Below are 56430 nucleotides of genomic sequence, written 5' to 3' on the forward strand. Positions count from 1 at the left end.
TGCGGATGCGCACGCGCGCCAGCAAGGTCACCACCTCGCGCTTGGCGTGCTCGAGCATCTCCGAGAACAGTTCGAAGGCTTCCTTCTTGTATTCCTGCTTCGGCTGCTTCTGCGCATAGCCGCGCAGGTGGATGCCCTGGCGCAGGTAGTCCATGCGCGCCAGGTGCTCCTTCCAGCTCTGGTCGAGCACGGTCAGCATTACGTGCTTTTCCAGCGCACGCATGGTCTCGCCGCCGACTGCCGATTCCTTCTCCTGGAAATGGCGATCGACTTCCTCGCGCACCTTCTCGGCGATGCCGGCCGCATCCAGTTCCTCGTGGCGCTTGACCAGGTCGGTCAGCGACAGCGGCAGGCCCAGGTCGCTGGACAGGGTCGCTTCCAGCCCGGCCAGGTCCCACTGCTCGTCGATGGAGTTCGGCGGCACGAAACGCGCCACCAGATCGTAGATCACGTCGTCGCGGATGCCGTCGACGTTGTCCTTGACCGACTCGGCATCGAGCAGCTCGTCGCGCTGCGCGTAGATCACCTTGCGCTGGTCGTTGTTGACGTCGTCGAAGTCGAGCAGGTTCTTGCGGATGTCGAAGTTGTGCGCTTCGACCTTGCGCTGCGCCTTTTCGATCTGGCGGCTGACCATGCGGTCCTCGATGACGTCGTCTTCCTTCATGCCCATCATCCGCATCGCCTTCTGCACCCAGTCGGAGGCGAAGATGCGCATCAGGTTGTCTTCCAGCGACAGGTAGAAGCGCGAGGAACCCGGATCGCCCTGGCGGCCGGAACGGCCACGCAGCTGGTTGTCGATACGCCGCGACTCGTGGCGCTCGGTGCCGATGATGTGCAGGCCGCCAGCGGCCTTGACCGCGTCGTGACGCTCCTGCCAGGCGGCCTTCAGGCGCGCGCGTTCGTCGTTGCTCAGGTCCTCGCCCAGCGCGTGCAGCTCCGCTTCCAGCGAGCCGCCGAGCACGATGTCGGTACCGCGGCCGGCCATGTTGGTGGCGATGGTCACCGCGCCCGGCTGGCCGGCGTTGGCGACGATCTGCGCCTCGCGCTCGTGCTGCTTGGCGTTGAGCACCTCGTGGGTGACCCCGGCCTTGCGCAGGTGCTCGGAGAGCATCTCCGAGGTCTCGATCGAGGTGGTGCCGACCAGCACCGGCTGACCGCGCTTGGCGCAATCCTCGATGTCGGCGAGCACCGCGTTGAACTTGCCCTGGCGGTTGAGGAACACCTGGTCCGGCCAGTCCTTGCGGATGGTCGGGCGGTTGGTCGGGATCACCACCACTTCCAGGTTGTAGATGCTCTGGAATTCGTAGGCTTCGGTATCGGCCGTACCGGTCATGCCGGACAGCTTGTTGTACATGCGGAACAGGTTCTGGAAGGTGATGCTGGCCAGCGTCTGGTTCTCGCGCTGCACCGGCACGCCTTCCTTCGCTTCCACTGCCTGGTGCAGGCCGTCGGACCAGCGCCGGCCCGGCAGGGTGCGGCCAGTGAATTCGTCGACGATGACCACTTCGCCGTCGCGCACGATGTAGTCCACGTCGCGCTGGTAGATCGCGTGCGCGCGCAGCGCGGCGTTGAGGTGGTGCACCACGCTGAGGTTCTGCGCGCCGTACAGGCGGTCCTCGTCGTTGGTCAGGATGCCGGCCGCGCGCAGCAGCTCTTCGGCGTGCTCCATGCCCGCCTCGGACAGATGCACCTGCTTACCCTTCTCGTCGACCCAGAAGTCGCCCTCGCCTTCCTCGGACTCCTGCTTGGTCAGCTGCGGCACGATGCGGTTGACGCGGATGTACAGCTCCGGCGAATCGTCGGCCGGGCCGGAGATGATCAGCGGGGTGCGCGCCTCGTCGATCAGGATCGAGTCCACTTCGTCGACGATGGCGTAGTTCAGGCCGCGCTGATAGCGGTCGGCCTTGGACAGCGCCATGTTGTCGCGCAGGTAGTCGAAGCCGAATTCGTTGTTGGTGCCGTAGGTGATGTCGGCGGCGTAGGCGGCGTGCTTGTCGCTGTGCGGCATGCCCGGATAGACCACGCCCACGCTCAGCCCCAGCCAGTTGTACAGCTTGCCCATCTGCGCGGCGTCGCGGCGCGCCAGGTAGTCGTTGACGGTGACCACGTGCACGCCCTTGTCTTCCAGCGCGTTGAGGTACACCGGCAGCGTCGCCACCAGGGTCTTGCCTTCGCCGGTGCGCATTTCCGCGATCTTGCCCAGGTGCAGGACCATGCCGCCGATCAGCTGCACGTCGTAATGGCGCATGCCGAGCACGCGGCGGCTGGCCTCGCGGCACACCGCGAAGGCTTCCGGCAGCACCTTGTCCAGGCTCTCGCCGCCGGCGATGCGCGCGCGCAGTTCCGGGGTCTTGGCCTGCAGCTGCGCGTCGGAGAGCTGCTCCATCTCCGGTTCCAGCGCATTGACCTTGGCGACGATACGGTGGAGCTGACGCAGCTGGCGTTCGTTGCGACTACCGAAAACGCGAGTAAGCAGACTGTTGATCATTGAAGGAACCGGTTGGAAAGGAACGCCCGTACGGCCCAATCCCCCAGGGAATCGGCGGGCCGCAAACGAAACAGGGCGCGAGGCGCCCTGTCGTGGCAAAGCGTATTGTAGCTTGGGGCGGGCTCCGGCGATTCAAGCGCCGGCACGCCGCCCCAGGCCCGACTCAGCCGCGGCCGCGGCGGCCCACCGGGGTGGCGCCGTCGCCGAGGAACTTGGCCGGATTCATCACCACGCCGTCCTTCCAGACCTCGAAGTGCACGTGCGCGCCGGTGGAACGGCCGGTGGAGCCGGCCTTGGCCACTTCCTGGCCGACCCGCACCAGATCGCCGACCTTCACCGACAAGCGCGAATTGTGCGCGTAGCGGGTGACATAACCGTTGCCGTGATCGACCTCGACCACGTTGCCGTAGCCGCCGCGCACGCCCGAGTAGCTGACCACGCCATCGGCCACGGCCAGCACCGGGTCGCCGACGTTGGCGTGGAAGTCGATGCCCTTGTGGTTGCCAGCGCCACCGCCGAACGGATCGGCGCGGCCGCCGAAACCGGAGGTGATGTAGCTGTTGCGGATCGGCATCCGCGACGGCACCGCGTTCTGGTCAAGCTGGTGGTCAAACAGCAGCGATTCGAGCACCGACAGCTGCTGGCCGGAGGTGGCGAACTGCTGCTGCAGCCCGTCCAGCTCCTTGTTCAGCTGCGGCGCCGGCATGTCCTGGCTGACCTCGTCGTCGCCGCCACCGACGCCGACCGGCTGGTCGAAGTCGAATTCGCCGTCCTGCAGCTTGCCCATGCGGGTCAGGCGTTCGCCCAGCGCGTTCAGGCGCGTGGCCTGCGCCTGCAGCTCGCCCAGCCGCGCGGCCAGCGCGTTGACCTGGGTCTGCGCGTCGCGGCGCACCTGCGCCAGCTCCGCGTCCTGCCGCTCCACCTTGGCCCGCAGCTGCGCCGAACCGACGAAGCCGGTCGCGGCGCTGACGCCGATGCCGAGTACCATGCCCACCGCCAACACCGTGCCCAGCACGGCCAGGGGACGCCGGTCTGCGAACTCGCGCAGACGCCAAGGCAGGTCCTTTATCCCCTTTTCACGCGAATTGATTACGATCTTCTTAAACGCCATATGAGTTTTCATGTCTAAGCGAAAGTCCGGCGAGGGCCATACCACCGCGCCGATGCCGGCGTTGGACGCCGCATTGGCGGACAAGGTGGGCGACCCGTTGCGGCGTGCCTTGTGGCTCGACGCGCTGGACCGACAGTTGCGCCCCCATCTGCCGCCGAATCTGGCCTCCCGTTGCCGGTTGGCCAATGTGAACGGCGAACAGCTCGTTTTTCTCGTTGACTCTCCGGTCTGGCACGCCCGGGTAAGGCTCGCCGAGGCCGATATCCTCGCTGCGGCCCGGTCCCTCGGGCTGAAGGCCACCAGGGTGACCGTCAAGACTGCGACTGCATCCGCGCATTCCCCAATGCAACAGGCAAGAAGCAGGCCAGCACCGGTTTCCGCTGCGACGCACAAGGGATTGCGCGACGCGCTGGCGTCCTTGCAGGACGTCGATTCCACGACGCCTGAAGCAACGACGGCCTCCGGCCGGCGCGGTCTGCGTACGTAGACACGCACGACACGACCCGACGCATCCTAGCGGGCGCCGGCGCCGAGGTCGTTATCGATTCGTTAAATAGAAGTTAAGAAGGGCCGAAGGCGCGATGGATCGCCCATTCCGTGATCCCTGACCGGCCCCGGCCGCGGGGCGGAAAACTTTAGGCGTAAGCCACGGCCCCGTAGGCCACCGGTGCCGGCACGGCCTTGGAATCGAAGCTCACCCACTCCCACGCGGCCTGCTCGGCGAGCAGTGCGCGCACCAGCTTGTTGTTCAGCGCATGGCCGGATTTGTAGCCTTCGTAGGCGCCGAGGATGGCGCCGCCGGCCAGGTACAGGTCGCCGATCGCATCGAGGATCTTGTGCCGCACGAACTCGTCGGCGTAGCGCAGGCCGTCGTCGTTGAGCACACGGAATTCGTCGAGCACGATGGCGTTGTCCATCGACCCGCCCAGGCCCAGATTGCGCTCGCGCATGTACTCCAGGTCGCGCATGAAACCGAAGGTGCGTGCGCGGGAGATTTCCTTGATGTAGGCCATGGTCGAGAACTCGATTTCCTGGCGCGACTGCTTGGCCGGGATCATCGGGTGGTCGAACTGGATGGTGAAGCCGAGCTTGTAGCCGTCGTACGGCTCGAAGCGGGCGATCTTGTCGCCGTCGCGCACTTCCACCGGACGCTTGATGCGGATGAAGCGCTTGGGCTTGCCCTGCTCGACGATGCCTGCCGACTGCAGCAGGAACACGAACGGGCCGGAGGAACCGTCCATGATCGGCAATTCGGCCGAGGACAGCTCGACGATGGCGTTGTCCACGCCGAGGCCGGCCATCGCCGACATCAGGTGTTCCACCGTCTGGATCTTGGCGTCGCCACGGCTCAGCCCGGTGCACAGCGTGGTCTCGGTGACCAGTTGCGCATCGGCCGGCACTTCCACTGCCGGTTCCAGATCGACGCGCCGGAACACGATGCCGTGATCGGCCGGCGCAGGACGCAGGGTCATGTACACCTTGTCGCCGCTATGCAGGCCTACGCCAGTGGCGCGGATCGTGTTCTTGAGGGTGCGTTGCTGGGTCATGGGAGACAGTCTGGGAACGTCAGCTCAGACGGGAACTGAACGGAATTGAGAATATCACGCGTTTAGCCAAATTTTAACAATGCGGTCACAGCGTCCTATTTGCGCAACGCTGGCGGAGGCCGGCGTCGCGGTCGCAAAAACCTGCCGGGTCGAGACGACCCGGCAGCAAAGGACACGGCACGCCGAACGGGCGGACACTCCCGCTCGGCGGTGTTGCGGCCGGCGCAGGGCCGGCATGGCGAAACCTCAGTCGGCCTGGCGGCGCAGGGCGGGCCGCGTGCTTGCGAAGCACTGCTTCGCACGCGGACCCGCGCCTGGCCACGGATGGCCAGGCTGGGCCATCCGCAAGCCGAACTGTCGCGCCAAGGACGGCATCAGTCGGCCTGGCGTCGCAGGAAAGCAGGAATGTCCAGGTAGTCGTTCGGCAGATCGGCCGCCGCCGGTGCCGGTGCGGACGCGCCCATCGCATCGCTGCTCGGACGCCGCAGACCCAGGCCCATCGCGCCGCCGACCGCCTTGGACACGGCGTCGCCGCCATGCTCGAAGTCGCCGAATTCCGGCTGACCGGTGGTCGCGTTGCGCACCAGCTTGATCGGCGCGCGCTGCTCCGGACGCTGGGTCTGGCGCGACACGGCACGGTTCAGGCCGGTGGCGACCACAGTCACGCGGACCTCGTCCTGCATGTCCGGATCGAGCACGGTGCCGACCACGACGGTCGCGTCTTCCGAGGCGAAGCCTTCGATGGTGCGGCCGATCTCGTCGAACTCGGCCATGGTGAAGTCCGGACCGGCGGTGATGTTGACCAGGATGCCGTTGGCGCCGGCCAGGTTGACGTCGTCCAGCAGCGGGTTCTGGATCGCCGCTTCGGCTGCCGCCTGCGCGCGGTCGTCGCCGCGTGCCGAGCCGGTGCCCATCATCGCCAGGCCCATTTCCGACATCACGGTGCGCACGTCGGCGAAGTCGACGTTGATCAGGCCCGGACGCACGATCAGGTCGGCGATGCCCTGCACGGCGCCCTGCAGCACGTCGTTGGCGGCGCGGAACGCCTGGATCATGGTGGCGTTGCGGCCGAGCACGGTGATCAGCTTTTCGTTGGGGATGGTGATCAGCGAGTCGCAATGCTGGCTCAGTTCCTCGATGCCCTTCAGCGCGACCTGCATGCGCCGGCGGCCTTCGAACGGGAACGGCTTGGTGACCACGGCGACGGTCAGGATGCCCATCTCCTTGGCCAACTGCGCGACCACGGGTGCGGCGCCGGTACCGGTGCCGCCGCCCATGCCGGCGGTGATGAACACCATGTCCGCGCCCTGCAGCGCGTCCATGATGCGTTCGCGATCTTCCAGCGCAGCCTGGCGGCCGACTTCCGGATTCGCGCCGGCGCCCAGGCCCTTGGTGACGTTGGTGCCGAGCTGCAGCTGCAGCTTGGCGCCGCAGTTCTTGATCGCCTGCGAGTCGGTGTTGGCGGTGATGAACTCCACGCCGTCCACGCTGCTGCTGACCATGTGCGCGACCGCGTTGCCGCCGCCGCCGCCCACGCCGACCACCTTGATTACCGCGTTGGGTGCCATCTTTTCAATCAGTTCGAAATGCGCCATGTCCGTGTCCTCTTTGAGCCGGGATTCGGGATTAGGGAGTGGGGATTCGGAACAGCTCCGATCCTCGTTCCCGCCTCTCCGTCCGGCGAGTGTTGTTGTTTGGAAGCCGGGATTCGGGATTCGGGAGTGGGGATCCGTAAAGCGCGATCGCCCAACACCTTTGCCCGCTCCGCGGCGGAATCACTACAAAAAAAACCTGTCGCCTACCCTCTCTCCGCTCTCCGCTTTCTTGCTCTTGCTCTTGCTGTTGCCCTTACGAATCCCCAATCCCGAATCCCGGCCCTCAAAACTCACCGCGATACCAATTCTTCAATTTCTTGAACAGGCTGCCGGCGCGCCCGGTGGGCAGCGACGGACGCCGGGGGTGTTCGATCTGGCTGCCCATCAGCAGCAGGCCCACGCCGGTGGCGTGTACCGGGTTGCCGACCACTTCTCCCAGGCCGGTGACGTGCTGCGGGATGCCCACGCGGACCGGCATCTGCACCATTTCCTCGGCCAGTTCGACCACGCCTTCCATCTTCGAGGCGCCGCCGGTCAGCACCATGCCGGCACGCACCAGTTCCTCGAAGCCGGAGCGGCGCAGTTCGGCCTGCACCATCTCGAAAATCTCCTCGTAGCGGCCCTGCACCGCCTGCGCCAGCGAATGGCGCGGCATGCGCCGCGGCGGGCGGTCGCCGACGCTCGGCACCTGGATGCTTTCCTCGGCGGTGGCCAGCTGCGCCAGCGCGCAGGCGTAGCGCACCTTGATCTGCTCGGCTTCCGGGGTGGGCGTGCGCAGCATGTGCGCGATGTCGTTGGTGACGTGGTCGCCGGCGATCGGCAGCGAGGCGGTGTGGCAGATCGCGCCCTGCACGAACACCGCCAGGTCGGTGGTGCCGGCGCCCATGTCCACCAGCACCACGCCCAGCTCGCGCTCGTCGGCGGTCAGCACCGCGACCGAGGACGCCAGCGAGGACAGGATCAGGTCGTCCACCTGCAGGCCGCAGCGCTGCACGCACTTGCTGATGTTGGCCGCGGCCGACTGCGCGCACACCACCAGGTGCGCGTGCACCTCCAGGCGCACGCCGGTCATGCCGACCGGATTGCGGATGCCTTCCTGCGAATCGTCGAGCACGTACTCGCGCGGGATCGCGTGCAGGATGCGCTGGTCGGCCGGGATCGCCACCGCCTTGGCCGCTTCCAGCACCCGGTCCAGATCGTTCCAGGTCACTTCGCCGTCGCGGATCGGCACGATGCCGGGCGAGTTCTTGCACTGCACGTGGTTGCCGGAGATCGACGCGTACACCGAGCGGATCTCGCAGCCGGCCATCAGCTCCGCTTCCTCGACCGCGCGCTGGATCGACTGCACGGTGGACTCGATGTCCACCACCACGCCGCGCTTGAGACCGCGCGATTCGTGCGAACCGATGCCGATCACCTCGATCGGATTGCCGGGCGAATACTCGCCGACCAGCGCGACGACCTTGGAGGTGCCGATGTCCAGTCCAACGATGAGGGATTTGTCGCCTTTGCGGTTCATGTCTTGGAGCCGGGAATAGAGAATGGGGAATTGGGAATGGGGAAGAGCGGGCTCATGCGCGGGGATGGAGGGTCGGCCAGTGCCGCATGGCGCGCGGGTTGGGTCGGAGCCGTGGGCTTTTTCTCCATTCCCGGTTCCCGGTTCACGATTCCCCGCTCCACGGTGAATCCATTGGTGTAGCGCAGGTCGGCGCGTGCGATCGGCGCCTGTTCCGGCGTGGCCAGTTGCGGCAGTACGCGGGCGAAGCGCGCCAGGCGCGCGCGGGCGTCGTCGCGGCCGACCACCACCTGCACGCCGTTGCCCAGTTGCAGCGACCAGCTGCCGCGCGCGTCCATCGCCACGCCATCGACCTGCAGCCCGGCCGGCGCGAACAGCGCGCGCGATTCGTTGTACAGCGCGACCACGTCCTGCGCCTTGGCATCCGGACCGGCCAGTTGCGGCAACGCCATGCCGCGCAATTCGCTCGGCAAGGCGAAGATGCGGCCCTGCTCGGACAGCATGCGGTCGCTGCCCCAGCGCGCGAACGGACGGTGCTCGGTGACGCGCACTTCCAGCACGTCCGGCCAGCGCTTGCGCACCCGCGCGCTTTCCACCCACGGCAGCCGCTCGATCGCGTCCTGCGCGTCCTGCAGGCGGACCGCGAAGAAACCGCGGCGTGCGTACGGCAACACCACCTGGCGCAACTGCTCGGCCGGCACGCGCTTGAAATCGCCGCTGACCTGCAACCGGCTCAGCGGCCAGCGCTCGGCGCCGACCCAGCCGTTGAGCACCGCCACCACCGGCAACGCGACCAATGCCAGCGCCAGCAGCCAGGCCAGGATGCGCAGGAGGGCGCTCATGCGGCACTCCGTGCCGTGGGATTCGGGATTGGGCATTCGGGATTCGCGCAAGACACGCACGCGAGCGCATCGGCAGCGCGACGCTGCCGCTGTGCGAATCCCCAATCCCGAATCCCGAATCCCGGCTTCACAGCGTCTGCTCCAGCACGCGCCACACCAGTTCTTCGAAATCGATGCCGGCCTGGCGCGCGGCCTTGGGCACCAGCGAGTGGCTGGTCATGCCCGGCGCGGTGTTGGCTTCCAGCAGGGCGAAATCGCCGCTGGTGCCGTCGCGCATCACGTCCACGCGGCCCCAGCCGCGGCAGCCGGCGGCGCGGAACGCGGCCAGCGCCAGTTCGCCCAAGGCGCGCTCGTCGTCGCCGTCCAGGCCGGGGCACAGGTACTGGGTGTCCTCGGCCACGTACTTGGCGTGGTAGTCGTACCACTGGCCCTTGGGCACGATGCGGATCGACGGCAGCGCGGTGTCGCCGAGGATGGCCACGGTCAGCTCGTCGCCGACGATCATCTGCTCCATCAGCAGCTCGCCGTCGTAGCGCGCGGCCAGGGCCACCGCCTCGTCCAGCTGCGCCGGTTCGAACACGCGGGTCACGCCGACGCTGGAACCTTCGTTGGCCGGCTTGACGATCACCGGCAGGCCCAGTTGCGCGGCCGCGGCGCGGATCGCGTCGGCCTGCGCGGTCGCGGCCAGGCGCACGTAGCGCGGCGTCGGCAGGCCCAGCGACAGCCACACCTGCTTGGTCCGCACCTTGTCCATGCTCAGTGCCGAGCCGAGCACCGGCGAGCCGGTGTAGGGCACACCGAACGCGTCCATCAGGCCCTGCACGATGCCGTCTTCGCCGCCGCCGTTGTGGCCGTGCAGCACGTTGAACACGCGATCGAAGCGCTTGTCGACCAATGCCTGCGCCAACGCAGGAATGCCGTCCACCGCGACCGCATCGACGCCGCGTGCGCGCAGCGCCTCGAGCACGTTGCGGCCCGAATCCAGCGACACTTCGCGCTCGCTGGAGGTGCCGCCGAGCAGCACCGCGACGCGGCCGAACACGGCCGGATCGGCGTGGCGCGGCGGCGCGAAGGTCGGCGCGCTCATGCCTTCACCCCCGCGGTGAACCCGTCCTGCGCGATGTGCTGGGCGACGTAGCCGATGTCGCCGGCGCCCATCATCAACAGCAGGTCGCCATCCTGCAGCACGTCCGGCAGCACTTCGCTCAGTTCGGCGACCTGCCCGACCACCACCGGCTCGCTGCGCCCGCGCGCACGGATCGCGCGCGCCAGCGAGCGCGCGTCGGCACCCGGGATGGGCGCTTCGCCGGCCGGGTAGACCTCGCTGAGCACCAGCGCATCCACTTCCGACAGCACCGCGGCGAACGCGTCGAACTGGTCGCGAGTGCGGCTGTAGCGGTGCGGCTGGAACGCGACCACCAGGCGCTTGTCCGGCCAGCCGCCGCGCGCGGCGGCGAACACCGCGGCCAGTTCGCGCGGATGGTGGCCGTAGTCATCGACCAGGCGCACACGTGCGCCGGCGGCGGTGGTCACTTCGCCCAGGTCGTTGAAGCGGCGGCCGATGCCGGCGAAGCTCTGCAGCGCACTGGCGATCGCCTCAGGCGCCACGCCCAGCTGCCAGCCGATGGCGGCGGCGGCCAGCGCGTTGAGCACGTTGTGCCGGCCCGGCAAGGCCAGCGTCACCGGGGTGCTGCTGCCTTCCGGCAGGCGCAGGGTGAAGCGCATGCGCGGGCCGTCCTGGACCACGTCCTCGGCGCGCACGTCGGCGTTCTCGCTGAAGCCGTAGCTCATCACGTGGCGCGGGGTCTTGGCGGCCAGCGCGGCCACTTCCGGATCGTCGATGCACAGCACCGCCAGCCCGTAGAACGGCAGGCGCTGCAGGAATTCGGCGAACGCGGCCTGCACCCGGGCGAAATCGTTGCCGTAGTTCTCCAGATGATCGGCGTCGATGTTGGTGATCACCGAGATCAGCGGATTCAGGCGCAGGAAGCTGCCGTCGCTCTCGTCGGCCTCGGCCACCAGCCACTGGCCGCCGCCGAGCTTGGCGTTGGCGCCGGCGGCGAGCAGCTGCCCGCCGATCACGAAGGTCGGGTCCAGCCCGCCTTCGCTGAGCACCGCCGCGGCCAGGCTGGTGGTGGTGGTCTTGCCGTGCGTGCCGGCCACCGCGATACCGCGGCGGAAGCGCATCAGCTCGGCCAGCATCGCCGCGCGCGGCATGATCGGGATGCGCTGGCTGCGCGCCTCCATCAGTTCCGGGTTGTCGTCGCGGATCGCGCTGGACACCACCACGCAGTCGGTGCCGAGCACGTTGGCCGCCGAATGCCCGCGCATCACCCGCGCGCCGAGCGTGACCAGGCGCCGCGTCGCCGCGTTGTCGGCGTTGTCCGACCCGGACACTTCGTAGCCCAGGGTCAGCATGACCTCGGCGATCCCGCTCATGCCGGTGCCGCCGATGCCGACGAAGTGCACGCGCGGAAACGCGCGGACCAGGTCGCCGGTGTCGTGGAGGCGGCGGATCATTGCGCACCTCCTGCGGAGGTGCCGGGATTGGGGATTCGGGATTGGGGATTGGTGGCGTCGCCGGTGGCCTGTTGCCGCGGCGTCTCGCCCTGTACGGATGTCTGCATGGTGTCCTGCTTGTGCTCCTGCTCTTTACGAATCCCCAATCCCCAATCCCGACTCCCGGCCTCTTCCAGAATGATGTCGGCGATCCGCTCGGCCGCATCCGGCTTGGCCAGGCTGCGCGCGGCGTCGGCCATGGACAGGCGACGTGCGGGGTTGCCGAGCAGGTCGCGCAGCACGCCATGCAGGTTGGTGGCCAGGGCGTCGTCCTGCTTCAGCAGCACGGCGGCGCCGCGTTCGACCAGGTATTCGGCGTTGCGGGTCTGGTGGTCGTCGACCGCGGCGGCGAACGGCACCAGCACGCTGCCGATGCCGACCGCGCACAGTTCGGCCAGGGTCGAGGCGCCGGCGCGGCACACGATCAGGTCGGCCCAGGCGTAGGCGGCGGCCATGTCGCCGATGAAGGCTTCGACGCTGGCTTCGACGCCGGCATCGGCATAGGCCTGGGCCGCTTCGTCGCGCAATTTCTCGCCGCACTGGTGGCGTACCTCGACCTGCGCACCGAGCGCTGCCAGCGCGCGCGGCAGCGCCTGGTTCAGCGCGCGCGCGCCCTGGCTGCCGCCGAGCACCAGCAGGCGCACCGCGCCGTCGCGCGCGGCGAAGCGCTGCGCCGGTGGTGCCAGCGCGGCGATCTCGGCGCGCACCGGATTGCCCACCGCTTCCTCGCGTGCGGCGAAGCTGCCCGGGAATCCGGTCAGCACGCGCCGCGCGACGCGCGACAGCACCTTGTTGGTCAGGCCCGGCGCGCGGTTCTGTTCGTGCACCAGCAGCGGCAGTTTCATCAGGCGTGCGGCGATGCCGCCCGGACCGGCGGCGAAGCCGCCGAAGCTGACCACCGCGCGCGGCATGCGCCGGCGCAGCACGAAGCCGGCGGCGCGGATCGCGCGCATGACCCGCAGCGGCGCGCCGAACAGCGCCAGCGCGCCCTTGCCGCGCAGGCCACCGATCTCGATGGTGTCGATCTCGATGCCGTGCTGCGGCACCAGTTGCGTTTCCATGCGCCCGGCCGCGCCCAGCCACACCACCGGCACGCCGCGCGCGCGCAGCACCTTGGCCACCGCCAGCGCCGGGAAGATGTGCCCGCCGGTGCCACCGGCGAGGATCATCACCGGGCGCGATGCAGCGTCGGTCATGACGGTGCTGGTCATCGGCACGGACACACTCATCCCAGCCTCCCGAAGGTCGGCTCGACCCGCGGCTGCATGCGGCTGGTACCGCGCGCCGGGGTGCCGGCCTGGATCGCCGCAGCCACCGCGCTGGCGCTGGCTTCGCGCGCGGCCTGCAGGTCCTCGGCACTGTCCACGGTCTGCCTGACCGGCGGCGCCGCATCGCTGCGCACCTTCGCCACCTGGCGTTCGGCGCGATCGAGTTCGTAGGACACGCGCAGCAGCAGGCCCATCGCCACGCAGGTCATCAGCACGCTGGAACCGCCGGCGGAGATCAGCGGCAGGGTCAGGCCCTTGGTCGGCAGGATGCCCAGATTCACGCCGACCGAGACGAAGCTCTGCAGGCTGATCCACAGGCCGATGCCGAAGGCGATGTAGCCGGAGAAGTGGCGCTTCATTTCCACGCAGCGCATGCCCAGCCAGAACGCGCGCCCGACCAGCAGCGCGTACAGCGCGATGATCAGGCACACGCCGGTGAAGCCCAGTTCCTCGGCGATCACCGAGAAGATGAAATCGGTGTGCGCTTCGGGCAGGTAGTTGAGCTTCTGCACCGAGCCGCCCAGGCCGACCCCGAACAGTTCGCCGCGGCCCACCGCCATCAACGCGTTGGACAGCTGGTAGCCGGAGCCGAGCTGATCGGCCCACGGGTCCAGGAACGAGGTGATGCGGCGCAGGCGGTAAGGTTCCAGGATCGCGATGAAGGCGAACACCGGCAGGCCGATCACGATCGGCATCGACATGCGCGGCAGGTTGACCCCGCCCAGCACCAGCATGCCGGCGGTGATCGCCAGCAGCAGCGTGGAGGAACCGAAGTCCGGCTGCATCAGCAGCAGGCCGACCAGCGCCACCGCCACGCCCAGCGGCTTGAGCATCGCCGGCCAGGTCGCGTTGACCTCGTCGCGGAAGCGCACCAGGTAGCTGGACAGCCACACGATGTACAGCACCTTGACCGCTTCCACGGTCTGGAACTTGGAGATGCCCAGGTTGATCCAGCGTCGCGCGCCGTTGACGCTGCTGCCCAGCCCGGGCACGAACACCACGATCAGCAGGCCGAAGCAGGCCAGCAGCAGCAGCTGGTTGTACTGCTCGATGTTCTTCAGCTCGGTGCGCATCGTCCAGATCGCCAGGCCGATGCCGCCGGCCAGGAACAGCAGGTGCCGGGTCAGGTAGTAGAACGGGCTGACGGTCAGCTCGATCGAGCTGGAACCGACCATCACCACGCCCAGCGAGGCCAGCGCCACCACGGCGCCGAGCAGCCACGGATCGTAGCGTCCGCCGATGGCCTCGAGTCGGGTTGCCTGGCGTGCGGCATCGTTCATCAGCGCACCTTCAACGTGGCCAGGCCGACCAGCACCAGCACCACCGAGATGATCCAGAAGCGCACGATCACCCGCGGCTCGGGCCAGCCCTTCAGCTCGAAGTGGTGGTGGATCGGCGCCATGCGGAACACGCGCTTGCCGGTGAGCTTGAACGAGGCGACCTGGATCATCACCGACAGCGTCTCGACCACGAACACGCCGCCCATGATCACCAGCACCAGTTCCTGGCGCACGATCACCGCGATGGTGCCGAGCACCGCGCCCAGCGCCAGCGCGCCGATGTCGCCCATGAACACCATCGCCGGGTAGGTGTTGAACCACAGGAAACCCAGGCCCGCGCCGGCGATCGCCGCGCAGATGATGATCAGCTCGCCGGCGCCGGGGATCGAGGGAATCTTCAGATAGGCGGAGAACACCGCGTTGCCCGAGGCGTAGGCGAACACGCCCAGCGCGCAGGCCACCAGCACGGTCGGCATGATCGCCAGCCCGTCCAGGCCGTCGGTCAGGTTGACCGCGTTGGAGAAGCCGACGATCCAGAAGTAGGCGATGGCGACGAAGCTGATCCCGGCCAGCGGCAGCGCGATCGACTTGAACATCGGGATGTAGAAGGTGATCGCGGCCGGCACGTCGGCGGTGTAGTACAGGAACAGGCCGGCGGCCAGGCCGAAGATCGACTGCAGCAGGTACTTCCAGCGCGACTTCAGCCCGTTCGGGTCGCGGCGCACGATCTTGATCCAGTCGTCGTACCAGCCGATCACGCCGAACGCCAGCATCACCGCCAGCACCAGCCACACGTAGCGGTTGCGCAGGTCGCCCCACAGCAGCACCGACAGCAGCACGGTCAGCAGGATCATCGAGCCGCCCATGGTCGGCGTGCCGGCCTTGGAGAAATGGCTCTGCGGGCCGTCCTGACGAATCGGCTGGCCGCCCTTGAACTGCGCCAGCTTGCGGATCACCGCCGGACCCAGCCACAGCGACAGGAACAGCGAGGTCAGCGCCGCGAGGATGCCGCGGAAGGTGAGGTAGCCGAACAGCCCGAACAGGCTCTCCAACTGCTGCAGCCAGCGGGACAGTTCAAGCAGCATGCGGCGCCTCCTCTCCCTGCGCCAGCAGCGCGCTCACGATCTTGTCCATGGCGCTGCCGCGCGAACCTTTGACCAGGAGCGTGGCCGGGACTCGGGACTCGGGACTCGGGATTCGGAGGGGCGCAACGCCAGCGGACGCCGCACCGGTGCTCTCATGCATTTGTTCTGTTTCCTGCTCTTGATCCTGCTCTTCCCGAGGCCCGACCGTGGCCGCACGCAGATCCGCGCGCAACGCGGCGATCAACGCCGCGTGGCTGTCGAACACGCGGCCGTTCTCGCCGAAGGCCTGCGCGGCGACGGCGCTGAGCGGGCCCAGCGCGTACAGCCGGGTCAGGCCAGCGTCGCGGGCGCGGCGGCCGCCGCTGGCGTGCAGCGCCTCGGCGCCGTCGCCGAGTTCGCGCATGTCGCCCAGCACCAGCCAGCGCTCGCCACCGGCCGCGGCCAGCGCGTCGATCGCCGCGGCCAGCGACCCGGGGTTGGCGTTGTAGCTGTCGTCGATCAGCACCGCGCCGCCGGGCAGCGTGTGCGCGATCTGTCGGCCCGGCACCGGCTGCACCTGCGCCAGGCCCGCGGCGATCAGCGCCGGCGCGATGTCCAGCGCCAGCGCCAGCGAGGCGGCGGCCAGTGCGTTCATCAGGTTGTGCCGACCCGGCAGCGGCAGCGTGGTTTCGATCTCGCCCTGCGGGGTGACCAGCACGAACTGCGAGCGGTCCGCGCGCATGCGCAGCTGCGTGGCGGTGACCTCGGCGCTGGCCTGCAGGCCGAAGCGCAGCACGCGCGGAGCCAGCGGCGCCGGCAGGCGCTGTTCGAACCACAGCCCGAACGCGTCGTCGGCATTGATCACCGCGGTACCGTCGGCGGTCAGTGCGGCGTAGATCGCACCCTTGGTCTCGGCGACGCCGAGCAGGCTGCCCATCCGCTCCAGATGCGCCGGGGCGATGTTGTTCACCAGCGCCGCATCGGGGGCGACGATGTCGGTCAGGTAGGCGATGTCGCCCGGCTTGCCGGCGCCCATCTCGTAGATCGCGTAGTCGGCCGCGTCCGGCGCTTCGATCACCGCCAACGGCAGGCCGATCTCGTTGTTGCGGTTGCCGGGATTGGCGTAGACGCTGCCGCCGTTCACCCGGCAAGCATGCTGCAGGATCGCCAGCAGTAGCGCCTTGACGCTGGTCTTGCCGTTGCTGCCGGTGATCGCGGCCACCCGCGTGGCGCGGCCGCGCTGCATGCCGGCGGCGATCCGCGCCAATGCCAACTGGGTGTCGGCAACCAGGATCTGCGGCAATTCGATTTGCGGCTGCAGCAGTTCCACCAGCAATGCGCTGGCGCCGCGCGCGGCGGCATCGGCGACGAAGTCGTGACCGTCGAAACGTTCGCCGCGCAGCGCCACGTACAGACTGCCCGGCGCCAGCGTGCGGGTGTCGTGGGCGATCGCATCGATCGCCACGTCATCGCCGTGCAGCTCGGCGCCGGCCCAGTGCGCGATCATCGACAGCGGCAGGCGCTTCATCGGGCGTGCTCCACGGTCCGTGCGGCGCGCGCCTGCAGCGCCTGCGCGGCGACCTCGATGTCGTCGAACGGATGCTGGATACCGGCGATTTCCTGGTACGGCTCGTGGCCCTTGCCGGCGATCAGCACGATGTCGTCGGGGCCGGCTTCGGCCACGGCCAGGGCGATGGCCTGCGCGCGGTCGCGCTGCACGCGCACCGCCTGCAGGTCGGTGAACCCGGCCAGGATGTCGGCGACGATGCGATCGCCGTCCTCGCCGCGCGGATTGTCGTCGGTGACGATCACCGCATCGGCCAGGCGCTGCGCGATCGCCGCCATCTGCGGGCGCTTGCCGGTGTCGCGCTCGCCGCCGCAGCCGAACACGCACAGCAGGCGGCCGTGGGCGTGGCCGCGCAGGCTGTCCAGCGCCTGCTCCAGCGCGTCCGGGGTGTGCGCGTAATCGATCACCAGCAGCGGCTGCGCGTCGCTGCCGCCGAGGCGGTTCATGCGCCCGCGGATCGGCTGCAGCTGCGACAGCGTCGCGGCGATACGCGCCGGCGCCACGTCCAGCGCGTACAGCGCGCCGGCCACGGCCAGCAGGTTGTCCACGTTGAAGCGGCCGAGCAGCAACGACTGCACTGGATGCCGCGCACCGTCGATCAGCAGGTCGAAACCGATGCCGCGCGCGTCCAGGCGCAGCGCCTCGGCGCGCAGCGTGGCGCCGGCCTGGCCGCGCGAACTGACGCCGATGCGGCGCAGTGCCGGGTCCAGCGTCGCCAGCAAATCACGGCCGAACGCGTCGTCGAGATTGACGACCGCGGCCTTCAGCCCCGGCGTGGCGAACAGGCGCGCCTTGGCCGCGCCGTAGCCGGCCATGTCGCCGTGGTAGTCCAGATGGTCGCGGGTGAGATTGGTGAACACCGCCACGTCGAAGTGCACCGCATCCACGCGGCCCTGGTCCAGCGCGTGCGAGCTCACTTCCATCGCCACCGCCTGCGCGCCGGCGTCGCGCAGCTGCGCCAGCAGCGCGTGCGTCTGCAGCACCAGCGGGGTGGTGAAACCGGTCGGCACCACGTCGCCGTACAGGCCGACGCCGAGCGTGCCGATGCTGCCGCTGCGCGTGCCCAGGCACTGCCAGGCCTGCGCCAGCAGCTGCACGGTGGAGGTCTTGCCGTTGGTGCCGGTAACTCCGACCATGGTCATCGTCTGCGACGGATGGCCGTGGAACTGGTCGGCCATCGCGCCCATGCGCGCACGCAGGCCCGGCACCGCGATCGCGTCGACCGGGGCCGGCAACTCGACCGGCGCCGGCGGTTCGAACAAGATCGCCGCGGCGCCATTGGCCTGCGCCTGCGCGACGAAGCCCAGCCCGTGCGCGCCGAACCCGGCGATCGCCACGAACGCATCGCCGGCGCGCACCGCACGGCTGTCCATGACCAGCCCGGACACCTGCACGTCGCGCGCCAGCGCCACGTCCGGCAGCAATTTCGACAGCGGCAGCGCACGGCTCACTGATGCGTCTCCTGCAACGGCACCGGCTGCGCGACCGGCGGCGGCGCGACGGCACGCGCGCTCGGCAGCGCGGCTTCGACCTCGGCGGCGGCGTCGGGCACCACGGCCGGGTCCGGTTCCACCGGCACCGGCGGCGGCGCATGGCCGCTCTTGCCGGCGGCCTGCGCCGCCAGCCATGCCTGGATGTCGTCCGGCGGCACGTCCATCAGCCGCAGCGCGCCTTCCATCACGTTGTGGAACACCGGCGCCGAGACCAGGCCGCCGTAGTACTTGGCGCCCTGCGGATCGTTGATCACGATGACCGTGGCGAAGCGCGGATTGCTAGCCGGCACCAGGCCGGCGAACAGCGCGTTGTAGTGGCCGCGGATATAGCCGCCCGGACCGTTGAGGCGCGCGGTGCCGGTCTTGCCGGCGACGTGGTAGCCGAGGATCGCCGCGCCCTTGGCGCCGCCCTGGGTCACCACGGTTTCCATCATCGACACCACTTCCTTGGCGATCGCCGGACTCAGCACTTCCTTGGTGTCCTCGTGCTGGCCCTTGATGAAGGTCGGCGTGACCAGCTTGCCGCCGTTGCCGAGCGCGCAGTACGCGCGCGCGATCTGCAGCGGCGTCACCGACAGGCCGTAGCCGTAGGACATGGTGGTCTTGGACGACCCGCTCCAGCGTCCCGGCGACGGCAGCACGCCGGCCGATTCGCCGGGGAAACCGCTGTGCGGGGCGCTGCCGTAGCCGTAGCTGTGGATCTGGTCGTAGAAGGTCTGGTCCGGCAGCTTGGCCGCGATCTTGGCCGCGCCGATGTTGGAGCTGCGGGTGATCACGCCGGTCACGGTCAGCACGCCGTTGTTGCGCGGCACGTCCTTGATGGTGAAGCGGCCGATCGCCATGTAGCCCGGGTTGGTGTCGATCAGCGTGTCCTTGGTCACCACCCCGGCCTTGAGCGCGGTGGAGATGGTCAACGGCTTCATCGTCGACCCCGGCTCGACCAGGTCGGTGACCGCGCGGTTGCGGCGCGCATCGGAATTGACCCCGGTGACCGAGTTCGGGTTGTAGGTCGGCAGGTTGACCATGGCCATGATCTCGCCGGTGGCCACGTCCATCACCACGATCGAGCCGCCGGCGGCGTTGTTTTCCACCAGCGCGTTGCGCAGCTCCTTGTAGGCCAGGAACTGGATGCGGCGATCGATGCTGAGGGTCAGGTCCTTGCCCGGCTCGGCCGGCTTGACCAGGTCGATGCTCTCCACGATCGCGCCCTTGCGGTCGCGGATCACGCGCTTGGAGCCGGGCTTGCCGCGCAGCCACTCGTCGAACGCCAGCTCCAGCCCTTCCTGGCCGCGGTCGTCGATGTTGGTGAAGCCGAGCACGTGCGCCATCGCTTCGCCCTGCGGGTAGAAGCGGCGGAACTCGCGCTGCGAGAACACGCCCGGGATGCCCAGCGCGACCACCGCATGCGCCTTGTCCGGATTGATCCGGCGCTTGAGGTACATGAACTCCTTGTCCGACTTCTGCGACAGCTTGGCGGCCAGTTCGTCGCTGGGCAGTTCCAGCGCCTGCGCCAGCTGCGGGATGCGGTCGGGATTGCGCAGCAGTTCCTGCGGATTGACCCAGATCGATTCCACCGGCGTGGACACCGCCAGCGGCTCGCCGTTGCGGTCGGTGATCATGCCGCGCGAGGTCGCGATCGGCAGCTCGCGCAGGTAGCGCGCCTCGCCCTGGCGCTGGTAGAAATCGCTGTTGATGATCTGCACGTAGGCGGCGCGGCCGATCAGGGTGACCGAGCACAGGCTCAGCGCCGCACCGACCAGCACCAGCCGGCCACGGAGATTGAAGTTGCTGCGCGGGCGGTTGCGGCCGGTCTTGCTCATGGCCGCACCACCACGATGTCGCCGGTTTCCGGAAACTTCATGCCCAGCCGCTCGCGCGCGACCTGGTCGACGCGATTGCTTTCGGCCCAGGTCGCCTGCTCCAGCTGCAGCCGGCCGAACTCGATGTTCAGCTCGTCGCGGTTGTGCTCCAGCCGCGACAGCTCGACGAACAGCTGGCGATGGCGATGACGCATGTACACCACCCCGATCGCCGAAGAGATGGTGCAGGCGAGCAGCACGATGAGCAGCAGCCGGCTCATTGGGCGTCTCCTGACGGAGACGCCGGGATTGGGGATTCGGAATTGGGGATTGGGCGAGCGCTCTTCTCCAATCCCGAATCCCCAATCCCCAATCCCAGCTTCTCAGCCACCCGCAGCACCGCGCTGCGCGCACGCGGGTTGCCGGCCAGTTCGTCGGCGTCGGCCTTGATCGCACCGCCATGCAGTTGCAGGGTCGGCACGAACGGCTGCGCTTCGGGCAGGCGGCGGTTGCTCGGCGGGGCCTTGGCGTGGCGGTTCATGAACTGCTTGACGATGCGGTCTTCCAGCGAGTGGAAGCTGATCACCGCCAGGCGGCCGCCCGGCTTGAGTTTGGCCAGCGCTGCGTCCAAGCCGGCTTCGAGGTCGGCCAGCTCGCGGTTGATGTGGATGCGGATCGCCTGGAAGCTGCGCGTGGCCGGATGGGTCTTGCTGTCGCCGCGCGGCATCACGCTGGCGATCAGCTCGGCCAGCTGCGCGGTGCGGGTCAGCGGCTGCTCGGCGCGGCGCGCCACGATCGCGCGGGCGATGCGCCGGCTCTGGCGTTCGTCGCCATAGGTCCACAGCACGTCGGCGATGGCGCGCTCGTCGGCGCGCGCCAGCCACTGCGCGGCGCTTTCGCCGGCGTCAGGATCCATGCGCATGTCCAGCGGGCCGTCCTTGCCGAACGAGAAACCGCGCGCGGCCACATCCAGCTGCGGCGAGGACACGCCCAGGTCGAACAGCACCCCGTCCAGGTCGGTGGCGGCATCCCACTGCCCCAGTTCGGCGAAGCTGCCGCGGCGGATGCGCACGCGCGCGTCGCCACCGAACGCATGTTCGGCTTCGGCGATCGCCTCGGGATCCTTGTCCATCAACAGCAGCCGGCCTCCTGGGCCGAGTTTGTGCAGCACCCCGCGCGCGTGTCCGCCACGCCCGAACGTGCCATCCAGATAGATTCCGTCTTCGATCACCTGCAGCCCGTCCATGACCTGCGCGAACAACACCGGCACATGCGCCGCCGGCGGTTGCGACACCGGAAGGTGACCGGCCTGCGCCTGTCCGCGCATCCGGACACCCCGGCTCACAACTTCAGATCGAGCAATCCATCGCCCAGATCCTCATCAGACAATGTCTGCTGGATCAGTGCGCGATGAGCCTGCTCGCTCCATAGTTCGAACTTGTCGCCCATGCCCAACAGCACGGCGCGCTTTTCGATGCCCACCGCGGCGCGGTGGCTCGGCGGGATGGTGATGCGACTGTTGGCGTCCAGCTCCAGCGCGGCAGAGGAACCCACCAGCTTCTGCTGCAGGATCCGCACCACGCGCTGGGTGTTGGGCTTGGCCATGACGTCGTCACGGACCCGTTCCCATTCCTTTTCCGCGTACAGCCACAGGCATCCGGCTTCGAACGGGTTGTAGGTCAGCACCAGCCGATTGCCGCTCGCGCGCACGACCAGGTCGCGGTACGCGGTGGGAACCGCCATACGCCCCTTGTCGTCCACTGTGATTGCGGTCTCGCCCTGAAACACGACGCCTACACCTTTCCAAATCCGCCTGGACGGTCATTGAACCACGAAAAACCACAAAAAACCCGGTTTCCCCTCGAGTGCCCACCTTAGCAGCGCCCGAAAGGTTGTCAACAACTTTGCGAGCGATAAATCGCTAGCCACATCAATGGCTTGCGCCATTCTTTAGAGACTTGTTCAAAGCTTATCCACAAGTTGCTGTTTCGTCTCATATTTTGAGATTGAGCGGAAATTCAGCCCCGTGCACAAGGCGTTAAGACAGCGGCCAGCTGCCGCGGTCCCCACCGACCGGCTCGCAAGCCGCTGCGCAAAACCGCACAATCCGCCGCCTATGTGCTTGGTCGCCCTCGCCCTCGAATCGCACCCGCGCTGGCGCCTGCTGCTGGTCGGCAACCGCGACGAATTCCACGCCCGCCCGACCGCGCCGCTGCAGCGCTGGGCGGCGCCGGCGCAGCGGGTGCTGGCCGGGCGCGACCTGCGTTCGGGCGGCAGTTGGGTGGGCCTGGACGACGCCGGCCGCTGCACCGTGGTCACCAACGTGCGCGACCCGCTGGCGTCGATGTCCGGCGCCTCGCGCGGCGCCCTGGTCGCCGACTACCTGGCCGGCGCCGAACCGGCGGCCGCGTTCGCCGACGCCCTGGCGCTGCGCGCCGACGCCTATCCGCCGTTCAACCTGCTGCTGGCCGACGCCGCCGGCGCCGACTACCTCGGCAATCACCCGCCGGCCCGGCAGCGCCTGGCACCCGGTATCCACGGCATGTCCAACGGTGCCCTGGATGCGCCCTGGCCGAAAACGCTGCGCCTGTGCGAGGTCCTGGCGGACTGGATCGCCGCCGGCGACGAGGACCTGTCCCCGCTATGGCGGGCGCTGGCCGACGAGACCATCGCCGCCGACGCGCAGCTGCCCGACACCGGCGTGGGCCTGGAGCTGGAGCGGCGCCTGTCGCCGGCCTTCATCCGCGGCCACGACTACGGCACCCGCGCCAGCACCATCGTGGCGGTGGACGGCGACGGCCGCGGCTGGATCCACGAGCGCCGCTTCGGCCCGGATGGGGTGTTCCTGGGGGAGACGCGACTGGAGGGGCTCGGGACCGGGGACTCGGGACTCGGGTCCCGGTAAGAGCGGAATCCGGACCGCGCGGCGCAGCGGCGCCGCACATGCGACAATAGCGACGGCGGAGTCGGCCAGACAGTCGCGTCATCCCGGTGCATTTCGGTGCAGCGGGGTGCCGAGGAAAGTCCGGGCTCCATAGGGCAAGGTGCCAGGTAACGCCTGGGCGGCGCGAGCCGACGGATCAGTGCAACAGAAAGATACCGCCTAAGTCTGCGCAAGCAGACCGGTAAGGGTGAAATGGTGCGGTAAGAGCGCACCGCGAGTCCGGTAACGGACCGGTACGGCAAACCCCACCTGGAGCAAGACCAAATAGGGACCTCATGGCGCTGCCCGCGTCGGGTCCGGGTAGGTTGCTCGAGCGCCGCGGTGACGCGGCGCCTAGAAGAATGACTGTCCACGACAGAACCCGGCTTATCGGCCGGCTCCGCCACTTTCTCAAAAATCTCCAGGCTCCCGGCACACTCCCGGGTTCGGAGACTTTAGCCTCGCTGCGACTCAACGCCTTCAGGCCGACACACGCGCCCAGGACAACCCTGCCCCATTGCGCCGATGCAATGATTGCACTATTTTGGACGCATGCCGACCATCGTCCGTTTCGCCAGCAGCGTCGTCACGATGTACGCGGCCGACCACCTTCCACCGCATTTTCACGTCCGTACCAAGGATGGTCGAGAAGCCTTGATCGTCATCGAAACCCTTGCGGTTCTCTCCGGCCAGCTGAGCCGACGCGAGCTGAGTGCGGCACTGGAATGGGCCGCCGCGAACAAGGCCGCCCTCGTCACCCGATGGCAGGAGTTGAATCCATGAACCAGCCTCAATTCGTCATTACCCAGGTGAAGGCCGTAGATATCGGCGAGCTTGCGTTAACCTTCGCCGACGGCTTCACCTGCACGGTCGATTTAAGCGAAGTCCTGGCCTCGCATCCTTCCCTGAAGAAGGCGCGGATGCCGCATGTGTTCTACAAGGTCTCGCTCGACGAATGGAAACGTGGCGTCATCTTCGGCGGCGACGATGACCTGGCGCTCGCCAGCGACAACCTACGGGCACTCGCCATCGAGCAGGCCGGCGACTACTCGCACCAGCAGATCGTCGCCTGGATGCATCGCCACGACCTGACCCTGGATTCGGCCGCCGCGGCATTGGGCGTGAGCCGGCGCATGCTGGCCTACTACCGCAGCGGCGAGAAGCCCGTTCCCAAGAGCATCGGATTGGCGATGCTGGGATGGGAGGCCGAACAAGCAGGGTTCCGCTTCCCGGCGGTCGCCTGACAGCGCATCCGCCTGGGAACGGCAGGTTCGCGATTACCCGCTGCAGGTCAGCCGGCATCCGCTCGGTATGCGGCCACCTCAGCCTCCGTACAACGCCTTGCGCGGCGCCCCGGTGATCTCCGCCGCCAGCTTGGCGGCGGTGGACGGCGGCAGGTGCGCGCTGAGCGTGGCATAGACGCGGCGACCCTCGGCCAGTTGCGCGTCGGCATCGTCGCCGGCGCCCTGCACGATCAGCACGAACTCGCCCTTGCGCTGGTTGGCGTCGGCTTCCACCTGCGCCTGCAGCTCGGCCAGGCTGCCGTCAAGCACGGTCTCGAACAGCTTGGTCAGCTCGCGCGCCAGCACCGCCGGGCGCGCGTCGCCGAGGGCGGCGCGGCAGTCGGCCAGGGATTCGACGATGCGGTGCGCCGATTCGTAGAACACCAGGGTGCGCGGCTCGCCGGCCAGGCGCGCCAGGCGCTCGCGGCGGCCGGAGGCCTTGGCCGGCAGGAAGCCCTCGAAGCTGAAACGATCGCTGGGCAGGCCGGCCACGCTGAGCGCGGCGATCGCCGCGCAGGCGCCGGGCACCGGGCTGACCCGCACCCCGGCCTCGCGCGCGGCGCGCACCAGCCGGTAGCCGGGGTCGCTGACCAGCGGGGTGCCGGCGTCGCTGACCAGGGCCAGCGATTCGCCGCCGAGCAGGCGCGCGACGATGCGCTGCGCCAGCGCGTCCTCGTTGTGCTCGTGCAGCGCGACCAGCGGCTTGTCGATGCCGAAGTGCGACAGCAGCTGGCCGCTGCGGCGGGTGTCCTCGGCGCAGATCGCGGCGACCGCGCGCAGCACCTCCTGCGCGCGCGGCGTCAGGTCGGCGAGATTGCCGATCGGCGTGGCGACGACATGCAGGGTTCCGGGCTGGGCGCTCATCTACGGCTTTCCATGGTCAAGGGTAGAATCGTAGCGGTTTTCCCCGGCGCGCCCAGGCGTGCCCTGCCGAATGGACCAGAAATGAACAAGCGATTCGCAAGGATTTCCGCCCTGTCGCTGCTGGCGCTGCTGTTCGCCGGCTGCGCCACCACCAGCGTGACGCAGAGCGCGTCGTCGCCGGCCCAATCCGCGGCGCTGGCGCTGCTCGACCAGGGCAAGCCGCGGGAAGCGGCGCAGCAGCTCGAGGCGCAGGCCGCCACCGCCACCGGCAGCGAGCGCAACCAGTTGCTGGCCGACGCCGCCTTCGCCTGGTACGAGGGCGGCGATGTCGCCCGCGCGCGCAGCCTGGCCGCGCAGGTGCAGCCGCGCCAGCTGTCGGGCCTGAGCAAGGTGCGGCTGGCCCTGGTCAACGCCGAGCTGGCGCTGGTCGACCGGCAGCCCGCGCAGGCGCTGCAGGCGCTGGGCAGCGATCCGCAGGCGGTGCCGCAGAACCTGCGCGCGCGCTGGCACCTGGCCCGCGCGCAGGCGCTGGAAGGCACCGGCGACGCCACCGCGGCGCTGGACGAACGCGCCCGCGCCGATATCGGCCTGACCGGCCAGGCGCGCAGCGACAACCAGCGCGCCATCGTGCGCCAGCTGGCGGCCTTGAACGACGCCACGCTGCAGGCACGCGCCGCCGCGCTGCCGGCCGGCGATCCGCTGTACAACTTCGCCGGGCGCGCGCTGATCAGCCGCGGCCTGGCGCTGCCGCGGCCGTTCGACCGCGGCGAGCAGTGGGGCTTCGACACCAGCAAGCGGCCGCCGGCCGAGCGCGACGGCTACCGCCCGCCGGCCAAGCTGGCGGTGCTGCTGCCGCTGAGCGGCACCCTGGCGACCGCGGCCGCGCCGGTACGCGACGGCCTGCTCGCCGGCTACTACGGCGAGACCCGGCGCCGCCCGGAGATCAACTTCATCGACACCACCGGCACCGCGGCCGGCGCGCTGGCCGCGTACCAGAAGGCGATCGACAGTGGCGCCGACTTCGTGGTCGGCCCGCTCGGCCGCGACGAGGTCAGCGCGCTGTTCGCGCGCGACGCGCTGCCGGTGCCGCTGCTGGCGCTGAACCGCGGCACCAGCGCGCCGCCCGCCGGCAGCGCCGGCTTCTCGCTGGCTCCGGAAGACGACGGCATCGCCGCCGCCGAATACCTGCTGGCGCACGAGCGCCGCAACGCGCTGGTGATCGGCAGCAACGACGACAACGGCCGCCGCGCGGTGGCCGCGTTCCGCGAACGCTTCAGCGAGCGCGGCGGCAAGGTCGCCGCCAGCGTCAGCGTGGCCGAGGTGCCTGGCGATGTCGGCGCGCAGCTGCGCAACGCAGGCGCTGCCGACGCGGTGTTCCTGGCGGTGAAGGGCAGCACCGCGCGCGCGCTGGCGCCGCAGCTGGCGCTGGCCGGTTTCGCCGGCAAGAGCCGGGTGGCGACCTCGCAGCTGGTGCTCGGCACCGGCAAGCCGGAGGACGATCTGGTGCTGGACGGCATCGCCTACCCGAGCGAACTGTGGAACGTGCGCGGCGTCGGCGGCCTGCCGGCGGCGACCAGCGTGGCCGAAACGCTGCCGACCGCGCGCGGCCCGGGCGCGCGCCTGTTCGCGTTCGGCTACGACGCCTGGCAGATCAGCGCCTACCTGGAGAAGCTCGCCACCGGCGCCGAAGCCAACCTGCGCGGCGCCACCGGCGTGCTGCACCTGGACGGCTTCGGCAACATCCTGCGCACCCCGGCCTGGTCCACCTTCAGCGGCGGGCGCGCGACGCCGCTGCCCGATGGGCGTTGACCGCCGGCAACGCGGCAACGATGTAGAAGCGGCGGCGCGCGCCGAACTGGAGCGCGCCGGGCTGCAGCTGATCGCCGCCAACGTGCGCTACCGCGGCGGCGAACTGGACCTGGTGATGCAGCAGGCGAACTGCCTGGTGTTCGTCGAGGTGCGCTACCGGCGCAACGACGCATTCGGCGGCGGCGCCGCCTCGGTCGACCTGCGCAAGCGCCGCCGGCTGGTGTTGGCGGCGCAATTATTCCTGGCCGCGCATCCGCACTACGCGAACTGGCCGTGCCGCTTCGACGTGGTCGAGGCCGAAGGCGAACCGCCGCGGCTGACCTGGCTGCGCGACGCGTTCCGCGCCGACGACTGCTGACATGCCGAGCATCTTCACCCACGCCGCGATCCCGCTGGCGCTGTGGGCCGCGGCCGATCGCGGACGCATTTCCACGCGCCTGCTCGGCGCCGGCATCGTCGCGTCGATGCTGCCCGATCTGGACGTGGTCGCGTTCGCCCTGCACATTCCCTACGCCGATGCGTTCGGCCATCGCGGCGCCAGCCATTCGCTGCTGTTCGCCGCGGTGCTGGGCGTGCTCGGTGCGCTGCTGCACCGAGCGTTGCGGGCCGGCGCGCTGCAGGCGGCGACCTGGATGTTCGTCTGCACGGTCTCGCACCCGCTGCTCGATGCGCTGACCTCCGGCGGCCTCGGCGTCGCCCTGGCCTGGCCGTGGAGCGAGCAGCGCTGGTTCGCGCCGTGGCGGCCGATCCGCGTCTCGCCATTCGCCAACGGGTTTTTCGGCGCGCGCGGCATGGCCACGCTGTGGTCCGAAGTGCGCTGGGTGTGGCTGCCGCTGGCAATGGCGGTCGGCACCTGGAAACTGCTGCAACCGCCGCCCTCTTCCGCTTCGCGATCCCAGCCATGACTACGCCGCTGCCTACCGCCCTGACCGACACCCTCGCCGCACTGCTCGGCGCCGACGGCTGGCGCACCGACGACGCCAGCCGCCGCAGCTATGGCGAGGACGATTCGCGGCGCTGGGCGCTGGCCGACGCGGTGGCGCTGCCGCAGACCCGCGAACAGGTGCAGGCGATCGTACGCGCCTGTCGCGAACACCGCGTGCCGATCGTCGCGCGCGGCGCCGGCACCGGCACCGCCGGCGCCGCGGTGCCGTTCGACGGCGGTGTGGTGCTGTCGTTCGCGCGCATGAACCGCATCCTGCAGTTGCGCCCGCAGGACCGCTGCGCGGTGGTCGAGCCGGGCGTGCTCAACGGCGAGCTGCAACAGGCGCTGGCGCCGCACGGCCTGTTCTGGCCGCCGGACCCGTCCAGCGCCGAGATCTGCAGCGTCGGCGGCAACCTGTCGACCAACGCCGGCGGCCCGCGCGCGGTGAAGTACGGCGCCACCCGCGACAACGTGCTCGGCGTGATCGCGGTGACTGGCGCCGGCGAGCTGATCCGATGCGGCGGTGCCTACACCAAGGACGCCACCGGCTACGACCTGACCCACCTGCTGGTCGGCAGCGAAGGTACCCTGGCGCTGATCGTGGAAGCCACGCTGAAACTGTCGCCGCGGCCACTGGCGCAAGCCGGGCTGCGCGCGTTCTACCGCGATGCCGGCAGCGCCGCGGCCGCGGTGTCGCGGCTGATGGCCCAGCCGACCACGCCGGCGATGCTGGAATTCATGGACCGCAGCGCGATCGCGCTGCTGCGCCGCAACGGCAGCGACGTGCCCGAGGCCGGCGCGATGCTGCTGATCGAGGCCGACGGCGACCACGACACCCTGCCCTACGCGCTGCAGGCGCTGGGCGCGGCGGCCGAGGGCGACGGCCTGCTGTCGCTGGACGTGGCCACCGACGGCACCGCCCGCGACCGGCTGTGGGCCGCGCGCCGCGCGCTGTCGCCGGCACTGCGCACGATCAAGCCGGGCAAGATCAACGAAGACGTGGTGGTGCCGGTGTCGCGCATCCCCGAACTGGTCGCCGGGGTGGAAGCGCTGGCGGCGGAATTCGACCTGCCGATCGTCGCCTTCGGCCATGCCGGCAACGGCAACCTGCACGTCAACATCATGTACGCGCCCGACGATGCCGCCGAGACCGCGCGTGCGCACGCCGCACTGCCGCGCCTGTTCGCGCTGGTACTGGCGCTGGAAGGCACGCTGTCGGGCGAGCACGGCATCGGCGTGGCCAAGCGCGACTACATGGCCCAGGCCTTCGACGCAGCGACGCTGGACGCGATGCGCGCAGTGAAGCGCGCGCTGGACCCGGACGGCATCCTCAATCCGGGGAAGGTGTTGCCGGATAAGTGAGCGGGATTCGGGATTCGGGATTCGGGATTCGCAAGAATCGGCCTGATGCCGCGTGCAGGCAACTGTCGACCGCTTTTTGTAGGAGCGGCTTCAGCCGCGACGAACGAAGTGGAAAAGGCTGACGGCTTGTAATCTGTCGGGGCTGAAGCCCCTCCTACAGTGCACCGGGCCAGCGCACTGATCGCCCTTGTGAGAGCGACTTCGATCACGACCAGTCTTTCAGGCAATGCCTGTCGCGACTGCAAGTCGCCCACAAGCTGTAACAGCGGAGAGAACCGCGCCTAGCGTGAAGGCCCACTCGGCTCTTGGGCCAGACTCGCTGCATTCTGCTGTTGGAGGGTTTCCTGCTGCGCCGCTCGCTGCAAAGAGTCGGACATCGAAGGAGGAGCGCAACTCAGATCGATCTGGATGCGCGCTCCAGGAGGAAACGATGCGGCCACCCAAGCCTGGTCATCCTTCATGAAAACCTGCGCGTCACGCTCGCGAATTCCTTCCGCTTTAGCCAGCACCGACGCGTGCAGCACATGGGCATCGGAGACAGAAGCCGGGAACTGCTCGCGCAAGGCCGAATACATCGGATAAGCGGCATGTCCTTGCGGAGGAGCCGCCACGTCGAGCGGTTCCGGAGTGCCGTGCGGACGCATCCTGGGCGCGATGGTCCGGTCGTAATATCCGCCGTAGTAATGCTCGTAGGTCGAATGCGTGCTGACCGAGGGCTGCTCGGTCTTGAACACCTGCCCGATCTGATTGAGCGCAGCGTCTCGCCCGAGCCGCCCCGCCAGATACTGATCCGCGATGGCCGCGTACTGCCGAGGCCTGTCGCCGCTACCGGAGATGCCGATGTCGGCACCGCCACCGGCAAGTATCTCTTTTCGGACCTGCGCATTGCTCAGCGTGGCCGCTGCCTCGCCACGCAACATGCTGGCGACATAGGTTTCGCGCGACGACATGTCGGGCCGCTCGGTGAATCGATGATGCCCCATTTCATGGGAAATGGAACGTGCGATCCGGCCACCATGACCCATCGCATTTTCGTCGATGACGATGGCGCGGCCAGGATCCAGATAGGTCCCGCCCCCGGCCCTGCCCCAGATCACATCGATACGGTCGTGCCGCAGTTGCGCCAAACCGCCTCGCAGCGTTGCCGACTGTTCCAGGAAGGGTTGTAGCGACGGATCCTGCAATGGCGTCGCCGGTCGTGCCGGCGGTGCACTCGCCGACGCTTGCGACGCATTGGGCTCTGGCATTGATCCCGTCATTTAACGCAGCTCCTTTGCCTGTACAACGGCGATGCGGCGGTCAGTTCTTGCGGATCGTCATCTGCGTCAGACGCGTCTGATCCGGGGAAAGACCCAGGATCACTTGCGTGTCGTTCGCCACGTCCACGGACCAGTAGGCTGTTGAATCGGCGGCATCGGGCCGCGGTGGATACAACACCGCGTTCGGCCATGGCACTTCCTCGATCGGCACCCCTGGCGCAGGAAATCGCAGCAGTAACGTGGCGTGCGACGCATCGTCCGTGGCGCTGCGCAGTTCGATGTCGCTGACCTGGATTCCGCCCAGTACACCGCTGTCGCTCACGCGAACGTCGAAACCATCCCTCGGCTGCGCTGGACCCAGCTGCGCATGCAACTGCGCGTTGACCGCTGCAATATCGTCGAACCCGGTACCCGCCAGACGATCCACGCTTTGCTTGATGCGTTCCATCACATTTCCTCTGCTGGCTACGCTAGGTACCGCGGCGGTCGCCGCGCTGGAAACAGCGTCTCGATGGACCTGCGCACAGGCGGCTGGGAACATGCAAACAATCGCGATGCCCAACAACCAACCGCGATGCTGTTGGCCTGGCGAGACTCGCGTCCCGCATCTCACGGCCCAATTGTCCATGTGCACAGCCTGCGTCCTACGATGCGGCTGAATTTATTGAAATTTTTCTGCCTGTGCAAGCAAGCAGCCAAGAGCGGCTTCAGCCTTGGGGAACGAAGCAGGCAAGGCTGGCGTGCTTTGGGATCTGTCGGAGCTGAAGCCCCTCCTACAGTGCATCGGGCCAGGTTATCGACCGTCTTGCAGAACCGACTGCGATTGGCCGCGTGTCTCAGGCGCTGCGTTCGCTCACGCCGATAAAGCGCAGCCCCACGCCCGGCTCGGTGGCGATGTAGCGCGGCGCCACCGCGCTGTCGCCGAGTTTCTGCCGCAGCTTGCCGACCAGGATGCGCAGGTAATGGGTATCCTCCTGGTGGGTCGGTCCCCACACTTCGCGCAGCAGTTGCGGCTGGGTCAGCACGCGCCCGCTGTGGCGCAGCAGCAGCGCGAGCAGTGCGTATTCCTTGCGGCTCAGCGGCAGCGGCTCGCCGTCCAGGCGCACCTCGCGCAGGCCCAGGTGGATGTGCAGGTGACCGTCGTCGAATACCGGCTCGGCCTCGCCGGCGGCGGGCTGTATGCGCAGCAGCACGCGGATGCGCGCCATCAGTTCCTGCACGCCGAACGGCTTGGTCACGTAGTCGTTGGCGCCGGCGTCCAGCGCCTGCACCTTCTCCGCTTCGCCGGCGCGCACGGTGAGCATGATCACCGGCACCGCGGACCACTGCCGCAATTCGCGCAGCACGCTGTGCCCATCCTGGTCGGGCAGGCCCACGTCCAGCACCACCAGTTCGGCGCCGTGCGCGGCCAGCTGCGCCAGGCCGTCGCCGCCGGTAGCGGCCTGCAGCACGCGGTAGCCCTGCGCGCGCAGGCTGATGTCCAGGAAACGCCGGATCTGCGGCTCGTCGTCGATGACCAGCACGCGCGGTGGCGGAATCGGATCGGCGTGGGACTCAGTCGGCATCGGGGCGGGGTGGCGGGGCGGCGGGTTCGATCAACGGCAGAGTAATGCGGATCGTGGTGCCGCGACCATCGGCGCCGGGCAGCGCCTCGACGCTGCCGCCGTGCGCGCCGATCATGCCCTGGCAGATGGTCAGGCCCAGGCCGGTGCCGTGGCGGCCGCGGTCGCCGCGCTCGACGCTGTAGAACATGTCGAAGATGCGCGCGCGCTCGTCCTCGGGAATGCCCGGGCCGCGGTCGCCGATATCGATGCGCAGGCGCCCGTCGACCATCGCCGCGGCGACGCGGATCGCCTCGCCCTCCGGCGAAAATTTCGCCGCGTTTTCCAGCACGTTGAAGATCGCCTGCTCGACCAGCGCCGGATGCACCCACAGCGTCGGCAGTTCGGCGGCCAGGGCGATGTCCAGGCGCACCTGCGGCTGGTAGCGCTGCAGCCGCCGCGCGGCCGAGCCGATCAGTTCGTCCACGTCGATCCAGTCGCGGTTCAAGGTCAGCCCGGTGTGGCCGAGCTTGGTCATGTCGAGCAGGTTCTGGATGTAGCGATCCAGGCGCTCGCCTTCCAGCTGGATCGTTTCCAGCAGGCTGCGGCGGTCCTCAGCGTCCATCGCCTGGCCGTAGCTGGCCAGGCTGCTGGCCGCGCCGATCATCGCCGCCAGCGGCGAGCGCAGGTCGTGCGAGACCGACGACAGCAGTGCCGAGCGCAGGCGCTCGGTCTCGCCACTGACCCGCGCGCTTTCCAGGTCGGCGACCAGCCGCGTGCGCAGCGCGGCCTGGCCGATGTCCTCGACCATGGCCTCGGCCAGGCGCTGCTGCTCCAGCCCGGGACGCTGCACGCCGGCGGCGAATTTCAGCCCGACCACGCCGATCGCGCCGCGCTCGTGGCGCACCGGCAGGAACCACCAGCTGGCGCCGGCCAGGGTGTCGGTGAAGCGGCCGGTGGCCTGGCCGTGGCGCTGCGCCCAGTCGGCGGCACTGCGGTCCACCGCCGCCATCGACGCCGCGTAGTCGTGCGCGCCGTCCTGCGCGGCGGCATGCGCCGCCTCCAGCGGCTGCAGCCGCACCCACGCTTCTGCTTCCAGAGTGGCCGCCAGCGCGCGGCGCCCGGCCTCCAGCACCTGGCCCAGGTCGGCGGCGCTGGTCAGTTCGCGGCCCAGCCGCTGCAGCGCGGTGGTCTGCGCGTTGGCCGCGCGCAGCGCCAGCACCTGCATGCGCAGCCGCGATGCCAGCCGCCCGGCGACCAGCGCCGCGACCAGGAACAGCAGCACCGTGACCACGCCCTGGCGCGCGCCGATGTGCAGCGTGTAGCGCGGCTCGATGAAGAAGAAGTTGTAGGCGAAGAAGCTCAGCAGCGCAGACAACACCGCCGCCGCCATGCGCGTCTTCGCCGCGACCATCACCACTGCGACGATGAACACCATCGACAGGTCGTCGATGCCGACCCAGCGTTCGGCGATCCAGGCCACCGCCACCGCCAGCAGCGAGGCGACCGTGGCGAACGCCAAGTCGTCACGCGACAGCCAGTGGCCGGGACTGCGCCAGCGCCGCCGCGCACGTGCGCGCGCCTCCGGCGAGCTGATGATGACCAGTTCGTAGTGCGCGCCGCGCTGCAGCAGTTGCTGGGTGAGCGTGCGGTTGATCATCCGTGCCAGCGGCCGTTCGCGGGTGCGGCCGAGCAACAGCGTGGACACGCCGTTGTGCGCGGCGTGGTCGAGCAATGCATCGGCCACGCTGGCGCCGTGCAGCAGCGCGGCGTCGCCGCCGAGCCGCCGCGCCAGCGCGAAAGCGCGATCGACTTCCAGTTGCCAGGCTTCCTCCGGCTGCGCCTGGGTCTGCACGGTGACCACGCTCCACGGCGCGCCGCGGCGCTCGGCCAGGCGCCGCGCCACCCGCACCAAATAGTCGGACTGGCCGCGCCCGTCGATCGCCACCAGCACCCGCCGCCGCAACGCCACGCCGGGCCGGCCCTGCGCGGCGTGCTCGTCGCGCAGGTCGTTGTCGACGCGGTCGGCCGCGGTCTGCATCGCCAGTTCGCGCAACGCGGCCAGGTTCGACGGCGAGAAGAACGCCTGCAGCGCCTGCCCCGCCTGCTCGGGCAGGTAGACCTTGCCCTGCTGCAGGCGTTCGATCAGTTCGCGCGGCGGCAGATCGACCAGCACGATGTCGCGCAGGCGGTCGAAGATCGCATCGGGCACGGTCTCGCCGACGCGGATGCCGGTGATGCGGTGGACCACGTCGTTGAGGCTTTCCAGGTGCTGAATGTTGACCGTGCTGTAGACGTCGATGCCGGCGTCGAGCAGTTCCTCCACATCCTGCCAGCGCCGCTCGTGGCGGCTGCCGGGCGCGTTGCGGTGCGCCAGCTCGTCGACCAGCACCAGCGGCGGGCGCCGTGCCAGCAGCGCGTCCAGGTCCATTTCCTCGAGCGTGCGGCCGCGGTACTCCACGCGCTGCCGCGGCTGCACGGCCAGCCCTTCCAACAAGGCGGCGGTTTCGGCGCGGCCGTGCGTCTCGACCACGCCGACCACCACCTCGCTGCCCTGCTGCTGCAGCTGGCGCGCGCGCGACAGCATCGCGTAGGTCTTGCCGACGCCGGGCGCCGCGCCCAGGAACACGGTCAGGCGCCCGCCGCGTTCGCGCTGGAGTGCGCCGATCAGCGCATCGGCCTGCTGGGTGCGTGAGTCGGACATTTGAGGAGCCGGGATTGGGGATTCGTGAGTAGGGATTCGCAGAGCCTACAGCCTTGGGCCGCCGGAACTACGGCTTTTGCTTTTCTCCATTCCCGATTCCCGTCTCCCCATTCCCGGCTTTGTCCAACGCCAGATTCAGCGCCAGCACATTCACCCGCGGCTGACCGAGCACGCCGAACTGGCGCGGCTGCGCCTGCGAAGCGACCAGCGCGGCGACGGTCGCCACCGGCAGTTCACGCGCCTTGGCCACGCGCGCCACCTGCTGCTGCGCCGCGGCCACGCTGATGTCCGGGTCCATGCCGCTGCCGGACTGGGTCAGCAGATCGTCCGCCACCTGCGCCGGGGCGACGCCGTCGCGCGCGGCCACGCTGGCGCGCGCGTCGGCGATGCGCTGCTGCAGCTCGGGATTACTGCGCGCCTGGTTGCTGCCGGCCGCGGCCATCGGGTCGAACTTGGCCGCCGACGGCCGCGGCTGGAAATAGCCGGGCGCGGCGAACGGCTGCGCGACCAGCGCCGAGCCGAGCACGCGGCCATCGCGTTGCAGCATGCTGCCGTTGGCCTGCGCCGTAAACAGCGCGCCGGCGAGCAGGGTGGACAGCAGCGAATACAGCGCGGCGGCGCCCAGCACCAGCAGCGGCAGTACCACGGCGGCGCGCCAGCGCAGCGGTTCGCGGTAGGAAGAAGAGACCGGGGAAACGTTCATCGCAGGAGATCCGAAAAGAAGCGGAAGATCGGCGCCGGGCTCAGCCCAGCGCCACCAGGATCATGTCGATCAATTTGATCCCGACGAACGGCAGCAACACGCCGCCGACGCCGTAGATCAGCATGTTCCGGCGCAGCAGCGAGGTCGCCGTGGCCGGGGTGAAGCGCACGCCGCGCAGCGCCAGCGGGATCAGCGCCGGAATCACCAGCGCGTTGAAGATCAACGCGGCCAGCACCGCATGCACCGGGCTGGACAGGCGCATCACGTTCAGCGCGGCCATCTGCGGGATCGAGGCGGCGAACAGCGCCGGCAGGATCGCGAAGTACTTGGACACGTCGTTGGCCAGCGAGAAGGTGGTCAGCGCGCCGCGGGTGATCAGCTGCTGCTTGCCCACTTCCACCACCGCCAGCAGCTTGGCCGGGTCCGAATCCAGATCGACCATGTTGCCGGCCTCCTTGGCCGCCTGCGTGCCCGAGTTCATCGCCAGGCCGACGTCGGCCTGGGCCAGCGCCGGCGCGTCGTTGGTGCCGTCGCCGACCATCGCCACCAGGCGCCCGCCGGCCTGCTCGGCACGGATGCGCGCGAGCTTGTCTTCCGGCGTGGCCTCGGCGATGTAGTCGTCGACGCCGGCCTCGGCGGCGATCGCCGCGGCGGTGAGCGGGTTGTCGCCAGTGATCATCACCGTCTTCACGCCCATCGCGCGCAGCCGTGCGAACTTCTCGCGCACGCCGTGCTTGACCACGTCCGACAGCTCGACCACGCCGAGCACATGCCGGCCCTCGGCCACCACCAGCGGCGTGGCGCCGCTGCGCGCGACCTGCTCGACGCGACCCTTCAGTTCCGCCGGCACCTGCCCGCCCAGCGCGGTGACGTGGCGGATCACCGCATCGGCCGCGCCCTTACGGATCGAACGCGGCGGCTGTTGCCCCTGCGCGGCCAGATCGACGCCGGACATGCGCGTCTGCGCGGTGAAGGCGACGAAGCTGGCGCCGTCCGGATCGGCCGGCGGCATGCCCTGCTCGCGCGCCAGGCGCACGATCGACTTGCCTTCCGGGGTCGGGTCGGCCAGCGAGGACAGCATCGCCGCCTCGCGCAGTTGCACCGCATCGACGCCGCTGAGCGCATGGAACGCGGTGGCCTGGCGGTCGCCGTAGGTAATGGTGCCGGTCTTGTCCAGCAGCAGCACGTCGACGTCGCCGGCTACTTCCACCGCCTTGCCCGACTTGGCCAGCACGTTCGCCGACAGCGCGCGGTTCATGCCGGCGATGCCGATCGCCGGCAGCAGCCCGCCGATGGTGGTCGGGATCAGGCACACCAGCAGCGCGATCAGCAGCAGCGGATCGATGCGCACGCCGACATAGCCGGCGATGATCGGCAAGCTCGCGACCACGATCAGGAAGGTCAGGGTCATCGCCGCCAGCAGCATGGTCAGCGCGATCTCGTTCGGTGTCTTCTGCCGGTTGGCGCCTTCGACCAGCGCGATCATGCGGTCCAGGAAACTGTGGCCCGGCTCGGCGGTGACCTTCACCACGATCTCGTCGGACAGCACCTTGGTGCCGCCGATCACGCCGGAACGGTCGGTGCCGGCCTCGCGCAGCACCGGCGCCGATTCGCCGGTGACCGCGGCTTCGTTGATGGTGGCCACGCCGTGCACGATCTCGCCGTCGGCCGGGATCAGTTCGCCGGCGGAGATCACCACCAGGTCGCCGGGCTTCAGTTCGGCGGCGGGAATGCTGGTTTCGCCGTCCAGTTGCGCGCTGCTCACCCGGCGCGCCACCAGGTCCTTGCGTGCGCGCCGCAGCGAGGCGGCCTGGCCGCGACCGCGCGCCTCGGCCACCGCTTCGGCGAAATTGCCGAACAGCACGGTGATCAGCAGGATCGCGGTCACCGCCCAGCCGAACGCGGGTGCGCCCTGCCCGGCCACGGTGATCAGCGCCGACAGCAAGGTGCCGGCGAACACCACCGCCATCACCGGACTGCCGAGCAGATGGCGTGGCGAAAGTTTCAGCACGCTGGCGCGCAGCGCCGCACGCAACGCGGGGCCGTCGAGCAGACCGGGCTTGTGGACGGAGGAAGAAGCTTGCGGAAGCGGGGTGCTCATGGTCGTGGTCTCAGTGCGCGGCAAGCGTCAGGTGATCGGCGATCGGGCCCAACACCAGTGCCGGCGTGAATTGCAGAACGGTCAGGACCGCGATGACCGCGATCAGGGTCAGCGCGAAGGTCGGCGTTTCCACCTGCAGGCTGCCGCCGGTTTCCGGCGCCACGCGCTTGCGCGCCATCTGCGCGGCCACGATCAGCGGCACGATCAGCGCCGGATAGCGGCCCAGGATCAGCACCAGCGTGCAGGTCAGGTTCCACCAGGGAATGCCGTCGCCGAGGCCTTCGAAGCCGGAGCCGTTGTTGGCGAACGCCGAGGTGTACTCGTAGAACACCTGGCTGATGCCGTGGAAGCCGGGATTGGAGGTGGCGGTGATCGCCGCCGGCATGGCCAGGGTCAGCGCGGTGAAGCCGAGCAGCACCAGCGGCTGCAGCAGGATCAGCAAGGCCAGCAGGCGCACTTCGCCGGCTTCGATCTTGCGCCCGAACAGCTCCGGCGTGCGCCCGGTCATCAGCCCGGCCAGGAACACGCTGAGCAGCAGGTACACCAGGAACTGCTGCAGGCCGCAGCCGATGCCGCCCCAGATCGCGTTGACCAGCATGTTGACCATGGCAACGCCGCCGGTCAGCGGCGCCAGCGAATCGTGCATCGCATTGACCGAGCCGTTGGAGGTCTGCGTGGTCAGCGACGACCACGCCGCCGAGGCATCGGCGCCGAAGCGCACTTCCTTGCCTTCCATCAGCGCCGCACTCGCGGTGCTGGCCGAATGGCCTTCGGACCACACCGACACCGCGGTGGAAGCCAGCGACATCGCCAGCATGCTGCCGAACACCAGCACGGTGAATTTGCGCCGGCCGGTGAACGGGCCGACCATGAACGCGATCGCCACCGGGATCAGCACGATCGCCAGCATCTCCAGCAGATTGGAGAACGGGGTCGGGTTTTCCAGCGCCATCGCGCTGTTGGGGCCGTACCAGCCGCCGCCGTTGGTGCCGAGCTGCTTGATCGCCACCATCGCCGCGACCGGGCCGAGCGGGATCTTCTGCGCGGCCATGCCGGCGCTGGCGTCCAGCGGCGTCGCGGTGGGGCCGGCGGCCAGCGTGGACGGCACGCCCTGCTGGGTCAGCAGCACGGTCCACAGCAGGCACAGCGGCAGCAGGAAGCGCAGCGTCGGCCGGATCACGTCGGCCCAGTAGTTGCCGACGTCGGCTTCGTCGACGCTGAGCGTGGTGTGCTGCATTGGTGCTACAGCGGTCGCATGCTGCCGTCCATGGCGCGACGACGTCGGCTCCGGATCCTCCTGCCCGGCCATCCATGGCCGGGCGCTCCCGGTCGCAGCCGATGCCGATAGGGCATCGGCTGAGCTTGCGACCGCTCGCCCACCGAACAGCGCGCGCAGCGTCGCCACCACCAGTGCCAGGCCCATCATCGGGGTGACGAACTGCAGCCCGACCACGCCCACCGCCTGCGACAGATACGACAGCTGCGCCTGGCCGGAGTAGTGCTGCTGGTCGGTGTTGGTCAGGAACGAGACCATGGTGTGCAGGGCCACGTCCCAGCGCATGTTGGGCACCGCATCGGGATTCAGCGGCAGCCACGCCTGGGTCACGAACAGGACGAACACCAGCACGCCCAGCACCAGGTTGCTGGCCAGGAACGCGCCGGCATAGCCGCGCCAGCTCATGCCGCGCGCCGGATCGGTGCCGAGCAGGCGGTACAGCGGCCGTTCGATCCAGCCGAACAGCGCGTCGCCGCGCATCGGCGCACCACGCATCACCTTGGCCAGGTACAGGCCGAGCGGCCAACCCAGCAGCAGCGCGAGCGCATAGACAAGCAATGTATCGATCATGGAAGTGGCACTCGGCTCAGAAATCTTCGGGACGCAGAATCACGTACAACAGGTAGCCGGCGGCGACGATCACCGCCACGCCGCAGATCAGCGATAGCCAGGTCGGCATGTCATCTCTCCTCGGAACTCAAAAGGTGGCTTGCAGCGCGGCTTCGACCCGCGTGCCGGCCATGTCGGGGAACAGCCGCTCGGCGGCGCGGTCGGTGTCGTGCGCGGTCAGCCGCAGCTCCAGCCCCGGTCCGCCCTGGCGGACGCTGGGCAGGGTGAACACGGCGCTGACCAGCCCATGCGTGTAGCTGTCTGCGTAGCTGCGGGCGAGCCAGTAGTGGCCCACCGCCGCCTCGACGCGGAAGCGCTCGTTGAACGGATAGCGCGCGCCGAGCTGCGCGTAGGTGCCAGTGCTGTCGCTGGCCAGCGCATCGTCGGACCAACCCAGCTGCGCCCACACGCGCTGCTTCCAGGTCACGGTGGCGCCCAGCTCGGTCCAGTTCAGCGCGGCGGCCGAGGGGTATTGGTAGCGGGTCAGGTTCGCGTCCCAGGCCCAGTCCGGCGTCCACTGGCCGCGCCAGCCGAGCACGCCATCGACTTCGGTGCTGGCGTGCGGGGTGCTGTCGAACTTGATCGACGAGGCCCACAGCGACGCGTACGCGCCGTTGTCGGCGGCCAGCGCCAGACCGGCCTGCACAGCGGGATCGCCGTCGCTCTGGGTGCTGCCGCGCCAGACGTAGTCGCTGGTGAGCGTGGCATTGCCGCTGACGCTGGCGGCGTCGGCCGCTGCGCTGCCGGCAACGAGAAAAAGCGCAAGCGCGCCGCGCGACAGGCGTCGGCGGGCGGCACAGGAAAGCGGGGAACGCATGACGTCGGATCCAGGGCGGAACCATTCCGCCGACCTGGTCATGTTCCGGCGCGGGGCCGTAAAGTCGCTATCGGCCGATGCCGGCTGCCGCGTAAATTTCGCGTAATTTCCGCGGCCGCGGGGCTACGGAGCTACGGCAAGACGCCGGAAAGGCCGGCATTGCGCCGGCCTTTCCGTCACACGCAGGTCAGTGCAGCGGCACGCTCAGGCTCGACGGCGCAGCCGCCGGCGAACTGAAGCTGACGCTGCCGCCGAAGCGGCTGGCCGAGCTGTAGCGCGGATCGGTGGTGTCCACCACCAGTACCAGGCGGTTGCCGGCCGGGATGTCGGCGGCGGTCGCCTGCAGCGGCAGGTCGATCGTGGTCGCCACACCCGGGGTCGCGTTGCGCAGCGTGTACGGCGCGTGGCTGAGCAGTTGCGCCACGCCGAGCCCGTTCATGCTGTACAGGTAGGCGAACAGCGACACATTGGCCTGGCTCGGAGTCACCGTCACCCGCAGCGACGGGCTGCCGGCCAGGCGCTTGGCGCTGGTGTACACCGGCCCGCTCCACACCGCCGCGCCGTTGCGATCCACCAGCGGGATCGAGGTGGTGACCGGCTGGCCCAGGCCCTGCAGCAGGCCGCTGACCAGCAGCACGCCCGAATCGGCAAGGGTCGGTACGCCGGTGGCGATGCCCTTGCTCCAACCGCTGCTGGTGCTGTTGGTCAGCGTGCCGGTCGCGATCAGGCCGCTCGGGCGGGTCAGCCCATAGCGGGTCGCGCCGGCCTGCACGCTGTTCCAGTCGGCGTAGCGCAGCCAGGTGCCGTTGAGCGTGGCCAGTTGCACCGGCTGCTCGCTGTCCACGCCGTTGGCCTGGCCCTTGAGGTAATGGTCGAACCAGCGGGTGGTTTCCGTGTAGACCTCGTTGGGCAGGCCGAGCGCGCCCGGCAGTTCGGCCGTGGCGTGATCGCCCTGGCTGAACATCAGGTGCTTGGGCCCGCTCAGGCGGTTGTACAGGTCGATGTACTGGTTCGGCGGGAACAGGCCGTCGTTGAACGCGTTGGCCATCAGCACCGCAGTGCCGTTGCGGTTGAGCGCCTGCACTTCGTTGATCACGCTGCGCTCGCCGGCCTTGGGCAGGAAGCCCTGCACCGCGCCGTCGTAGTCGCCGACCGCGACCCGCGCACTGATCTGCGCCAGGTCCGGCCCGGGCCGGCCGGTGATCGCGCCGGAGGCCACCAGCAGGCCGACGCCCTGTTCGCTGACCGTGGCGTTCGCGTACAGCGAGGCCTGCAGGTCGGCCCAGCCGCTGAGCGCGGCCACTGCCTTGATCCGCGGATCGCGCGCGGCGGCGAGCAGGCTGGTGCCGGCACCGTAGGAAATGCCGGACACGCCGATCGCCTTGGCATTAGCCGGGGTGTTGGCCAGCGCCCAGTCGATCACCGTGCTGACATCTTCCACCGTCGGCGCCCCGGCGATATCGATCACGCCTGCCGAATCCCAGAACCCGCGCGAGGTGTAGCTGACCACCACGTAGCCGTTGCTGGCCAGCTCGCTGGCGCGGCCCACGTATTCCAGGTTGGGCAGCGACCAGCTGGCCGGCATCACCACCAGCGGGAACGGCCCGGTCCCCTGCCCCTGCGGCACCAGCACCAGCGCGCCGAGCTTGGTGCCGTCCCAACTGGAAATGGTCTGGTACTGCTTGCTGAAACCTCCGGCGGACGCGGCGGAGGAGAACAACAGCATCGCGCACAGGGCGATGCAGCGGGACACGGACATACGCATGTACTGCCTCCCAAACGGCGCCGGGTCGGAATGGCCCAGCTGCCAGAAACGGTTACGGGTACGCGATGCGGGGGAATCGGGCGTCGCGACCATACCAGCCGGTACGGACAAGTTCACGCCGCAGTGCGGCACGGTATGGTGGGGCGCTTGTGGCTGCCCTGGGTTCTCAGCTGGTCCGCCGTCTTTAGCTTCGGCCGTACCCTCATCCGCCCCTTCGGGGCACCTTCTCCCGATGGGAGAAGGGAACAGCCGCGATGTGCCTTAGCCCCTCTCCCACCGGGAGAGGGGTTGGGGTGAGGGTCCGGCGCGAAGCGACTCGCGGACTTCCCTACCCGGCGAAAAAATGCTCGTAGCCGCGCCGCGGCGGCTGCCAGGGCTGGCCGTCCGCGTCGCGCACGACGATGCCGCCGCCGCCGGCGACGATGCGCCCGATCGGCGTCGCTTCCTCGCCGATCGCCCGCAACGCCTGCACGATGGCTGCGCGTTGCGCCGGTGCGGCGGTGAAGCACAGTTCGTAGTCGTCGCCGCCGCCCAGTTGCCAGGCGTGGACCTGCGCGGCGCTCGCCTCCGCCGGCGCGGCGACTGCCGGCAATGCGGCCAACCACAGTTCGGCTCCGACGCCGCTGCGCGCGCAGATGTGGTCCAGGTCGGCCAGCAGGCCGTCGGAAATGTCCACGCAGGCGTGCGCCAGGCCGCGCAGGCGCAGCCCGGCCTGGACCCGCGGCGACGGCCGCAGCAGGCGCTGGCGCAGATGTTCGTGCACGGGATCGGCGGCGGCACGGGCCACGTCCAGGCGCCCGGCCTGCCACAGCGCCAGCGCCGCAGCAGCCTCGCCGGGACGGCCGCTGACCCAGATCTCGTCGCCCGGCTGCGCGCCGTCGCGGCGCAGCGCCGCGCCGGGCGCCACACTGCCGATCGCGGTGACCGACAGCGACAGCGGCCCGCGCGTGGTGTCGCCGCCGGCCAGCACGATGCCGTGCGCATCGGCCAGGGCGAAGAAGCCGTCGGCGAAGGCGTCGATCCAGCCGGCATCCTCGTGCGGCAACGACAGCGACAGCGTGCACCAGCGCGGCTGCGCGCCCATCGCGGCGAGATCGGACAGGTTCACCGCCAGCGTCTTCCAGCCCACGTCGGCGGGTGCGGTCTCCAGCGGAAAGTGCACGCCGGCGTTGAGCGTATCGGTGGTGATCGCCAGTTGCTCACCCGACGGCGGCTGCAGCAGCGCCGCATCGTCGCCGATGCCCAACGGCACGTCCGCATGCGTCCCGATCCGGGCACGCAGGCGATCGATCAGATCGAATTCGGGCATTTTGAGGCTGGGAATGGGGAATCGAGAATGGGGAATGGGAAGAGCGAGGGCAACAGCCGAGACGCCAACTGCCACAGGGCGCGACCGCCGCGGCAGTCGCTTTTAGCTTTTTGGCTTTTTAGCTTTTGCCATTCCCTATTCCCTATTCTCGATTCCCCATTCCCAGCTACTCAGCCACCCGACTCCACCGTGCGCCATTCCAGCGCGGCGCGGTCGAGCACGCCGTTGACGTAGGTGTGGCCGTGCTCGGAGCCGAAACGCTTGGCGGTTTCGATGGCTTCGTTGATCACCACGCGGTACGGCACGTCGTGGCGGTGCAGCAGTTCGTAGGCGGCCAGGCGCAGCACTGCGCGCTCGATCGCGTCCACTTCCTCGACGGTGCGGTCCAGGTATCCGACCAGCGCCGCGTCCAGTTCGGCGCGGTGCTTGAGCACGCCTTCGACCAGGTTCTCGAAGTACACCAGGTCGGCGATCTCGTGCGCCTGCTCGTGCGCGAACTGCGCGATCACGTGCTGCGTGGTGCCGCCGGCGATCTGCCAGGCGTAGATCGCCTGCAGCGCACGCCGGCGCGCGCGCGAACGCAGCACCGGATCGACGCCGTCGCGGCGGACATGCTTGTGGCCAGCGGGCTTGTTCATCGCAGCAGCTCCAGGAGATTGACCATTTCCAGCGCGGTCAGCGCCGCTTCCTCGCCCTTGTTGCCATGGCTGCCGCCGGCGCGCGCCTCGGCGTCCTCGACCTGCTCCACCGCCAGCACGCCGTTGAGCACCGGGATGCGGAAGTCCAGCGACACCCGCAGCAGGCCTTCGGCGCAGCCATCGGCCACGTGTTCGTAGTGGCGGGTGTCGCCGCGGATCACGCAGCCCAGCGCGATGATCGCCGCGTGCTTGCCGGCGGCGGCCAGGCGCGCGGCGGCCAGCGGCAGTTCCCACGCGCCGGGCACGCGGATCACGTCCACCGCCTCGTCGGCGATGCCGTTGCCGGACAGGCTCTCCCGCGCGCCGGCGACCAGCACGTCGGTGATGCGCGCGTTCCAGCGGCTGGCGATGATCGCGAAACGGGCCGCTGCAGGAGCGCGGAGGTCGCCTTCGTAGTGGGTCATGGCGGTGGCAGGTTCAGTGGGTGGGAGAGTTTAGCAGGCGGCGTGTTTGGGGCCGGGAACTCGGGACTCGGGACTCGGGACTCGCAAGAGCGTAAGACGCCGATCACCCAGCAGCGCAGGCGAGTCAGCTTTTTCCGAATCCCGAATCCCGAATCCCCAATCCCGGCTCCAACTCCACATGCTCCACCACCTCCAGCCCGAACCCGGCCAGGCCGACCTGCCGGCGCGGCGTGCCCAGCACGCGCAGCTTGCCCAGGCCCAGGTCGGCCAGGATCTGGCTGCCGGCGCCGTTGCGCCGCCACTGCCCCACGTCCTTGCTGTTGGCGACCACGTCCGGCTGCTTGCGCAGCCGCGCCAGCAGCGCCTGGCTGTCGCGCGGCGCCGACAGCACCACCATGACCCCGCTGTCGGCGGCGGCGATCGCGCGCAGCGCGTCGCTGGCGGCCACGCCGAAATCATCGCGGCGCCAGTGCAGCAGGTCGGCCAGCGGGTTTTCCACCTGCACCCGCACCAGGGTCGGCGTGTCCGCGTCCGGGGCGCCGCGGACCAGCGCGAAATGCAGGTCGTGGGCGATGCGGTCGCGATAGGTGACCAGGGTGAAGCCGCCGAACTCGGTCTCGATGCTGCGCTCGTCGATGCGCTCGACGGTGTGCTCGGTGGCCAGGCGGTAGGCGATCAGGTCGGCGATCGAGCCCATCTTCAGCCCGTGCAGGCGCGCGAATTCCTCCAGCTGCGGGCGCCGCGCCATGCTGCCGTCGGGATTGAGCACTTCCACCAGCACCCCGGCCGGCTCCAGCCCGGCCAGCAGCGGCAGGTCACCGGCGGCCTCGGTGTGGCCGGCGCGAGTCAGCACGCCACCGGGCTGGGCGATCAGCGGGAAGATGTGCCCGGGCTGGCTCAGGTCGTGCGGCTTGGCATCGGGTTTGACCGCGGTGCGCACGGTATGCGCGCGGTCATAGGCGGAGATGCCTGTGGTGACGCCCTCGGCGGCCTCGATGCTGACGGTGAAGTTGGTGTGGAACTGCGCGGTGTTGTGCTGGACCATCGGCGCCAGCCCGAGCTGCGCGCAGCGCTCGCGGGTCAGCGACAGGCACACCAGGCCGCGCGCATGGGTGACCATGAAATTGATGTCCGAGGGCTTGACCAGCTCGGCGGCCATGATCAGGTCGCCCTCGTTCTCGCGGTCCTCGTCGTCGACGATGACCACCATGCGGCCGGCGCGGATTTCCTCCAGCAGCTCGGGGACGGGGGCGAAGTTCAGGCTGGGGGCGGTGGATGGCGACATGAGGGACTCGCAGAAGACGGAAGGCGCCGCGCGCCGCCGCGGGCAGCGGCGACGGCACGGCAGATGACGGGTGCGGCGCAGGTCAGCCCTGGCGGCCGTGCAGCAGGCGTTCGACGTAGCGCGCGACCAGGTCGATCTCCAGGTTCACCGCCGCGCCGACCGCGGTATGCGCGAACGCGGTGTTCGCCACCGTGTGCGGGATCAGCGCCACCTCGAAGCCGGCGTCGTCCACGTCGTTGACGGTCAGGCTGACCCCGTCCACGCAGATCGAGCCTTTCTTGGCGATGTAGCGCAGCAGCGCCGGCGGCGCGGCGAAACGCCAGCGTTGCGCGCGCGCGTCCTCGTGGACCGACAGCACGCTGCCGAGGCCATCGACATGGCCGCTGACCAGATGCCCGCCGAGCCGATCGGTCGGGCGCATCGCCCGCTCCAGGTTCAGCGCCGCGCCTTCGGCGAGCGCGCCGAGCGTGGTCAGGGACAGGGTTTCGGTGGACGCATCGGCCTGGAACGAGGCCGCGTCGAAGGCGACCACGGTCAGGCACACGCCGTTGACCGCGATGCTCTCGCCGAGCTGCACATCGGCGAACGGCAGGTTGCCGGTGGAGAAGGTGAAGCGGATATCGCCGCCCTGCGGCTGGCTTGCGGCCAGGCGGCCGACGCCTTCGATGATTCCGGTGAACATAAACGTTTCTCGCAAGAATGGTGAGCGAAAAACGCCACAAGGCAAACAGGCACGCGCACAGCCGCAAGGCTGCGCGAAGGCCGTCTTCTTTCATCCGGACTATACCGTCGGCTCCGGCATCGGACCGGATCTGCTGACCTTGGATTCCCGCACCCGCACTGCATGCCGGTTCGACGACCCAAGCGCTCGCGGGCTCGTGCGCGAACGCACCTACCGCCGGTGGGGAATCGCACCCCGCCCTGAAGACGTTTGTGGTTGCCGGCGAACCGGCGTGCGCATTCTAGCAGGGCGCGGCTTGGCACCCGCTGCGGCGGGGCGCGCCACCGATGGGACGTAGCGTCGCGGCGAAGGCGGCAACCGTGCGCCGTGGCGGCAGCACGCCGGCGCAGCGGATGGCGGTTGCCGTTACCCCGCGTCCACCGCCACCGGCCGCAGCAGCAGGCGCAGGTCGTCGCCGATCTGGCGCGTCTCCAGCAACTGCAGCGGCACGCGCTGCGCCATGGTGTCGATGCCCAGCCCGGCCAGCAGCGGACGCGCGGCGTCGCCGAGTAGCAGCGGCGCCAGGTACAGCAGCAGTTCGTCGACCAGGCCGGCGCGCAGCAGCGCGCCGCTCAGGGTCGCGCCGGCCTCGACCTGCACCTCGTTGATGCCGCGCGCGGCGAGCAGACGCAGCACCGCGTCCAGGTCGAAGCGGCCCGACTGCAATGCGACCGTGGCGAACTCGACCCCAGGCAGCGCCGGCGGCGCCACGCCCAGCGCATGCAGGTACAGGGTCGGCGCCGCAGCGTCGCGCACCTTGGCCTGCTGCAGCGTGCGCAGTTGCGCATCCAGCACCACCCGCAACGGCGGCACGGCCTCGGCGCCGTCGTCCAGGCGCACGCTCAGCGACGGGTCGTCGGCCAGCACGGTGCCGGCGCCGGTGAGGATCGCACCGGCGCGCGCGCGCCAATGCTGCACGTCCTGGCGCGCGGCCGCGCCGGTGATCCATTTCGATTCGCCGCTGGCCAGCGCGGTGCGCCCGTCCAGGCTGGCGCCGAGCTTGACCCGCAGCCACGGCCGGCCGCGTTCCACCCGCGACAGGAAGCCGCGATTCAGCGCGCGCGCCTGCGCGTCCATCAGCCCGAAACGAACCTCGATGCCGGCTTCGCGCAGCAGCGCGAAGCCGCCGCCGTTGACCTGCGGAAACGGGTCGGCCATCGCCGCCACCACCCGCGTCACCCCGGCTTCGATCAGCGCCAGCGCGCACGGCGGGGTGCGCCCGTAGTGCGCGCACGGCTCCAGGGTCACGTAGGCGGTGGCGCCGCGCGCGCGCGCGCCGGCGGCGCGCAGCGCGAACACCTCCGCATGCGGACCGCCAGCGCGCTGGTGGAAGCCCTCGCCGACCACGGCGCCGTCGCGCACGATCACGCAGCCGACCATCGGGTTGGGACGCGTGGTGTAGGCGCCGCGCTCGGCCAGGCGCAGCGCCTGCGCCATGTGCCGATGATCGTCGGCGGAAAAATCACTCATGACGTCCGCGCTCATGACGTCTGCGCCCGTACCGCCAGCGCGCCGGTGTCGATGCGCATCACCGTCACCTGCAGCGGCCCCAGCGGCAGCTGCGCATGCGGCTCCCAGCCCAGTCCTTCGTAGTAGGGCACCAGCCGCGCTTCGCAATACAGATACAGATACCCCACCTGCAGCCGCGCTGCGGCCTGCACGCAATGCGCGACCAGGTGCGCGCCGACGCCGCCGCTGCGCGCCTGCGGGCGCACGTACAGCGTCGCCAGCCACGGCGAGAACTGGCGGATGCGCGCATCGTCGTTCTGCAGCAGGCTGACCGAACCCAGCCAGTCGTCGCCATCGAGCGCGATCCAACTGGTCGGGATGCGGGTATCGCAGCGATGGCTGCGCAGGTCGGCCTCGGCCTCGACCACGTTCCACTCCGGCAGCAGCTCGCCGAAGGCCTGCAGGTGTTCGCGGGCCAACGCCGTAATGTGCTGCGGCGCCTCGGCCAGGCAGACGATGCGCATGCCGCCCTCAGCGCTTGCCGGACTTGTCGCCCGGCTTGTCAGCGCGGACCAGCTCCAGCAGCGGCAACTGTTCGCTGCCTACCGGCAACTCGCGTTCGAGCTTCTCGATCTCCTCGCGGAAATCGGCCACGTCCTGGAAGCTGCGGTACACCGAGGCGAAGCGCACGTAGCCGACGTGGTCGAGCTTGCGCAGTTCGGCCATCACGTATTCGCCGACGCGGATCGACGGCAACTCGCGCTCGCCGGACATGCGCAGCTGGTGCACCACCGCACGCACCGCCGCCTCGATCTGCTCCTCGGCCACCGGCCGCTTCTGCAGCGCGCGATCGAAGCTGGTGCGCAGCTTGCGCGCGTCGAAGGCCTCGCGACCGCCGTCGCTCTTGATCACCGTCGGCAGCTTCAGCTCGATCGTCTCCAGCGTGCTGAACCGCTCGCCGCACGCCTCGCACTCGCGGCGGCGACGGATCGTCGCGCCGTCCTCGGACACCCGCGAATCGATCACGCGGGTGTCGGTGTGCTGGCAGAAGGGGCAGTGCATTCAGAGCGCCGGGATTGGGGAGTGGGAAGTGGGGATTCGGAAACGCGCGGGTCCACGGGAATGGCCGTTGGCCAATCCCGAATCCCCAATCCCGAATCCCCGCCGCTCAGCCATACACCGGATACTTCCGGCACTGCGCGGTCACCGCGTCGCGCACGCGGGCGATGACGGCGTCGTCGGCCGGGGCGTCGAGCACGTCGGCGATCCAGTTTGCCAGGTCGATGCTGTCCTGCTCCAGGTAGCCGCGGGTGGTGATGGCCGGGGTGCCCAGGCGCAGGCCCGAGGTCACGAACGGCGAGCGCGGGTCGTTGGGCACCGCGTTCTTGTTGACGGTGATGTGGGCCTTGCCCAGCGCCGCTTCCGCGTCCTTGCCGGACACGTCCTTGCCGATCATGTCCACCAGCATCAGGTGGTTCTCGGTGCCGCCGGAGACGATCTTGTAGCCGCGCGCGATCAGGGTCTTGGCCATCGCCTGCGCGTTCTTCACCACCTGCTGCTGGTAGGTCTTGAACTCCGGCTCCAGCGCTTCCTTGAACGCCACCGCCTTGGCCGCGATCACGTGCATCAGCGGACCGCCCTGGATGCCCGGGAACACGATCGACTGCAGCTTCTTGACCAGGTCCTCGCTCGCGCCCTTGGCCAGGATGATGCCGCCACGCGGGCCGCGCAGGGTCTTGTGGGTGGTCGAGGTGACCACGTGCGCGTGCTCCAGCGGGCTCGGGTAGACGCCGGCGGCGACCAGGCCGGCCACGTGCGCCATGTCCACGAACAGCACCGCGCCGACCTGGTCGGCGATGGCGCGGAAGCGCGCCCAGTCGATCTTCTGCGAATACGCGGAGAAGCCGGCCACGACCATCTTCGGCTTGTGCTCCAGCGCCAGCCGCTCGACTTCGTCGTAATCGATCAGGCCCTGCTCGTTTACGCCGTACTGCACCGCGTTGAACAGCTTGCCGGAGACGTTGACCTTGGCGCCGTGGGTCAGGTGGCCGCCGTGGGCCAGCGACATGCCCAGGATGGTGTCCCCCGGCTGCAGCAGCGCCAGGTACACCGCCTGGTTGGCCTGCGAACCCGAATGCGGCTGCACGTTCGCATAGTCGGCACCGAACAGCTGCTTGACCCGATCGATCGCCAACTGCTCGGCGATGTCGACGAATTCGCAGCCGCCGTAGTAGCGCTTGCCCGGGTAGCCCTCGGCGTACTTGTTGGTCAGCTGGCTGCCCTGGGCTTCCATCACCAGCGGGCTGCAGTAGTTCTCGCTGGCGATCAGCTCGACATGGTCTTCCTGGCGGCCGGCTTCGGCGGCGATGGCCTGGGCCAGTTCGGGATCGTAGGTTTCGATGCGGGCGGCACGCGGGAACATCGGGTCTCCAGGGGGCATGGACAAAAGGCAGACCGCTAGTTTAAGCCCCGCGCAGGGCCGGCGGCGAACCAAAACGACGACGGCCTCCCGAAGGAGGCCGTCGTGGCGTGCCGTGCGGCCCGGATCAGCGGCCGTTGAGCACCAGGTCGGCGATGATGCCGCTGGCGATGGCGACCATCAGCAGGTTGCCGCGGTCGTCGCGCACCCAGCGGTAGCCGTACGGCGGGCGCCGCACCTGGTAGCGGTCGTAGTCGTAGACCACGTAGTTGGGACCGTAGTAGCGCTGGCCGCGCGCCCACGGCGGCGGGCCCGGACGGTAGTAGACGACGTCCGGACGGCCGCGGTAGCCGTCGCGATAGCCCTGGCTGTAGTAGCGGCGGTCGTCGTGGCGTTCGCGTTCGCGCCAGTAGCGGTCGCGATCATGGTCGTGCCGGTCGTAGTCGCGGTCGCGCCGGTCGTGATCGCGGTCGTGCCAGCCGCGCGGATCGCGGTTGTCCCAACCGTCGCGGGCGAACGCCGCGGGCGCCATGAAACCCAGCGCCAGCAGGGACGAAAGGGCAAGGGTGGCAATGCGTTTGATGTTCATGGCTGCTCCGTCACTTTTGGTGTCACGACTGCATTAATGCGCTTGTCGTCTGAACCGCTTCCTGCTGGAACCGGTTACGTATTCAGCTTTCCCGAAACGGGTAAGCGCGCATTACGTTTCGGCCCTCTTTTTCCTGTCCACGGCGGCGTTTCGACGTGATCGGCGACACCGGCGCAGGCCTGTCCGCCGCAACCCGGCACGCATGCCGCCATCTGCGCTGACCGGCGCCCTGGCTCCGGCCTGCGCACCTGCGCTCAGTGGCGGTGGGCCGGAGCGGCAACCTCGGCCGGCTGCGCATGCAGTTGCAGCAGCGCGACCCGCGCCGCCTCGTCGGCAGGCAGGTACACCACCAGCCGATTGCCGTTGCGCGGCGCCGACCACCAGTTGACCTGCTGCAGCTGCAGTTCGCCCGCCTGCGGGTGGTGGAAGCGCTTGAGCTGGTTTTCCACCCCGCGCACCTCGCGCCGCTGCTGCCACAGGCCATCGAACTCGGGCGAGGCGGCGCGGTAGCGCGCCAGCAGGCGCTCCCAGGCCGGTTCGCCCAGGTGCTCGCCCATCGCGGCGTGCAACAGCGCCACCATGTGCTGCAGCGCGTTGTCCCGATCGGCCAGGCGCGCGCGCCAGTGCGGGTTGGTGAACGCCTGGTAGACGCAGTTGCGGTCGGCTTCCGGCAGCTCCGCCAGGGTCACTCCCATCAGCCGCTCGAAGGCCGGATTGGCGCCGAGGATGTCGAAGCGCGGACTCTGCAGCATCGCCGGCCAGGGGCCGAGCTGATCGAGCAGCATGCGCCCGGTGTCGGTCAATCGCTCGCACGGCGGCTGCAACCGGGGCGCCACATCGCCCAATCCGGCAAGCGCCAGCACGTGGCCGGTTTCCACCTCCGAGCACTGCAGGGCGCCGGCGATGGCGGTCAGCACGCGTGCGGAGGCGCGCACCGGCCGCCCCTGTTCGAGCCAGGTGTACCAGGTGACGCCGACGTCGGCGAGCGCGGCCACCTCCTCGCGGCGCAGGCCCGGCGTGCGGCGCCTGCCGGCACGCGGCAGGCCCAGCCGCGCCGGATCCAGGCTCTCCCGGCGCGCCCGCAGGAAGGCGCCGAGCGCGCGCGCACGTTCGACCGCCAGCGCGGGGCCGTGCATGGCAGCGGCAGCGCCGCCCGCCGCGTCGGTCATGGGATCCACCCGATCACCCGTCATTTGCCGTTCTCCCTGCTCCACCGCAGCGATCCCAATCGCAGGCAGGAAGCGCCAGTACCAGGATAAATAACTACTTGTACCAGTTTAAGCGGTCCGGATACTGCACGCCATGACCACCTCCTCCGCTCCCGCCGCCGCGCCCCATTCCCTCGACCGCCTCGACCGGCAGCCGCCGGCGTGCGCCTGCCCGAGCGCCTCGCCGCCGAGGCTGGGCGCCTGGGGCCTGGCGATCCTGCTGCTCGGGCAGATGCTGCCGCTGATCGACTTTTCCATCATCAACGTCGCCCTCGGCTCGATCGCCCACACGCTGCATGCCTCGGCGACGGCGCTGGAACTGATCGTGGCGGTGTACGGCGTGGCCTTCGCGGTGGGCCTGGCCGCGGGCGGGCGGCTGGGCGATAACCTGGGCCGGCGTCGGGTGTTCGCCGCCGGCGTGCTGCTGTTCGCGGTGGCCTCGCTGCTGTGCGGGCTGGCCGGATCGGTGGCCGCCCTGCTCGCCGGTCGCGTGCTGCAGGGCCTGGGCGCAGCGCTGGCGGTGCCGCAGATCCTCGCCACCATCCACGTCAGCCTGCGCGGCACGGCGCATGCGCGGGCGCTGGCGCTGTACGGCTCGCTGGGCGGGATCGCCTTCGTCATCGGCCAGGTGCTGGGCGGCACCCTGGTCACTGCCGACATCGCCGGTTCCGGCTGGCGCGCCATCTTCCTGATCAACCTGCCGTTCTGCGTGCTGGCGCTGGCGGGCCTGCGCGCGGTGCCGGAGACGCGCGCGGCGCGGCGGATGCCGCCCGACCTGGCCGGTGCCGGGTTGCTGGGGCTGTTCCTGGCCTGCCTGCTGCTGCCGCTGGCGCTCGGCCCCACGCTGCATTGGTCGGCGCCGTGCCTGGCGGTGCTGGCCGCCACCGTGCCCTTGCTGGCGGCGCTGGCCCGCACCGAAGCCTGGCAGGAACGCCGCGGCCGCGTGCCGCTGCTGCCGCCGGCGCTGCTGCGCCTGCCCAGCGTGCGCTTCGCGTTGCTGCTGGGCGCGCTGTTCTTCGCCTGCTGGAGCGGCTTCATGTTCGTGCTGGCGCTGACCCTGCAGTCCGGCGCCGGGCTGTCGCCGCTGCAGTCGGGCAATGCCTTCATCGTGCTCGGCGCGGCGTACTTCTGTTCGGCGTTGCTCAGCGCGCGCGCGGTGGCCCGGTTCGGGCTGCTGCCGACGCTGCTGCTGGGCTGCACGGTGCAGATGCTGGGCCTGCTCGCGCTGGCGTGGACCTTGCGCGCGGTGTGGCCGCATCCCGGCTGGCTCGCGCTGGCGCCGGCGACGGCGCTGATCGGTGCCGGACAGGCGTGGATCGTGGCCTGCTTCTACCGCATCGGCCTGTCGCAGGTACCGACCGAGCATGCCGGTGCGGGCAGCGCCATGCTTTCCACCGTGCTGCAGGCGGCGATGGGCCTGGGCCCGGCGGCGCTGGGTGCGGTCTACGCGCATGCGCGCGGCGGCGGCAGCCTGGCGGCGATGCAGGCGGCATTGGTCAGCGAGTGGCTGGCGATGCTGCTGCTGGTGGCCTGCACGCTGGTCTACCGGCAGCGCCAGCGGCGCCTGGCGCCCGCCGCGGCGACCTGAACCCAGCCGCTCCCGGCACCGCGTCGGTACGCGGCGCAGGCAGGCCGGCAGCCGACGTGCCTACGCCGGTGCCGCTATAATCGCGGGCATCCATTTCGCGCCTTCCGGCCCCGGCCGGCGGGCGTCCTGCGCCTTCCGGAGACCCCATGTCGCAATACATCTACACCATGAACGGCGTCAGCAAGACGGTGCCGCCGAAGCGCCAGATCATCAAGGACATCTCGCTGTCGTTCTTCCCGGGCGCCAAGATCGGCCTGCTCGGCCTCAACGGCGCCGGCAAGTCCACCGTGCTGAAGATCATGGCCGGCGTGGACACCGATTTCAGCGGCGAAGCACGCCCGCAGCCGGGCATCAAGGTCGGCTACCTGGCGCAGGAGCCGGAGCTGGACCCGGCCAAGACCGTGCGCGAAGCGGTCGAGGAAGGCGTCGGCGAAGTGCTGCAGGCGCAGGCCGCGCTGGACAAGATCTACGAGGCCTATGCCGAGGAAGGCGCCGACTTCGACAAGCTCGCTGCCGAGCAGCAGCGGCTGGAGGCGATCCTCGCCGCCGGCGATGCGCACATGGTCGAGCAGCAGCTGGAGATCGCCGCCGACGCGCTGCGCCTGCCGCCGTGGGACGCGGTGATCGGCCCGCTGTCGGGCGGCGAGAAGCGCCGCGTGGCGCTGTGCCGGCTGCTGCTGCAGAAGCCGGACATGCTGCTGCTCGACGAACCGACCAACCACTTGGACGCCGAGTCCGTCGAATGGCTGGAGCAGTTCCTGGCGCGCTACACCGGCACCGTGGTGGCGGTGACCCACGATCGCTACTTCCTCGACAACGCCGCCGAGTGGATCCTGGAACTGGACCGCGGCCGCGGCATTCCGTGGAAGGGCAACTACACCGACTGGCTGATGCAGAAGGAAGAGCGCCTGAAGCAGGAAGACAATCAGGAGAAGTCGCGACAGAAAGCGATCCAGAAGGAACTGGAGTGGTCGCGGCAGAACGCCAAGGGCGGCCGCACCAAGGGCAAGGCGCGTCTGGCACGGCTGGAAGAACTGCAGTCGGTCGATTACCAGCGCCGCAACGAGACCAACGAGATCTTCATTCCGCCGGGCGAGCGCCTGGGCAACGCGGTGCTCGAGTTCAAGCACGTCACCAAGAAGTTCGGCGACCGCCTGCTGATCGACGACCTCAGCTTCCTGGTGCCGTCCGGCGCCATCGTCGGCATCATCGGCCCCAACGGCGCCGGCAAGTCGACGCTGTTCAAGATGATCATCGGCATGGAAAAACCGGACTCGGGCGAGATGGTGCTCGGGCCGACGGTGAAGCTGGCCTACGTGGACCAGAGCCGCGACAAGCTGGAAGGCAACCACAACGTGTTCCAGGAAGTCTCCGGCGGCCTGGACATCCTCAACATCAACGGCGTGGAGATCCAGTCGCGCGCCTACCTGGGCCGCTTCAACTTCAAGGGCCAGGACCAGCAGAAGCTGGTCGGCAGCCTGTCCGGCGGCGAACGCGGCCGCCTGCACATGGCCAAGACCCTGCTGCAGGGCGGCAACGTGCTGCTGCTCGACGAACCGTCCAACGACCTGGACATCGAGACGCTGCGCGCACTGGAAGACGCGCTGCTGGAGTTCCCCGGCAACACCTTCGTGATTTCGCATGACCGCTGGTTCCTGGATCGCATCGCGACCCACATCCTGGCGTTCGAAGGCAACTCGCACGTGGAGTTCTTCCAGGGCAACTACCGCGAGTACGAGATCGACAAGCGGCGGCGCATGGGCGACGACGCCGGTCCGAAGCGGCTGCGTTTCAAGGCGCTGAAGTAAGCGGGCGCGGAGTAAGCGAGTGTTTCTTGCCACGGCCCGCCTGACAGCGGGCCGTGTGCATTTCGGCGCTGGGATTCTCTCGGCCGCCTTGACCTGCAGGAGCGGCTTCAGCCGCGACCGGCACCTTCGGCAAGGACATGTCGCGGCTGAAGCCGCTTCTACAGGGGCGAAGCCCCGGCCAAAGCGCTACAGCTCGTAGGACAGCACGTCCTCGAAGCCGAACTTGCCGAAGTCGCGGATCCGCGACGGATACAGCCGGCCGATCAGGTGGTCGTGCTCGTGCTGCACCACCCGCGCATGGAAGCCTTCGGCCTCGCACACCACCGCGTTGCCGTCCGGGTCCCGGCCGCGATAGCGGATCTGCCGGTAGCGCGGAATCACCGCGCGCAGCCCGGGAATGGACAGGCAGCCTTCCCAGCCGTCTTCCAGTTCGTCGGACAGCGGCTCGATCTGCACGTTGGCCAGCGCGGTGCGCGGCACCGCCGGCGCATCGGGATAGCGCGCATTGCTGTCGAAGCCGAACACCATCAGCTGCAGATCCACCGCGATCTGCGGCGCGGCCAAGCCGACGCCGCGCGCGGCGTCCATGGTCTCGAACATGTCGGCCACCAACGCGTGCAGCTCCGCGCTGCCGAAATTGTCGACCGGCTGCGCGATGCGCAGCAGGCGCTGGTCGCCCATGCGGATGATGTCGCGGATCATGCCCTGCTCCTGTGCCCGAGTGCCGCACCGATTATCCGCCGACTGGCGCGCGCTTGCAGCCTGATCGCGTCAGCGTCACCGAGGGTAGTCCCGGCGGCGGATGCGGTCGGGGCTGAAGCCCCTCCTGCAGTGCACCCGGCCGGCCATTCGCAAGTGCTTTGCAGCGGCGGCTGCCGGTGG

The 56430-nt window shown here is 69.5% G+C and carries 50 protein-coding genes, 1 other RNA gene and 1 riboswitch (1 of these 52 running past the window's edge); of the genes, 11 read left to right on the top strand and 40 right to left on the bottom strand.

The window, feature by feature from the left end; translation table 11 throughout:
• Both secA and HEP74_RS17235 read right to left on the bottom strand, forming a co-directional pair.
• On the bottom strand, window positions 1-2488 hold the 5' portion of the coding sequence (gene secA / locus HEP74_RS17230) for a preprotein translocase subunit SecA (RefSeq protein WP_185813899.1). 251 nt of this gene lie to the left of the window's left edge; only the first 2488 of its 2739 coding nucleotides appear in the window; its start codon is at window positions 2486-2488; the stop codon falls past the left edge of the window.
• A 163-nt stretch (window positions 2489-2651) separates the two neighbouring features.
• Entirely contained in the window at window positions 2652-3599 is a 948-nt protein-coding gene (locus tag HEP74_RS17235) for a peptidoglycan DD-metalloendopeptidase family protein (RefSeq protein WP_185813900.1), read from the bottom strand.
• Window positions 3600-3609: 10 nt separating this feature from the next.
• Between HEP74_RS17235 and HEP74_RS17240 the strand changes: the two genes are divergently transcribed.
• The gene (locus HEP74_RS17240) at window positions 3610-4086 is read left to right on the top strand and encodes a DciA family protein (protein WP_185813901.1); all 477 of its coding nucleotides are present in this window, start codon (window positions 3610-3612) and stop codon (window positions 4084-4086) included.
• A 148-nt stretch (window positions 4087-4234) separates the two neighbouring features.
• Here the strand turns inward: HEP74_RS17240 and lpxC are convergent, their stop codons facing one another.
• The 15 genes from lpxC to HEP74_RS17315 form a co-directional block, all read right to left on the bottom strand.
• Window positions 4235-5146, bottom strand: a complete 912-nt coding sequence (gene lpxC / locus HEP74_RS17245; protein WP_185813902.1) for a UDP-3-O-acyl-N-acetylglucosamine deacetylase — start codon at window positions 5144-5146, stop codon at window positions 4235-4237.
• 374 nt (window positions 5147-5520) lie between these two features.
• Window positions 5521-6741: a cell division protein FtsZ gene (gene ftsZ, locus HEP74_RS17250; protein ID WP_046979230.1), complete on the bottom strand. Its 1221-nt coding sequence runs from the start codon at window positions 6739-6741 to the stop codon at window positions 5521-5523.
• A 283-nt stretch (window positions 6742-7024) separates the two neighbouring features.
• A complete protein-coding gene (ftsA, locus tag HEP74_RS17255; protein ID WP_003465508.1) occupies window positions 7025-8260 on the bottom strand; it encodes a cell division protein FtsA in 1236 nt (411 codons plus the stop codon).
• Window positions 8257-9099 carry a cell division protein FtsQ/DivIB gene (locus HEP74_RS17260; RefSeq protein ID WP_185813903.1) on the bottom strand — a complete coding sequence of 281 codons (843 nt, stop codon included), beginning with the start codon at window positions 9097-9099 and terminating at the stop codon, window positions 8257-8259. The genes ftsA and HEP74_RS17260 overlap by 4 nt, the downstream gene beginning before the upstream one ends.
• Window positions 9100-9226: 127 nt before the next feature.
• Window positions 9227-10186, bottom strand: a complete 960-nt coding sequence (locus HEP74_RS17265; RefSeq protein ID WP_185813904.1) for a D-alanine--D-alanine ligase — start codon at window positions 10184-10186, stop codon at window positions 9227-9229.
• Window positions 10183-11619, bottom strand: a complete 1437-nt coding sequence (murC, locus tag HEP74_RS17270; RefSeq protein WP_185813905.1) for a UDP-N-acetylmuramate--L-alanine ligase — start codon at window positions 11617-11619, stop codon at window positions 10183-10185. The genes HEP74_RS17265 and murC overlap by 4 nt, the downstream gene beginning before the upstream one ends.
• The gene (gene murG / locus HEP74_RS17275; RefSeq protein WP_255427778.1) at window positions 11616-12887 is read right to left on the bottom strand and encodes an undecaprenyldiphospho-muramoylpentapeptide beta-N-acetylglucosaminyltransferase; all 1272 of its coding nucleotides are present in this window, start codon (window positions 12885-12887) and stop codon (window positions 11616-11618) included. The genes murC and murG overlap by 4 nt, the downstream gene beginning before the upstream one ends.
• Window positions 12884-14206 (bottom strand): putative lipid II flippase FtsW, encoded by a 1323-nt coding sequence (ftsW, locus tag HEP74_RS17280; protein WP_185813906.1) that lies wholly within the window; start codon window positions 14204-14206, stop codon window positions 12884-12886. The genes murG and ftsW overlap by 4 nt, the downstream gene beginning before the upstream one ends.
• Entirely contained in the window at window positions 14206-15291 is a 1086-nt protein-coding gene (mraY, locus tag HEP74_RS17285) for a phospho-N-acetylmuramoyl-pentapeptide-transferase (RefSeq protein WP_185813907.1), read from the bottom strand. The genes ftsW and mraY overlap by 1 nt, the downstream gene beginning before the upstream one ends.
• A complete protein-coding gene (locus HEP74_RS17290; protein ID WP_185813908.1) occupies window positions 15281-16798 on the bottom strand; it encodes a UDP-N-acetylmuramoyl-tripeptide--D-alanyl-D-alanine ligase in 1518 nt (505 codons plus the stop codon). Before HEP74_RS17290 ends, mraY begins: the two co-directional genes overlap by 11 nt.
• Window positions 16795-18288 (bottom strand): UDP-N-acetylmuramoyl-L-alanyl-D-glutamate--2,6-diaminopimelate ligase, encoded by a 1494-nt coding sequence (locus HEP74_RS17295; protein ID WP_185813909.1) that lies wholly within the window; start codon window positions 18286-18288, stop codon window positions 16795-16797. Before HEP74_RS17295 ends, HEP74_RS17290 begins: the two co-directional genes overlap by 4 nt.
• The gene (locus tag HEP74_RS17300) at window positions 18285-20150 is read right to left on the bottom strand and encodes a peptidoglycan D,D-transpeptidase FtsI family protein (protein WP_185813910.1); all 1866 of its coding nucleotides are present in this window, start codon (window positions 20148-20150) and stop codon (window positions 18285-18287) included. The genes HEP74_RS17295 and HEP74_RS17300 overlap by 4 nt, the downstream gene beginning before the upstream one ends.
• Window positions 20147-20410, bottom strand: coding sequence for a cell division protein FtsL (gene ftsL / locus HEP74_RS17305; RefSeq protein WP_185813911.1), 264 nt, complete (start codon window positions 20408-20410; stop codon window positions 20147-20149). The genes HEP74_RS17300 and ftsL overlap by 4 nt, the downstream gene beginning before the upstream one ends.
• Window positions 20407-21456: a 16S rRNA (cytosine(1402)-N(4))-methyltransferase RsmH gene (rsmH, locus tag HEP74_RS17310; RefSeq protein WP_185816677.1), complete on the bottom strand. Its 1050-nt coding sequence runs from the start codon at window positions 21454-21456 to the stop codon at window positions 20407-20409. Before rsmH ends, ftsL begins: the two co-directional genes overlap by 4 nt.
• Before the next feature lie 14 nt (window positions 21457-21470).
• Window positions 21471-21917 carry a division/cell wall cluster transcriptional repressor MraZ gene (locus HEP74_RS17315; RefSeq protein ID WP_185813912.1) on the bottom strand — a complete coding sequence of 149 codons (447 nt, stop codon included), beginning with the start codon at window positions 21915-21917 and terminating at the stop codon, window positions 21471-21473.
• A gap of 328 nt (window positions 21918-22245) precedes the next feature.
• Between HEP74_RS17315 and HEP74_RS17320 the strand changes: the two genes are divergently transcribed.
• From HEP74_RS17320 to HEP74_RS17335, 4 genes are all read left to right on the top strand, one after another.
• Window positions 22246-23034 (top strand): NRDE family protein, encoded by a 789-nt coding sequence (locus HEP74_RS17320; protein WP_185813913.1) that lies wholly within the window; start codon window positions 22246-22248, stop codon window positions 23032-23034.
• 57 nt (window positions 23035-23091) lie between these two features.
• Window positions 23092-23458: RNase P RNA component class A (rnpB, locus tag HEP74_RS17325), an RNA gene on the top strand.
• A 146-nt stretch (window positions 23459-23604) separates the two neighbouring features.
• On the top strand, window positions 23605-23835 hold the full coding sequence (locus HEP74_RS17330) for a DUF4160 domain-containing protein (protein ID WP_221893130.1): 231 nt from the start codon (window positions 23605-23607) through the stop codon (window positions 23833-23835).
• Window positions 23832-24296, top strand: a complete 465-nt coding sequence (locus tag HEP74_RS17335; protein ID WP_185813914.1) for a DUF2442 domain-containing protein — start codon at window positions 23832-23834, stop codon at window positions 24294-24296. Before HEP74_RS17330 ends, HEP74_RS17335 begins: the two co-directional genes overlap by 4 nt.
• A gap of 78 nt (window positions 24297-24374) precedes the next feature.
• On the opposite strand, the gene rsmI is transcribed toward HEP74_RS17335, so the two are convergent.
• Window positions 24375-25199 carry a 16S rRNA (cytidine(1402)-2'-O)-methyltransferase gene (gene rsmI / locus HEP74_RS17340; RefSeq protein WP_185813915.1) on the bottom strand — a complete coding sequence of 275 codons (825 nt, stop codon included), beginning with the start codon at window positions 25197-25199 and terminating at the stop codon, window positions 24375-24377.
• An 81-nt stretch (window positions 25200-25280) separates the two neighbouring features.
• Between rsmI and HEP74_RS17345 the strand changes: the two genes are divergently transcribed.
• From HEP74_RS17345 to HEP74_RS17360, 4 genes are read left to right on the top strand one after another with little or no spacing between them, the layout of a single operon-like run.
• Window positions 25281-27008 (top strand): penicillin-binding protein activator, encoded by a 1728-nt coding sequence (locus HEP74_RS17345; RefSeq protein ID WP_185813916.1) that lies wholly within the window; start codon window positions 25281-25283, stop codon window positions 27006-27008.
• Window positions 26998-27366 (top strand): YraN family protein, encoded by a 369-nt coding sequence (locus HEP74_RS17350; protein ID WP_185813917.1) that lies wholly within the window; start codon window positions 26998-27000, stop codon window positions 27364-27366. Before HEP74_RS17345 ends, HEP74_RS17350 begins: the two co-directional genes overlap by 11 nt.
• Before the next feature lies 1 nt (window position 27367).
• Entirely contained in the window at window positions 27368-27913 is a 546-nt protein-coding gene (locus tag HEP74_RS17355; RefSeq protein WP_185813918.1) for a metal-dependent hydrolase, read from the top strand.
• Window positions 27910-29295: an FAD-binding oxidoreductase gene (locus HEP74_RS17360; protein ID WP_185813919.1), complete on the top strand. Its 1386-nt coding sequence runs from the start codon at window positions 27910-27912 to the stop codon at window positions 29293-29295. The genes HEP74_RS17355 and HEP74_RS17360 overlap by 4 nt, the downstream gene beginning before the upstream one ends.
• A 281-nt stretch (window positions 29296-29576) precedes the next feature.
• On the opposite strand, the gene HEP74_RS21960 is transcribed toward HEP74_RS17360, so the two are convergent.
• From HEP74_RS21960 to HEP74_RS17465, 21 genes are all read right to left on the bottom strand, one after another.
• Entirely contained in the window at window positions 29577-30554 is a 978-nt protein-coding gene (locus HEP74_RS21960; protein WP_255427779.1) for a hypothetical protein, read from the bottom strand.
• Window positions 30555-30594: 40 nt separating this feature from the next.
• Complete coding sequence (locus HEP74_RS17370; RefSeq protein ID WP_185813920.1) at window positions 30595-31002, bottom strand: hypothetical protein; 408 nt, start codon at window positions 31000-31002, stop codon at window positions 30595-30597.
• A 388-nt stretch (window positions 31003-31390) separates the two neighbouring features.
• On the bottom strand, window positions 31391-32119 hold the full coding sequence (locus tag HEP74_RS17375) for a response regulator (protein ID WP_185813921.1): 729 nt from the start codon (window positions 32117-32119) through the stop codon (window positions 31391-31393).
• Window positions 32109-34799, bottom strand: coding sequence for an ATP-binding protein (locus tag HEP74_RS17380; protein WP_185813922.1), 2691 nt, complete (start codon window positions 34797-34799; stop codon window positions 32109-32111). The genes HEP74_RS17375 and HEP74_RS17380 overlap by 11 nt, the downstream gene beginning before the upstream one ends.
• A gap of 67 nt (window positions 34800-34866) precedes the next feature.
• On the bottom strand, window positions 34867-35502 hold the full coding sequence (kdpC, locus tag HEP74_RS17385; protein ID WP_185813923.1) for a potassium-transporting ATPase subunit KdpC: 636 nt from the start codon (window positions 35500-35502) through the stop codon (window positions 34867-34869).
• A 40-nt stretch (window positions 35503-35542) separates the two neighbouring features.
• Window positions 35543-37603: a potassium-transporting ATPase subunit KdpB gene (gene kdpB / locus HEP74_RS17390; RefSeq protein WP_185813924.1), complete on the bottom strand. Its 2061-nt coding sequence runs from the start codon at window positions 37601-37603 to the stop codon at window positions 35543-35545.
• A gap of 10 nt (window positions 37604-37613) precedes the next feature.
• Entirely contained in the window at window positions 37614-39449 is a 1836-nt protein-coding gene (gene kdpA / locus HEP74_RS17395) for a potassium-transporting ATPase subunit KdpA (RefSeq protein WP_185813925.1), read from the bottom strand.
• 16 nt (window positions 39450-39465) lie between these two features.
• A complete protein-coding gene (locus HEP74_RS17400; RefSeq protein ID WP_046977662.1) occupies window positions 39466-39558 on the bottom strand; it encodes a potassium-transporting ATPase subunit F in 93 nt (30 codons plus the stop codon).
• An 18-nt stretch (window positions 39559-39576) separates the two neighbouring features.
• The gene (locus HEP74_RS17405) at window positions 39577-40305 is read right to left on the bottom strand and encodes a TorF family putative porin (RefSeq protein WP_185813926.1); all 729 of its coding nucleotides are present in this window, start codon (window positions 40303-40305) and stop codon (window positions 39577-39579) included.
• Between the two features lie 187 nt (window positions 40306-40492).
• Complete coding sequence (locus HEP74_RS17410) at window positions 40493-42070, bottom strand: CocE/NonD family hydrolase (protein ID WP_185813927.1); 1578 nt, start codon at window positions 42068-42070, stop codon at window positions 40493-40495.
• 328 nt (window positions 42071-42398) lie between these two features.
• The gene (gene thiL, locus HEP74_RS17415; RefSeq protein ID WP_185813928.1) at window positions 42399-43379 is read right to left on the bottom strand and encodes a thiamine-phosphate kinase; all 981 of its coding nucleotides are present in this window, start codon (window positions 43377-43379) and stop codon (window positions 42399-42401) included.
• Window positions 43380-43549: 170 nt separating this feature from the next.
• On the bottom strand, window positions 43550-44017 hold the full coding sequence (gene nusB, locus HEP74_RS17420; protein WP_185813929.1) for a transcription antitermination factor NusB: 468 nt from the start codon (window positions 44015-44017) through the stop codon (window positions 43550-43552).
• Window positions 44014-44481 carry a 6,7-dimethyl-8-ribityllumazine synthase gene (gene ribH, locus HEP74_RS17425; protein ID WP_058362180.1) on the bottom strand — a complete coding sequence of 156 codons (468 nt, stop codon included), beginning with the start codon at window positions 44479-44481 and terminating at the stop codon, window positions 44014-44016. Before ribH ends, nusB begins: the two co-directional genes overlap by 4 nt.
• Before the next feature lie 124 nt (window positions 44482-44605).
• Window positions 44606-45742, bottom strand: coding sequence for a 3,4-dihydroxy-2-butanone-4-phosphate synthase (ribB, locus tag HEP74_RS17430; RefSeq protein WP_185816679.1), 1137 nt, complete (start codon window positions 45740-45742; stop codon window positions 44606-44608).
• 106 nt (window positions 45743-45848) lie between these two features.
• Window positions 45849-46448 (bottom strand): riboflavin synthase, encoded by a 600-nt coding sequence (locus tag HEP74_RS17435; RefSeq protein WP_185813930.1) that lies wholly within the window; start codon window positions 46446-46448, stop codon window positions 45849-45851.
• 78 nt (window positions 46449-46526) lie between these two features.
• Window positions 46527-46699: riboswitch (FMN riboswitch) on the bottom strand.
• A gap of 154 nt (window positions 46700-46853) precedes the next feature.
• Entirely contained in the window at window positions 46854-47972 is a 1119-nt protein-coding gene (ribD, locus tag HEP74_RS17440) for a bifunctional diaminohydroxyphosphoribosylaminopyrimidine deaminase/5-amino-6-(5-phosphoribosylamino)uracil reductase RibD (RefSeq protein WP_185813931.1), read from the bottom strand.
• Complete coding sequence (locus HEP74_RS17445; protein WP_185813932.1) at window positions 47969-48460, bottom strand: GNAT family N-acetyltransferase; 492 nt, start codon at window positions 48458-48460, stop codon at window positions 47969-47971. Before HEP74_RS17445 ends, ribD begins: the two co-directional genes overlap by 4 nt.
• Window positions 48461-48467: 7 nt before the next feature.
• A complete protein-coding gene (nrdR, locus tag HEP74_RS17450) occupies window positions 48468-48998 on the bottom strand; it encodes a transcriptional regulator NrdR (protein ID WP_009576486.1) in 531 nt (176 codons plus the stop codon).
• Between the two features lie 106 nt (window positions 48999-49104).
• Window positions 49105-50358 carry a serine hydroxymethyltransferase gene (gene glyA, locus HEP74_RS17455; protein ID WP_185813933.1) on the bottom strand — a complete coding sequence of 418 codons (1254 nt, stop codon included), beginning with the start codon at window positions 50356-50358 and terminating at the stop codon, window positions 49105-49107.
• Window positions 50359-50482: 124 nt separating this feature from the next.
• The gene (locus tag HEP74_RS17460) at window positions 50483-50944 is read right to left on the bottom strand and encodes an RcnB family protein (RefSeq protein WP_185813934.1); all 462 of its coding nucleotides are present in this window, start codon (window positions 50942-50944) and stop codon (window positions 50483-50485) included.
• Window positions 50945-51198: 254 nt separating this feature from the next.
• On the bottom strand, window positions 51199-52113 hold the full coding sequence (locus HEP74_RS17465; RefSeq protein WP_221893131.1) for a helix-turn-helix transcriptional regulator: 915 nt from the start codon (window positions 52111-52113) through the stop codon (window positions 51199-51201).
• Window positions 52114-52246: 133 nt separating this feature from the next.
• On the opposite strand from HEP74_RS17465, the gene HEP74_RS17470 reads away from it, so the two are divergent.
• Both HEP74_RS17470 and ettA read left to right on the top strand, forming a co-directional pair.
• Entirely contained in the window at window positions 52247-53740 is a 1494-nt protein-coding gene (locus tag HEP74_RS17470) for an MFS transporter (protein ID WP_221893132.1), read from the top strand.
• A gap of 146 nt (window positions 53741-53886) precedes the next feature.
• Complete coding sequence (gene ettA / locus HEP74_RS17475; protein ID WP_185813935.1) at window positions 53887-55548, top strand: energy-dependent translational throttle protein EttA; 1662 nt, start codon at window positions 53887-53889, stop codon at window positions 55546-55548.
• A gap of 186 nt (window positions 55549-55734) precedes the next feature.
• On the opposite strand, the gene def is transcribed toward ettA, so the two are convergent.
• A complete protein-coding gene (gene def / locus HEP74_RS17480; RefSeq protein WP_185813936.1) occupies window positions 55735-56250 on the bottom strand; it encodes a peptide deformylase in 516 nt (171 codons plus the stop codon).
• Window positions 56251-56430: the final 180 nt, after the last annotated feature.

The organism is Xanthomonas sp. SS (genome assembly GCF_014236835.1).
Lineage (GTDB): Bacteria > Pseudomonadota > Gammaproteobacteria > Xanthomonadales > Xanthomonadaceae > Xanthomonas_A.

Coding starts and splice junctions, on each gene's coding strand:
- HEP74_RS17235 (WP_185813900.1), bottom strand. CDS start 3,599: ATGGCGTTTAAGAAGATCGTAATCAATTCGCGTGAAAAGGGGATAAAG.
- HEP74_RS17240 (WP_185813901.1), top strand. CDS start 3,610: ATGTCTAAGCGAAAGTCCGGCGAGGGCCATACCACCGCGCCGATGCCG.
- lpxC (WP_185813902.1), bottom strand. CDS start 5,146: ATGACCCAGCAACGCACCCTCAAGAACACGATCCGCGCCACTGGCGTA.
- ftsZ (WP_046979230.1), bottom strand. CDS start 6,741: ATGGCGCATTTCGAACTGATTGAAAAGATGGCACCCAACGCGGTAATC.
- ftsA (WP_003465508.1), bottom strand. CDS start 8,260: ATGAACCGCAAAGGCGACAAATCCCTCATCGTTGGACTGGACATCGGC.
- HEP74_RS17260 (WP_185813903.1), bottom strand. CDS start 9,099: ATGAGCGCCCTCCTGCGCATCCTGGCCTGGCTGCTGGCGCTGGCATTG.
- HEP74_RS17265 (WP_185813904.1), bottom strand. CDS start 10,186: ATGAGCGCGCCGACCTTCGCGCCGCCGCGCCACGCCGATCCGGCCGTG.
- murC (WP_185813905.1), bottom strand. CDS start 11,619: ATGATCCGCCGCCTCCACGACACCGGCGACCTGGTCCGCGCGTTTCCG.
- murG (WP_255427778.1), bottom strand. CDS start 12,887: ATGAGTGTGTCCGTGCCGATGACCAGCACCGTCATGACCGACGCTGCA.
- ftsW (WP_185813906.1), bottom strand. CDS start 14,206: ATGAACGATGCCGCACGCCAGGCAACCCGACTCGAGGCCATCGGCGGA.
- mraY (WP_185813907.1), bottom strand. CDS start 15,291: ATGCTGCTTGAACTGTCCCGCTGGCTGCAGCAGTTGGAGAGCCTGTTC.
- HEP74_RS17290 (WP_185813908.1), bottom strand. CDS start 16,798: ATGAAGCGCCTGCCGCTGTCGATGATCGCGCACTGGGCCGGCGCCGAG.
- HEP74_RS17300 (WP_185813910.1), bottom strand. CDS start 20,150: ATGAGCAAGACCGGCCGCAACCGCCCGCGCAGCAACTTCAATCTCCGT.
- ftsL (WP_185813911.1), bottom strand. CDS start 20,410: ATGAGCCGGCTGCTGCTCATCGTGCTGCTCGCCTGCACCATCTCTTCG.
- rsmH (WP_185816677.1), bottom strand. CDS start 21,456: ATGCGCGGACAGGCGCAGGCCGGTCACCTTCCGGTGTCGCAACCGCCG.
- HEP74_RS17320 (WP_185813913.1), top strand. CDS start 22,246: ATGTGCTTGGTCGCCCTCGCCCTCGAATCGCACCCGCGCTGGCGCCTG.
- HEP74_RS17330 (WP_221893130.1), top strand. CDS start 23,605: ATGCCGACCATCGTCCGTTTCGCCAGCAGCGTCGTCACGATGTACGCG.
- HEP74_RS17335 (WP_185813914.1), top strand. CDS start 23,832: ATGAACCAGCCTCAATTCGTCATTACCCAGGTGAAGGCCGTAGATATC.
- rsmI (WP_185813915.1), bottom strand. CDS start 25,199: ATGAGCGCCCAGCCCGGAACCCTGCATGTCGTCGCCACGCCGATCGGC.
- HEP74_RS17345 (WP_185813916.1), top strand. CDS start 25,281: ATGAACAAGCGATTCGCAAGGATTTCCGCCCTGTCGCTGCTGGCGCTG.
- HEP74_RS17350 (WP_185813917.1), top strand. CDS start 26,998: ATGGGCGTTGACCGCCGGCAACGCGGCAACGATGTAGAAGCGGCGGCG.
- HEP74_RS17355 (WP_185813918.1), top strand. CDS start 27,368: ATGCCGAGCATCTTCACCCACGCCGCGATCCCGCTGGCGCTGTGGGCC.
- HEP74_RS17360 (WP_185813919.1), top strand. CDS start 27,910: ATGACTACGCCGCTGCCTACCGCCCTGACCGACACCCTCGCCGCACTG.
- HEP74_RS21960 (WP_255427779.1), bottom strand. CDS start 30,554: ATGACGGGATCAATGCCAGAGCCCAATGCGTCGCAAGCGTCGGCGAGT.
- HEP74_RS17370 (WP_185813920.1), bottom strand. CDS start 31,002: ATGGAACGCATCAAGCAAAGCGTGGATCGTCTGGCGGGTACCGGGTTC.
- HEP74_RS17375 (WP_185813921.1), bottom strand. CDS start 32,119: ATGCCGACTGAGTCCCACGCCGATCCGATTCCGCCACCGCGCGTGCTG.
- HEP74_RS17380 (WP_185813922.1), bottom strand. CDS start 34,799: ATGTCCGACTCACGCACCCAGCAGGCCGATGCGCTGATCGGCGCACTC.
- kdpC (WP_185813923.1), bottom strand. CDS start 35,502: ATGAACGTTTCCCCGGTCTCTTCTTCCTACCGCGAACCGCTGCGCTGG.
- kdpB (WP_185813924.1), bottom strand. CDS start 37,603: ATGAGCACCCCGCTTCCGCAAGCTTCTTCCTCCGTCCACAAGCCCGGT.
- kdpA (WP_185813925.1), bottom strand. CDS start 39,449: ATGATCGATACATTGCTTGTCTATGCGCTCGCGCTGCTGCTGGGTTGG.
- HEP74_RS17400 (WP_046977662.1), bottom strand. CDS start 39,558: ATGCCGACCTGGCTATCGCTGATCTGCGGCGTGGCGGTGATCGTCGCC.
- HEP74_RS17405 (WP_185813926.1), bottom strand. CDS start 40,305: ATGCGTTCCCCGCTTTCCTGTGCCGCCCGCCGACGCCTGTCGCGCGGC.
- HEP74_RS17410 (WP_185813927.1), bottom strand. CDS start 42,070: ATGCGTATGTCCGTGTCCCGCTGCATCGCCCTGTGCGCGATGCTGTTG.
- thiL (WP_185813928.1), bottom strand. CDS start 43,379: ATGCCCGAATTCGATCTGATCGATCGCCTGCGTGCCCGGATCGGGACG.
- nusB (WP_185813929.1), bottom strand. CDS start 44,017: ATGAACAAGCCCGCTGGCCACAAGCATGTCCGCCGCGACGGCGTCGAT.
- ribH (WP_058362180.1), bottom strand. CDS start 44,481: ATGACCCACTACGAAGGCGACCTCCGCGCTCCTGCAGCGGCCCGTTTC.
- HEP74_RS17435 (WP_185813930.1), bottom strand. CDS start 46,448: ATGTTCACCGGAATCATCGAAGGCGTCGGCCGCCTGGCCGCAAGCCAG.
- ribD (WP_185813931.1), bottom strand. CDS start 47,972: ATGAGCGCGGACGTCATGAGTGATTTTTCCGCCGACGATCATCGGCAC.
- HEP74_RS17445 (WP_185813932.1), bottom strand. CDS start 48,460: ATGCGCATCGTCTGCCTGGCCGAGGCGCCGCAGCACATTACGGCGTTG.
- nrdR (WP_009576486.1), bottom strand. CDS start 48,998: ATGCACTGCCCCTTCTGCCAGCACACCGACACCCGCGTGATCGATTCG.
- glyA (WP_185813933.1), bottom strand. CDS start 50,358: ATGTTCCCGCGTGCCGCCCGCATCGAAACCTACGATCCCGAACTGGCC.
- HEP74_RS17460 (WP_185813934.1), bottom strand. CDS start 50,944: ATGAACATCAAACGCATTGCCACCCTTGCCCTTTCGTCCCTGCTGGCG.
- HEP74_RS17465 (WP_221893131.1), bottom strand. CDS start 52,113: ATGACCGACGCGGCGGGCGGCGCTGCCGCTGCCATGCACGGCCCCGCG.
- HEP74_RS17470 (WP_221893132.1), top strand. CDS start 52,247: ATGACCACCTCCTCCGCTCCCGCCGCCGCGCCCCATTCCCTCGACCGC.
- ettA (WP_185813935.1), top strand. CDS start 53,887: ATGTCGCAATACATCTACACCATGAACGGCGTCAGCAAGACGGTGCCG.
- def (WP_185813936.1), bottom strand. CDS start 56,250: ATGATCCGCGACATCATCCGCATGGGCGACCAGCGCCTGCTGCGCATC.